Origin of the sequence: Adhaeribacter rhizoryzae (assembly GCF_008629685.1) — a bacterium.
In the GTDB taxonomy this organism is placed as follows: domain Bacteria; phylum Bacteroidota; class Bacteroidia; order Cytophagales; family Hymenobacteraceae; genus Adhaeribacter; species Adhaeribacter rhizoryzae.
The window spans coordinates 57,672-115,342 of the sequence record NZ_VWSF01000010.1; the positions used below are offsets into that span (position 1 = coordinate 57,672).

Sequence of the window (57,671 nt, forward strand, 5' to 3'; positions counted from 1 at the left end):
CTACTGAGTTTCTGGTAAATAATTTTTAACCGCATGGTGAGCGTAAATATACAGTTTGGTATTTATGCCTTGCAAAAGTACTGCTAGAAAATATGTAACTTGCCGCCCGTTAAAAATTGGTTGTACTGTTATAATTTTAAATAAAAAGCAGCCGTTTCAAATATTAAATAATGGATTTAGATCTAAATAATACTTCTATTCTGGTTACCGGTGGTACTGGTTCGTTCGGCAAAAGATTTGTGCGCACCATTCTGGAACAATACCCGAATGTAAAACGCCTGGTAATTTATTCGCGCGATGAGCTGAAGCAATTTGAAATGGCACAGCAATTTTCGCCGGCAAAATACAAAGCAATCCGGTATTTTATTGGCGATGTGCGCGATGGCGAACGTCTGCGCCGGGCCTGCGAAAATATTGATGTAATTGTGCACGCCGCCGCTTTAAAACAAGTACCGGCCGCCGAATACAACCCTATGGAGTGCATTAAAACCAATATTTTTGGGGCCGAAAACGTAATTAATGCCGCCCTAGACTGCGGCGTAAAAAAAGTTGTGGCCTTATCTACGGATAAAGCGGCAGCTCCCATAAACCTGTACGGTGCCACCAAACTCTGCTCCGATAAATTATTTGTAGCGGCCAACAACATGAAAGGAAGCCGCGAGCTGGCTTTTTCGGTGGTGCGCTACGGCAACGTAATTGGCTCCCGGGGTTCGGTGGTTCCTTTTTTCCTGAATAAACGGCACGAAGGAGTGCTGCCTATTACCCATCCCGATATGACCCGCTTTAATATTTCGTTGGAAGAAGGCGTTGACTTGGTTTTACATGCTTTACAACATGCCTGGGGCGGCGAAATATTTGTGCCGAAAATTCCTTCTTTTAAAATAACCGATTTAGCCGAAGCCATTGCGCCGAATGCCCGATTAGAGATGGTAGGTATTCGTCCGGGGGAAAAGCTGCACGAAGAAATGATTACCGAAACTGACTCTTATAGCACCGTTGAGTTAAAAAAATATTTTGTGATTTTGCCGGCCACGCCTAATAAATGGACAGCCGAAGAATTTATGAAAGCTTTTAACGGGCAAATGGTAGAACCCGGCTTCAAGTATAATTCGCTCACGAATAAAGAATGGCTGAATGCGGCAGAATTACGGGAGTTAATCCGGCTGCACGTTGATCCTAACTTTTCGGTATAAAGCTTAAGAATTAAGATGAAGCCAATCCCTTACGGCCGACAGCACATTACCGACGAAGATATAAAAGCCGTAGTTGAAACCTTGCAATCTGATTTCCTGACCCAGGGGCCAAAAGTTGCGGAATTTGAAAAAGCCTTTGCCGCCTATATTGGCGCCCATTATGCCGTATCTGTAGCCAATGGCACGGCTGCCTTACATCTTTGTGCGCTGGCTTTGGGTGTTAAAGCAGGTACGCGGGTTATTACTACTCCCATTACTTTTGCGGCTTCGGCTAACTGTATTTTATACGCCGGCGGCGAAGTATATTTTGCGGATGTCGATCCCGAAACGGCCTTGCTGGATATTCAAAAGGTAAAAACCTTAATAGAAAGTAAACCAGCCGGTTATTTTTCCGGAATAATTCCGGTTGATTTTGCCGGCTACCCGGTAGATTTGGAAGCATTCCGGGCCTTGGCGGACGAGCACAACTTATGGATAATTGAAGATGCCTGCCACGCACCGGGCGGCTATTTCGTGGATGCAAATGCCCAGGCGCAGCAATGCGGTAACGGCCAATTTGCCGATTTGGCTATTTTTTCGTTTCACCCGGTAAAACATATTGCTACCGGCGAAGGCGGCATGATAACCACCAACCGACCAGATTTATACGAGCAGTTATTATTGTTGCGTACCCACGGCATTACCAAAAATCTAGCACAACTGCACGAAAACCACGGCGGCTGGTACTACGAAATGCAGGAACTCGGCTATAATTACCGCATGCCCGATATGCTGACGGCTTTAGGCATTTCGCAGTTAAAAAGAGCCGATGGGGGTTTAAAACGCCGGCAGGAAATTGCCCGAAAATACGACGAAGCCTTTGCTTCTCACCCTCAACTTAAAATATTAAACCCAGCCGTTTATCGTAATTCTGAGCCGGAGAAAGAAATATTTCATGCTTATCACTTGTACGTTATTCTGGTAGAAGACCGCAAGGGTTTATACGATTACTTAAAAGCTAACCAGATACACGCGCAGGTGCATTATATTCCGGTGCACACCATGCCTTATTACCAAAGCTTAGGTTTTAAAAAAGGTGATTTTCCGATGGCGGAACATTATTACGAAAAATGCCTCAGTTTACCTATGTTCCCGACTTTGCAACCGGAAGAACAGGATTTTGTAATTGCTAAAGTGTTGGCATATTTAAACCAATGAGTAACCTGTTAAATATTGGTATTATTACCCAGGCCCGCATGACCAGTACCCGCCTGCCGGGTAAAGTATTGCTTTTCCTGGGCAGCAAACCAATATTGCAATACCACCTGGATCGGTTGCAACAAAGCAATTTACCCATTTTCATCGCCACTACTACCAATCACTCCGACGACCCGCTGGTTGGTTTTGCCCAGGCCCACCAAATTCCTTTTTACCGGGGCGATGAACAAAATGTGCTCAGCCGTTATTACGAATGCGCGAAGCAAAACAATTTAGACGTAATCGTTCGGGTTACTTCCGATTGCCCCTTGATAGATGGCAACTTAATTGCAGCCGCCGTTCAGGAATATTTACAAACCCCGGATAAACAATTATATTTATCTAATTGCCTGGTTCGCACTTATCCGCGCGGCTTCGATTTCGAAATATTTTCCTTTGCGCTGCTGGAAGAAGCTTATTTAAAAGCAAATATTACCTCCGACCTCGAACATGTTACGCCCTATATAAATCAGAATAAATCCGGGCAAGTCCATTTTAGTCATTTTACTCAACCCGAAGACAAAAGCCAATACCGGATTACGCTGGATACACCCGAAGATTTTGCGCTTATTCGGATTTTAATACAGCAATATAAGGCACACCAATTATCAGCAAATGAAATAATTGCGTTATTAGATGCGCACCCGGAACTGGTTCGTATTAATGCCGCGGTGGAGCAAAAAAAGGTATAGGGTTTTAATTTCTACTACTTGCATTTGAAACAACATAAGCGTATTATTTTTCGGGCCGATGGCAATGCCCGCATTGGTTTAGGGCACCTGACCCGCTCTTTGGCCTTGGCCACGATGTTACAGGAAGATTTTACGTGCGTTTTTGCGACCCAAGAACCCAATCCCGATTTTTTAACTACCCTGGAAAAAGCCGGGATAAGCGTTATCCAACTGCCTGCTACCCTAAATTACGAGCAGGAAGCCAAAGAACTGGTAAAGCTGGTACAACCCTTCGATATTATAGTGCTAGATGGCTACGTTTTCGGTACCAAATACCAGCAAATATTAAAAAGCAAGGAAAACAAAATTGTTTGCCTCGATGATATTCATGCTTTTCCGTTCCTGGCCGATGCCCTGATTAACCAGGCCGGCGGCGTTACCCCAAACCATTATCAGGCAGATATAAACACCCAATTTTTCTTAGGTCCGGCTTACGCCTTGTTGCGGCCACCCTTTTTAGAAGCTGCTACCCAAACCCGGCAAATTTCAGCAATAAAAAATATTCTTTTAAACATGGGCGGTGCCGATCCCGATAACCAAACCATGCACCTGCTGCAAGCAGCGCTGATAAACTTAAAAGAAATAAATATCCAGGTAGTAGTTGGGTCGGCTTACCGGTATTATAAGCAATTACTGGAATATGCCCGGCAAAATTCGAATATTACGGTTTATCAAAGCCTGGATGCCGAAGCCATGTGCGAATTAATGCAAAACTGCGATGCTGCTATTCTGCCGCCCAGTTCGGTGGCCTACGAGTGGTGCTCGGTTTCGGGGCTCCTGTTGGTGCACCAAATAGCCGATAACCAAAAAGATTTAGCGGCTTTTTTAACGCAAAACGGTTTAGCTTTTCCGTTGAACCAACTAAACCAAATATTGCTTCACCCAGACCAAAACGAAATAATAGCGCAGCAAATAAAGCAACAACGACAATATTTTGATGGCAAAAGCAAATTAAGGTTAAAACGAATATTTTCGGATTTAACGTTGGGCGATTTTCTGCAATTAAGACCTGCTGAGGAAAATGATATGCAGCAATTATTCGAGTGGGCCAACGATCCGGCGGTTCGGCAACATTCTTTTAACCCCGCTCCTATTCCATTAGAAATTCACCAGCGCTGGTTTCATCATAAATTAACTGATCCGGATTGCTTAATTTTAATAGCTACGTTTGAGAACGTACCCGCCGGCATGATTCGGTTTGATATAAAAGAAAATCAGGCGACCATTAGTTATTTATTAGATAAAAATTTCCGGGGCAAAGGCTTTGGTGCGTGGGTGCTAACGGCCGGTGTGGTTCAATTGCAACAACTGCAGCCAGATATAGCGCGGGTAATCGGGCATGTTCAGCAATCTAATATTGCTTCGGTTGTTTCCTTCCAGAAAGCCGGCTTTACCAAAACCAATATTATTCCGCCGGTGGAACCCCATAGCCTGGTTTTTGCGAAAGAATTAAATTAGCTTAATTTTGTTTTGCCTCCGGAAAGTATATACCCAGGAATTTAGTTCATGAATATTATAAATATTGGTCCTTACCAGGTTGGTGCAGGCCAGCCGCCATTTATTATTGCCGAAATGTCGGGCAACCACAACCAATCGCTGGAAAAAGCTTTGGCTATTGTGGATGCGGCAGCAAAAGCCGGCGCACACGCGTTAAAGCTCCAAACTTACACCCCCGATACCATGACCATTGCCGGTGCTTACACCATTCAGGACGAAGGTTCTTTGTGGCAGGGCCGGGAACTGTATGACTTATATAAAGAGGCTTATACTCCCTGGGAATGGCATCAGGCTATATTTGAACGCGCTACCCAAAAAGGAATGGTGGCGTTTAGCTCGCCTTTCGACGAATCGGCCGTTGATTTTCTGGAAAGCCTGGCGGTGCCTTGCTATAAAATTGCTTCTTTCGAAAATACCGATTTGCCTTTGTTGAAGAAGGTAGCCGCTACCGGTAAACCTGTAATTATGTCGACGGGCGTAGCTACCCTGGCGGATATTGACGAAGGCGTGAGAACGCTGCGGGAATATGGTTGCCAGCAACTAATATTATTGAAATGCACCAGCACGTACCCGGCTTCGCCCGAAAATACCAACCTGCGCACCATTCCGCACCTGGCGCAACTGTTCAACTGCCCGGTCGGGTTATCGGATCATACCATGGGCGTAGGTGCTTCGGTAGCGGCTGTTGCCTTGGGTGCTTGTGTAATTGAAAAGCATTTTACTTTAAGCCGGGCCAAAGGTGGCGTAGATGCCGCTTTTTCTTTAGAACCGCACGAATTGCAACTACTCGTAACTGAAGCCGAACGGGCACACCTGGCTTTAGGAAAAATTCAGTACGGGGTACAAAAAGCCGAGCAGAAAAGTAGCTTATTTAAAAGATCGGTTTATGTGGCGGCGGATATAAAAGCCGGCGAAAGCTTTACAAAAAATAACCTGCGGGTAATTCGGCCGGGTAACGGCCTGGCTCCTAAATATTACGAGCAAATATTGGGTAAAGTAGCCAAAACTGACCTGAAAGCCGGCACACCCTTAACCTGGGAGTTGCTTTAGTATGTTTCGGAAGCTGGTAAAAGTTTACGCAAACATTTTGCACCTGCGTTTCACCGATGCTTTTGCCAAATTGCCTCCGGCTACGCTCCAGGCTATTTCGCCCAATTCTGTTCTGGGGCGGTTGCGCTTTATTATTTTATATACCGGCGGGCGCTTGTTCTTAAATATTTTTTTGCCGGTCCGGAAGCCCGAAAATATTAAAGGAAAAATATGGCTGTATGTAGTAAGTAAAAACAATTACGAATCGCTGCATTTTTTACAGAATAAGCTACCGGACAGCGTTTTTGTAGCTGGCCAGAACAAAGAAATTGGCATTTACAACCAAAAGGTTAACCGCCTTTCTACCCGTTTTAAGTTTTTGTATTATTACAAATTTCTGCCATTGAACTGGGGTTTGTACCGCTTAAAAGGCAAAAGAGCCTTGAGGTTTTTCGATTTAATTTATGTGGCAACGGGTTATTACGAATTATCGATCCGGTACCTGCAAAAATATAAACCTGCTGCCATTATATTCGCCAACGACCACAACACCGATCCCCGGGCGCTGCTGCTTGCCGCTAATAAATTAAACATTCCTACAGTCTATATCCAGCATGCGAGTGTCAGTACCAGCTTCCCGCCTTTGCAGTTTAGCTTAAGCTTACTCGAAGGCCAGGATGCCCTGGATAAATACCAGCAGTGCGGCCCCGTAACCGGCGAAGTTAAACTGATTGGTATGCCCAAAGCCGATAAATATTTAACACAAAAGAACTTAAGCACAACCATCCGAAGGGTTGGTATTGCTGCTAATATTATTGATGAAATCCAGCCGATAAAAGCGCTACTAGAAGCTTTATTCCAGGCGTTACCCGATATAATATTTACCCTGCGGCCGCACCCCGGCGATAAAAGAAATTTTAATTTCGTAAAGGAATTTGGGGCCAACATTCGCTTTTCGGATGGCAAAAAAGAACAGGCTTTCGATTTTCTGAAACAGCAAGATGCCCTAATTGCAGCTGATTCTTCTATTCACCTGGAAGCCACCATGCTTAATATTCTTTGCTTCTATTACCGCTTCAACACCACCGAATTTATTCCGGATTATTACGGGTATGCGCAAAACGGCCTGGTAGAAGAAGTAAAGGATGCCAACCAACTAATAAATCTGCTCCGGAAATATCAAAATCACCGGCCTTTGGTTTACGAACGGGCCCGCTATTACAATGCCGTTTTAGGCACCGAATACGAAGGTAGAAGCCATGAACTTGCTACAACTTATATTCTGGAACATTTAAATAAGTTAAAAACTGTTTAAGCTTACCGCCAGCCTTTCTGCTGCTATAAAATTTTACACAACTCTCCGGAAAATAGCGAAATTTGCGCCGGCTAAATTTATTTCACCAGCTTCTGCATGGGCATTATTAAACGTCAGGGAATTCAGAATACCATTATTTCTTACGCGGGAGTAGTAATTGGGTACATTAATACCGTTTTGTTATTGCCCTGGATTTTGGATGAAGAACAAGTCGGCCTAACCCGGCTCCTGCTGACCATGGCCGTATTGTACGCGCAGTTTTCGGCTTTAGGTTTTGCCAACGCGGGCGTTAAATTTTTTCCTTATTTCCGCGATAAAACGAATCGGCACAACAGTTTTCTAATATTTTTTCTGGGATTACCTTTAGCCGGTTTTCTTACCATAACCCTCCTGTTCTTTCTTTTCCGCGACTTTATCATTAATTATTACCTACAGGAATCTCCGCTAATCCTAACTTACTATTACTATATTATTCCGCTCGGTTTATTTACGCTGCTGTTTAATTTATTCAATGCTTATCTTACCTCGCTCTATAAAACTGTAGTACCCTCTTTTATTCAGGATTTCTTTCTCCGGATTTTAACCACCGTAATAATTCTGGGGTATTCCTGGGGGTTTTACCAATTTGAAGCATTTCTGCTGCTGTTTGTGGTGGTAAATTGTTCCATGGCTTTGTGCCTGTTGGTTTATATTACCTTTTTGCGGCAATTTTTTATTCGTCCGGAATTAAAAGCCTTAAAAGAAAAGCCGCTAAAACAAATGGTCCGGTACGGACTGTTCGCCTTACTGGGTAATATTTCCAGCACCATTATTATTTCCATCGATACCATGATGATTGGGCATTACCTGGGCTTAAGTGATGTGGGCATTTATACCACCGCCGCTTACATTGCCAGCGTAATTCTAATTCCGGGGCGGTCGTTGTACAAAATTGCGCTGCCCCAAATTGCTGATTTCTGGAAAAACGAAAATATTGTTGCCCTAGGCAAGTTGTATAAACAGGTTACCCGCATGAACTTGGTTATTGGGTGTTTGCTGTTTATTGGCATTTGGGCGAATATTGATAATATGTTTGCCTTGCTACCCAAAGATTACAGCCAGGGCCGATACGTTATTTTATTTTTGGGTTTGGCGCGCCTATTCGATTTAGCCACCGGCATTAACGGGCATATTTTAATCACGTCATCACGGTATCGCTCCGATTTAATTTTGAATATTCTTTTATCGGTACTCACCATTTTCAGCAACTTAATATTTATACCGGCTTACGGCATTGAAGGCGCAGCTTTGGCCACCATGCTTTCGTACGTGCTTATTAATTTATTAAGATTAATATTAGTTTGGTTATGGTTCCGGATGCAGCCATTTGATAAAACATCCCTGCAAATTATTTCCCTGGCAGTTGTTAGTTACCTGGCCGGCGTAGCCTTACCTTATTTGGTAAATACCCCCATTGATATTGCGGTAAGATCTGCCCTTATTACCTTCATTTACGGCACGGGTATATTACTTTTAAATCTGGCACCCGAACTCACTAAAAAGCTCCAAGCTATGCTGCTGAAAGCTAAATAATGCTCAGGTTCTCTATTGGATTTTTTCTGAAATGTTTAAATCAGGTTTATAATCATTTGTAACCCTCCGGCCTTAGAAGCGTTACAAGCAAGTGAAAATCTAATTTTAAACTAAGGAGATTGAAGAGATGAAAAAGATGTTAAAATTTTTACCAGCCCTCTTTTTTGCAGGAATGGTAAATATATCCGCTGCTGAGGCAACTACCCTAGACAATGCACTGCTAAACAATAAAAATAATTTCACTTCGGTTACGCAGGATACCATAACCAATAAGCAACGAGCCAAAAAAGGCGTAAACGAAGTTGGCAGTGGTGCGAAAAGTGTAGGTAAAGGCACGAAAGATTTAGCCGTAAGCGGTGCTAAAGCTACCGGCAAAGGTGCTAAAAAAGCCGGCAAAGCCGTTAAGAATACAGCCGAAAAAGGAGCCCATAAAGCAAAAGATGCTGTAGATTAAATCTAACCAATACTATATTTTTTGCTGCTTACAGCAATTAAAAAGTCTTACCTGGTAATTAGGTAAGACTTTTTTTATGAAGTAAATATTGCTGTCAAAGGTAAGTTTCAATCTTTAATTAACGCTGCACTAACACCAATAATATTCCATAGGAAGGGGATTCAGTTATTATTTTAAAGTAAAGGTTCTTTGATATCTAGTGGTGCTTTTGTGGCCTTTTAAGCTTTTGCCGGTGAGGCTTTTCTGCTGGAGTAGCTTAACCCTTCCGCCCTCCGGGCACCTTCCTTAAATTAGGGAAGGAACTCCGCCGAACCGGGAAATTGCGAATTTGCTTTGTTGCGCTGGCTTGGTTATTGACTTTTAATAATGATTTATAGAAAAGCAGTAGCTACAGAGCAAACTACAGCAGTTTGGGCAGTGAGGGCCTTCTAAGGTTGTGGTGCGTAGCATTCCGAGGTACGAGGAAAACAAGCTTAGACAGCCCGAATGACCAAACGGGGCCCGCCGGCCGGGAGGCTACTTAGGCTTTTGAAAACAGTTAGCACTTGGGCCTTGAAAGATGCAATCTTTTAAAAGAAAAACAGAAAGACTAGGCTACTTATGGAATATCGTTAATAAGCATTGGTATAAATTATTTCCATTTAATAAATATTAGTTTCTTATCAAATATAAATCAAAAAATCCTTATTCTGCATTTTAATTAACAACAAGGTTATTAAATATTTACATAAAACTTATGGTGTTTAAAATCGTATTATCTAAGTTAATCAACACGGAAAAGTATAAAATTTAACCTATAACAGAATTATGAAAAAGCTAATAAATATTTACGCCTTTACTTACCTGCTCCTGGGGAGTTTGGTTTGTACCGGTATAAGTTGTACATCAACTAAACAACAAGAAATATCGGCCGCCAGCGAAGAAGCTTTCTCTGATTTTAAAAACTATGTGGCCAGCGTCGAGAATTCGGTGAGCGATGAAGTTATTGACGCAGCCGATAAGTGGCGCGAAGCTACGGCCAATATTGAGACAACATACAAAGAAAAAGAAAGTAAACTGGAGTTGTACGCAGATAAGTGGAACGAGGAACGTAAAGCAGAGATTGCCTCTTTAAAAAACCGGTACAAAACATTTCGGGAACAGCAAGAAAGTGCGCGCGAAGCTCGCCTGGCCAGCAAAGCGCAAATGTCAGCCACCTCTACCAACGGCGGCGTAGCCGCTGATTTTAACACCACCAGTATTAGTTTAATGCCGGCTACCAGCGTTCGGGTAGCTTTCGAAAACTTTGTTTCGAGGCTGCAGGAGAATAAAGACAGCTATACCAAGGAAGATTGGCAAACCATTAATGCTTTTTACGCCGCTTTGGAAACGCGCCGGGAAGCAATAGAAGACCAATTAACGAGCAACGACAAATACGAAATTGCGAAAGCCAAGACCAAGTACGCAGCCATCAAAGGCACTACGCTTGCGGCACCTCACGTAAAAGAAGCTGCTTCTGATGTAAAAGATGCTACTAAAGCGAGCGCCAAAAAAGTGGGTAATGCCGCTGAAAAAGTTGGCTCAGAAGTCAAATCCGGAACCAAAAAAGCCGTAAAAAAAGTAGATAATAAACTAGATTAATATTTTGCCTAATCTGATAAAACAAAAGAGCCTTAGTTAATTAGCTAAGGCTCTTTTGTTTTATGAAAATTTAATAAATCAGATTTCGAAACTATCGGTTAAAGTAAAATTATTACGCACCGAATCTAACACCTGCCCATTTTCGCATTTAAGTACCCGTTTTGGGTAATGCTGAATAATGTGGTGGTTGTGCGTAGCCATTAATACAGCGGTACCTGAGTTATTTATCTCCAGAAATATCTGCATAATACCTTTGGCTACGTCTGGGTCCAGGTTACCGGTTGGCTCATCGGCGAGTAAAATAACCGGTTCGTTTAGTAAAGCACGGGCAATTACAATGCGTTGTTGCTCGCCGCCCGATAACTGGTGAGGCATTTTAGAACCTGCCGCCCCCATTCCTACCCGCATCAGCACCTCCGAGATACGGTTTTTGATTTTTGACTTTTCTTTCCAGCCGGTGGCTCTTAGTACAAAAGTCAGGTTCTCGTTTACATTCCGGTCGGTGAGTAACTGAAAATCCTGGAATACAATCCCGATTTTGCGCCGCAAGTACGGAATCTGGTCGCGGGAGATTTTAAATATTTTAAACCCGGCTACTTGGGCCAAGCCGCTGCGCAAAGGCAAATCGGCGTAGAGGGTTTTCAGCAATGAGCTTTTTCCACTACCGGTTTTACCTACCAGGTACACAAATTCGCCTTTTTCTATCTCAAAATTTACCTGGTTTAATACAGTATTTACATCCTGGTAAATAATTACATCTCTTAACGTTACTACCGGCGAAGAAGAAAATTCCATGCTTTTAAATTTCCAATTTCTGCAACTTGCCAAATTCCAGGTTTTGGATTACCTCGGCCAATGCTTCTTCTTTTCCGGCCAAGCCGTAGCGCTCAATATTCTTAAGCGGACGATCGGCCCGAAAATAAGCAATCAGCACAAAATGCTCATCGCGCAGTTGTATGTAATCCGGAATTTTGGCTTTGCCTTTAACTTTTATGATGTACATTTATGTAATTATGAATTAGAAATTATGAATTAGAAATTATATACGCCTCTGCAAACTGAAATAAGTTTAGAGGCATTCATAATTTCTAATTTATAATTCTTAATTAACCTAAATGTTTACTTTTTTGTGGTCGGCTAAGAATTTGGCTAAACCGCTATCGGTTAAAGGGTGGTTCAGCAACGAGGTAATTACGTTCAGCGGGCAAGTAACCACATCGGCTCCTATTTCGGCGCACTGCAACAAGTGCATTACGTGGCGCACCGAAGCGGCTAATACTTCGGTCTGGAAGCCGTAGTTATCGTAAATCTGTACAATCTGCTGAATTAGCTGCAAACCATCGGTTCCAACATCGTCTAAACGACCCACAAACGGCGATACGTAGCTAGCGCCGGCTTTGGCGGCTAATAAAGCCTGACCCGCCGAAAATATTAACGTACAGTTGGTGCGGATACCTTTGTCGGAGAAATATTTTATAGCTTTTACGCCATCCTTAATCATGGGCACTTTTACCACAATATTATTGTGCAGTTCGGCCAAAGCTTCACCTTCCCGGATAATACCTTCATAATCAACAGCAATTACTTCGGCGCTGATATCACCATCCACAATATCGCAAATAGCTTTGTAGTGGGCCATTACATTATCGTGGCCGCTGATTCCTTCTTTCGCCATAAGCGAAGGATTGGTGGTAACACCGTCTAAAACGCCTAAATCGTGGGCCTCCTGAATCTCTTTAAGGTTGGCAGTATCAATAAAAAATTTCATACAAAAAGTTTTATGGGTTCAAACCACAAAGCTAAGGTATATCTTGGGTTTTAAAAGAATATAGCAGGAGAAATTCTGAACGGGAATCGTTGCGAAAAGGGCAAAAAAAAGTGGCAAACCGAGTATCGCGCCGCTCAACCATCTACCCTTGCTTCCTTCCGGGCCTGGGGGAGTTCAATAGGAGCTGGCCGTACCGATTTGCCGATGCAAAAGTAGGAAATATTTTCATTCCGCAAAAATTATTCAGCAGAATATTTTGTTAGGCTCTTGTTAAGATTAATTATTTAGTTCTTAAGTAATTTGTAAACAGGCTTAAAAAGCCCAGGAAAAGTGGTAAAATAAATAATATCTTTGCGCCTTTATTTTAAATATATATGATTTCAGTTGACGCGGTTTCGGTTGAATTTAATGGTTCGGCCTTATTTAAAGATATTTCTTTTAATATTAATGAAAACGACCGGATTGCCCTGATGGGTAAAAACGGGGCCGGAAAATCTACCCTTCTAAAAATTATTGCCGGCGAAAGCAAACCAACCCGGGGTAAAGTTTCGGCCCCCAAAGAAGCGGTAATTGCGTATTTGCCCCAGCACTTGCTTACCGAAGACAACAGCACTGTTTTTGAGGAAGCAGCCAAAGCCTTTGCTAAAATATTGGATATGAAAAAGCAAATGGACGAGCTGAATGCCCAACTGGAAACCCGCACCGATTACGAATCTGAAGAATATTACGCCATTATTGAGCAGGTATCGGAGCTAAGCGAAAAATATTACTCCATAGAAGAAATAAACTTTGATGCTGAAGTAGAAAAAACGCTGAAAGGTTTGGGTTTCTCGCGCGCTGATTTTACCCGCCCTACCAAAGAATTTAGCGGCGGCTGGCGCATGCGCATAGAATTAGCCAAAATATTGCTGCAGCAACCCGATTTAATATTATTAGATGAACCTACCAACCACTTAGATATTGAATCTATTCAGTGGCTCGAAGATTTTCTGGTAAATAATGCCAAAGCCGTAATTGTTATCTCGCACGATAAAACTTTTGTAGATAATATTACCAACCGCACCATTGAAGTAACAATGGGTCGTATTTACGACTACAAAGTTACTTACACCCAATATTTACAACTCCGCAAAGAACGCCGCGAACAACAGCAAAAGCAGTACGACGACCAGCAAAAAGAAATTGCCGAGATTCAGGGCTTTATCGATCGGTTTAAAGGCACTTACTCTAAAACTTTGCAAGTACAATCGCGGGTTAAAATGCTCGAAAAGATTGAACTGGTAGAAGTAGACGAAGTAGACACCTCGGCCCTGAACCTGAAATTTCCGCCGGCTCCCCGCTCCGGCAACTACCCGGTTATAGCCGAAGAACTTACTAAAAAATACGGCGACCACACGGTGTTTAAAGATGCTTCATTGGTGATTGAACGCGGCCAGAAAATAGCTTTTGTGGGTAAAAACGGCGAAGGAAAATCGACGCTGGTAAAAGCCATTATGGGCGAAATTGACTATGACGGCAAACTGCAACTGGGCCACAACTGCATGATTGGTTACTTTGCCCAGAACCAGGCGGCTTTGCTCGACGGCGAATTAACCATTTTCCAAACCATCGATCAGATTGCAATTGGCGAAATCCGGACGAAGATAAAAGATATTCTGGGCGCCTTTATGTTTAGCGGCGATGCCATCGATAAAAAAGTTAAAATGCTCTCGGGCGGTGAAAAAACCCGTCTGGCTATGATAAAACTGTTGTTGCAGCCGGTTAACCTTTTAATTCTGGATGAGCCTACCAACCATTTAGATATTAAAACCAAGGATATTTTAAAAGATGCCCTCAAAGCTTTCGATGGTACTTTAATATTGGTGTCGCATGATCGCGATTTCCTGGATGGCTTAGCCGAAAAAGTTTTTGAGTTTGGTAATAAGCGCATCAAAGAACATTTCGAAGACATAAACGGCTTTTTGCGCAATAAAAAAATGGAAAATCTGCGCGAGATAGAAAGAACCACCGCTAAGTAAAATTTCTTTTTACTGAATATTTCGGAATACCACTCCCGGGAATTTGCTTCCGAAGAGTGGTATTTTTATTTTAAATTCATCAATAATATTGTTGTAAAAATATTGTTTGGTAAAAGAATCTGGTAAATCCTTTAATCTGCGGAAATCTGTGTTTAATTTTGCGCATGCCAGAGAAAATTATCATCCTCGATTTTGGCTCGCAATACACCCAGTTAATTGCCCGTCGGGTGCGCGAGCTCAATGTTTACTGCGAAATATTTCCTTATAATAAATTACCGGAACTCACCCCGGACGTAAAAGGGCTGATTTTATCGGGTAGCCCTTGCTCCGTGCGCGATGCCGACCATCCTAACCCGGACATTAGCCAGTACCGCAGCCAGGTGCCGGTATTGGGGGTTTGTTACGGGGCCCAGTTGCTGGCCCACGAAAATGGCGGCGAAGTTTTGCCTTCAACCATCCGGGAATACGGCCGGGCCCGTTTGGGTGAGGTGCATGCCACGAGCCGCCTGATGAAAGAAATTACCATTGGTTCGCAGGTTTGGATGTCGCACGGCGATACCATTAAACATATTCCGGGCAATTTCGAAATTATTGCCAGCACCGATTCGGTAGCGGTGGCCGCTTATAAAATAGCCGACGAAGAAACGTACGGCATTCAGTTTCACCCGGAAGTAACGCACTCCACCGAAGGTAAAACGGTATTGCGGAATTTTGTGGTACATATTTGCGCTTGCTCCCAGGACTGGACGCCCGACCAATTTATTGAAACCACAGTAGCGGATCTGCAAAACCAGATTGGCGACGACAAAGTAGTTTTAGGCTTATCGGGCGGTGTAGATTCGTCGGTAGCGGCCATGCTCATTCACCAGGCTATTGGTAAAAATTTGTACTGCATATTCGTAGACAACGGCTTGCTCCGCAAAGATGAGTTCGAAACGGTTTTGGAATCGTATAAGCACATGGGCCTAAACGTGAAAGGCGTAGATGCCCGCGACCGGTTTTACAGTGCTTTGGCCGGCATTTCAGACCCTGAATTAAAGCGCAAAGCCATTGGCCGGGTCTTTATAGAAGTGTTCGATGACGAAGCGCACCAGCTGACCGATGTAAAATGGCTGGCGCAAGGCACCATTTACCCCGATGTAATTGAGTCGGTATCGGTAAAAGGGCCATCGGCTACCATTAAATCGCACCACAACGTAGGGGGTCTGCCCGACTTTATGAAGCTGAAAGTAGTAGAGCCCCTCAAGGCTTTATTTAAAGATGAAGTGCGGTTGGTAGGAAAAACCCTTAAAATTGATGACTTGATTCTGAGCCGCCATCCTTTTCCAGGGCCTGGTTTGGCGATTAGGATTATTGGCGATATTACCCCGCAAAAAGTAGCTGTGCTGCAGGAAGTAGATCATATATTTATTTCTAACTTACGTAAGTATGAGTTATACAACGAGGTATGGCAGGCCGGCGCTATCTTGTTGCCCATCCAAACGGTGGGCGTAATGGGCGACGAACGTACCTACGAAAACGTGGTAAGCCTGCGGGCCGTAACTAGCGTTGATGGCATGACAGCCGACTGGGCGCATTTGCCGTATGAGTTTTTAGCGAATGTTTCTAACGAAATTATAAATAAAGTGAAAGGCGTAAACCGGGTGGTTTACGATATTAGTTCCAAACCCCCTGCCACCATCGAATGGGAATAAAAATGTATCAATGTTCTTTCTTAAAAGCCAGGCCGGTAATTTACTGGCTGGCTTTTTTGTTCTTACCCGTAACCGTAATAGCGCAATCGGCCGGAGAATTAGATACGCGACTGCAAAACGGGCGTTTGCTCCTGGATCAGCAAAAATATGAAATGGCGATGGCCGAATTTGTGCCGGTGGTGAATGCGCAAAAAAATTACCGGAATTTACCGCAGGCACTTTATTTATATAGTGTAGCGGCTTTAAATGCCAAACGCATCCGGGAAGCGGGCGGCCGCATCGATCAGTTGTTGCAGCAATTCCCGGCGTGGGAAAATCTGGATGAAGCCCGGTACGTGGGTGCTGCGATTGCGTTTGAACAAAAAGATAATGCCAAAGCTATGGCCTTGTTAGAGGCGATTAAGGCCAAAGAATTTGATGATGAAAAAGCGCAAATTAAAAGCCTTTACCTGCCCCGCATAACTGAAAAAGACGTTTTTACCCAGCTTTACCGTCAGTACCCCGATGACCGCGAATTAGCTGTTGTTTACGCCGATAAATTAGCCGGCGGTTGGTACACCGAAGCAGATAAAGAAACTTTGGAAAATATTGTTTCTAAATTTAAACTCGATAAAAAGAAATATTCGGGCAAGGCTTTGGCCAGCGGCCGTAAAACCCAGTATAATGTGGCGGTGCTGCTGCCTTTTGGCTTAAACGAGCCCAACAGCTCCCAGGCTTTACGCAAAAACCAGTTTGTTTCGGATTTATACGCCGGTATGCAAATGGCTAAAGACTCCCTGGCACGTAACAACATTATTTTAAACTTATATGCCTACGATGCTCCCGCCGATACCAATCGGGTAAAAAAGGTTCTTAATTTACCCGAAATGGCCAACATGGATTTAATTATTGGCCCCGTTTATAAATCGGCTAATAAAATTATATCGCGTTTTGCTCAACAGCACCAGATTATTGCGGTAAACCCCTTATCAGATGATATTAGTTTAATCCGCAACAATCCTTACCTCTATTTATTTCAGCCTTCAATAGCTACGCAGGCCCGTAAAAGCGCCAATTTTGCCTATGATAATTTCGGACCCAAAGGTGCGGTTATTGTTTACAGCAACACCACCGACGGCATGGAGTTTGCGCGGGTTTACCGGTCAGAATTTGAAAAGCGCGGCGGTAAAGTTTTATTATCGAAAGCTGTTAGTCCCAGCAGTACCGCTTCCGGTTTATATACCGGCGTCGATTTTGCCAATGTTGGTCATTTAATGATTGCCTCCAACAGCATGCCGGTAGCGGTAAACACCATTAGTACCCTCGAACGTCTGAACAATAAAATTCCGGTTATTACCTTTTCTTCCTGGCTGGAGGTTAGCCAAATAAATCTGAACCAACTAGATAATCAGGAAATTTATTTTTTAAGTCCTAAGTTTGTAGATACCTCTTTGCCAACGGTTCGGGAGTTTAAAAAAGATTATTCGGCTCGCTACCATATTCCGCCTTCGGTATATGCTTACACCGGTTTCGATTTGCTTTATTATTTTGGCAATATTCTGGCACGGCACGGGGCTCATTTTAACAGTACCCTCGCTACCGAAGGCCCTATATCGGGCGCTTTTTTTCAAGGCATTGGCTTTACCGCTGAGCGCGATAACCAATATATTCCTTTATTAAAGCTGGATAATCTGCAGTTAAACGTAGTGAATCCGGTTTTTAAATAATCAACTTTTATTTATTGCATGAACGAACGATCTAATTCTAATAGCCTTAAATTATTTGAGCAGGCCCAGGAGCTTATTCCGGGTGGAGTAAATTCGCCAGTCCGGGCTTTTAAAGCCGTGGGCGGCAACCCGGTTTTTATGAAATCGGCCAAAGGTGCTTTTTTGTACGATGAAGACGGCAACGATTACCTGGATTTAATTAATTCCTGGGGCCCCATGATTATGGGCCATGCCTGCGAAATGGTGCAGGATGCGGTAAAAGAAGTATTGCCCCACTCCTTTTCTTACGGCGCTCCTACCCGCCGCGAAGTTGAAATGGCGGAGTTAATTATCAGCATGGTTCCTTCCATTGAAAAAGTGCGGATGGTAAACTCTGGCACCGAAGCCACAATGTCGGCCATTAGGGTAGCGCGCGGCTTTACCGGCCGCGATAAAATTATTAAGTTCGAAGGTTGTTACCACGGCCACGGCGATTCTTTTTTAATTTCGGCGGGTAGCGGCGCTATTACCTTGGGCGTACCCGATAGCCCCGGCGTAACCAAAGGCGTAGCGCAAGATACCATTACGGTGCCTTACAATAACTTAGAAGCCGTAAAGCAAGCCGTAGAAGCTGCTCCAGGGCAAATTGCCGCCATTATTATTGAGCCGGTAGTAGGCAATATGGGCTTGGTAGCGCCGGTGCGCGGGTTTCTGGAAGGTTTACGGGAAATTTGTACCAGAGAAAATATTGTTTTAATATTCGATGAAGTAATGACCGGTTTCCGGTTGGCCAAAGGCGGTGCGCAGGAACGTTTTGGCGTTATGCCGGATATGACTACGTTGGGTAAAATTATTGGGGGCGGTTTTCCGGTAGGCGCTTACGGTGGCCGGAAAGACATTATGGATGCCGTAGCGCCGGCCGGACCAGTTTACCAGGCGGGTACTTTATCGGGCAATCCGGTAGCCATGGCAGCCGGTTTAGCCATGCTGCGCTACTTAAACGAACACGACGAAGTTTATAATTACCTAGAAAATATTTCGGATAAGCTGGTAACCGGCATGCGCGAGAACATGGATAAACTGGGCTTAAATTATACCATTAACCGGGTCGGCTCTATGTTCAGTATATTCTTTACCCGCCAGCCCGTTACAGATTTCGAATCGGCTAAAAAATCGGACCTGAAGTTATTCGGGCAATATTTTAACAATATGCTGAACCGCGGAATTTACCTGGCTCCTTCCCAGTTCGAAACATTGTTTATCTCTACCGCTATTACCGACGAACTCGCCGATAAATATTTAAAAGCTAATTTTGAATCGTTGCAGGAACTTAAAAATCAACGCTAGCAACAGCACATATAATATTTTAAAAAGGCTCCTTAAACCGGAGCTTTTTTGCTTTAGCAGCAGGTTTCTTCTATAAGCAGCACGCAAGCCAATATTTAGCTTCTTACCCATGTGGCTTGAATTTAGCCTTAACCCGGCGATTTGATAATAACTAATTATTTATAATTTTACATAAGATACTAGCAGCACCCCATGATTTTAACTGATAAAGAGATACTAGCCCAGATTGCCAAAGGAAATATTTTAATAGAACCCTTTGACCGCGCTTTTTTGGGTACCAACTCTTACGATGTGCATTTAGGCAAATATTTAGCTACTTACAAAGACCCTATTATTGATGCCCGTAAACACAACGAAATAGCCGTATTTGAAATACCTGACGAAGGATTCGTATTGCAGCCCAACACTTTGTATTTAGGTGTAACCCAGGAATATACCGAATCGCATGCCCATGTTCCTTTTCTGGAAGGTAAATCCAGTGTAGGACGTTTAGGCATTGATATTCATGCTACAGCCGGTAAAGGCGATGTAGGTTTCTGCAACACCTGGACTTTAGAAATTTCGGTTACGCAGCAAGTAAAAGTTTACTATGGTATGCCCATTGGGCAATTAATTTACTTTGAAGTAAAAGGCGAAATAGAAAATTTATACAACAAGAAATCTTCTGCCAAATACAACGAACGCACCGTAAAACCCGTTGAATCAATGATGTGGAAGAATAAATGGTAATAACACCAATATTTATTGCCTTAGAAAATTTACAATTTTACTTTTAATATTTTAGGTATTACTGCTGGCGTTTTCGTATGCTTTATAGTAAGCGGCAACTTTTTTAGCCTAACGGGTGTTTTTAAGTAGTCGTGCCAGTACTGAACCTAAACTAAGATAAAGATATGAAAAAGATAATTGTAATGTCCTGCCTGGTTTTTGTTTCGGCCTTTAGTGCCATAGCTCAAGATAACAAAGGTACAGCAGCCGAAAGAGCTAAACGTTTGTCGGACCACATGATTCAGGAATTAAAACTGAATAATTATCAGGCCAACCGTTTACGCGAAATAAACGAAGAGAAGGTTAGCAAAATGGTTGACATCGAAAAGAAATATGCCAGTGACCCTGCTTTGGTTGATAAAAACTGTTTGGGTGTTTGTAAAGAGCGTGATCAGGAATTAGAAAGCTTCTTGAGTTCTGACCAATATAGCATGTATTACGGCGCCCGTAGTAAATATTATAAATACGACAAAGATTTTGCTGCCCAAATTGGGGCTAAACCCACCATTGCGGGTAAACAAAATAAAACTGTTTTACCAGTAGGCGAAACAAAAGTAGTTCCGGTTAAAAAGACTACCGCTGTTATTTCTGCCGATGATTCTAAATAATATTATTGCCCCAATATTAAGGCAGTAAACAAAAAGGCCTCACTTCTAATAAAGTGAGGCCTTTTTTTTAATAAAACAGGGCTAAGTATACGCAGATTATTGTTGTGGTTGTACCTGACCTTCTTCTTCCAGGTGTTTTCCTAATTCCTCACACAAGGCCCGCATTTTTTTTGCCATTACTTCGTCGCCGGTGGCGGTTAAAATGGTTTGGGCCATAGACCCAATGGTATCTAAATAAAAATGCTTCATTTCGTCAACGGGCATGTCTTTGGTCCAAAGATCCATTTTCATGGTACCCTCCTGGTTGCGGTCCCAAAGGGCAATATTTATAGCTTTCGCAAAATGTATTTGTTCACCGGCATCAGTGGCCCGCCAGCTAATGGCTTCCGGAATATTCTGATCATCAAGGGCTACGCTGAAATATATTTCTGATTTTTTCATGACAATTTTACCTAAATTTTTGCGCAAAGGTAAAGTAAAAGCCGGGTAATACCAGAAGTAAGAACACAAAAAAAGGGGAACTCCTCCCCTTTTCTGTTATAGCGATATTTTAAACTTACACGTAATTATTCAACATAACCGGCATTACCAGCATCAGAATATTTTCACTTTCATCGTTAGAAGTTGGCATAAGCAAGCCGGCCCGGTTAGGCGTAGAAAGTTCCAGCGATATTTCGTCGGAATCAATATTATTCAGCATCTCAATTAAGAAGCGGGCATTAAAGCCAATCTCCATGTCTTCGCCGTCGTACTGGCACGAAAGCCGCTCGTTAGCTTCGTTCGAGAAATCTAAATCTTCGGCCGAAACATGCAGTTCGCTGCCGGCAATCCGCAACCGAACCTGGTGCGTGGTCTTATTTGAATAAATTGAAATACGCTTAATAGAGCTTAATAAATCGTAGCGGTCAATTACCAACCGGTTCGGGTTCTGGGCCGGAATAACGTTTTCGTAATCCGGGTAACGCTCATCAATCAGGCGGCAAACCATCCGGATGTTCTCAAAACTGAAAAACGCGTTAGAAGTATTAAACTCAACCCGCACCGTAGTAGGCTCGGACGGCAACGTAGCCTTCAATAAAGTAAACGCTTTGCGCGGAATAATAATAGAAGCCGAATTACCAGTCGGAACATCGAACCGGCGATAACGCAGCAAACGGTGGCCATCGGTGGCTACAAACGTAATATTGTTATCGTTTAGCTGCACAAAAATACCGGTCATGGCGGGGCGCAACTCATCGGTACTAACGGCAAAAATGGTTTTGTTAATCGCCCGGGCCAGCAAATTAGATGGCACTTCAATGGAGTTGTTGCTTTTTACCACCGGTACCCGCGGGAAATCGGTGGCGTTTTCGCCGGAAAGTTTGTAGCGGCCGTTGGCGGAACTTAATTCAATGGTATAAGTTTCTTCATCGATGGTAAAAGTTACCGGCTGGTCGGGTAAGTTCTTCAACGTATCGAGTAAAATACGGGCAGGGGCAGCAATCCGGCCATTCTCCTTTGCCTCTACGTGCATTTCGGTTATCATCGACGTTTCCAGGTCGCTGGCCGTAATGGTGAGGGTACCATCGTTTATCTCGAAAAGAAAGTTTTCCAGAATGGGAACAACCGGATTAGAGGCAATAACACCGTTGATGCTCTGTAGCTGTTTTAATAAAGCCGAAGACGATACAATAAATTTCATTCCGATCAGTCGTTTATATTTTTAAATTAATCTTTATCAGGGAATTATTAACTAAACCGCAGGGGCCAGTAAGCAACCAATCTTTTGCCGCTATTTTGATGAAGCAAATTAGGTTAATTTACCTAATAATTAAAAATAATCTTTTAGAAAATAAGCTGGACGCTTAACTATTAAGAACCGGCATATTTCCGTTTGCGGAGGTAATAACGCCCTATACCAAAGCTGACCAGCAAAATTAAAGGCAATACCAGGTTAATTAATTGCCACTTTTGTTTTTCTTCTTTGGCCTTAACTCTATCCAGCGGCCTGAGTACAATTTCTTTTGCCCGCAACGAAACCAGATTGGTTTCATCTAGTAAATAATCTACGGCATTGGTAGCAAAATCTTTATTGGCGTAAGTCGCGCCGGAATAACGGTCGAAGCCCAACCGGAAAGGTTGTTTGGTTTTAGGGTTTACTTCGTTCCGGATTAAATCACCATCGGCTACCACTACCAATTTGCTTGGCTTGCCTTCACTTTGAATATTTACGTTTGTAATACCGGCTGGCAGCGGGCGATTGGCAAACACCGAACGAAACTGGCCTTCGAGTAAATAACCCAATACCTGCGGACCAGCGGTAAATTCTTCGGGTTTAGGTGGAACGCGGGCCTCGTTTAAATTTATACTGGCCGGCATTTGCACCACCCGCGAGTAAGGCGACGTTGCTATTAAAGGCGTTTTCTTAATATTCTTAGCCCGCACCGAATCTATGTTACTCACAAATTTGCTGTACAAAGCATCCAGGTTGCGCGTAATAGTGTGCTTGTTAAACCCGTTTATAATGGGGTAATAACGCCAGTTCATAAGCTGGGTTTGCGGCTGGTTGCCCAACATGCCTACCACCATCGGAATTTGGCCCGCATTAATATCCTGCACCAGATTGCCGTTTAAACGTACCCCGTAATTAAATAATAAATCCTGCAAATTCAGTTCCAGCGGTAAAGCTACGGTTCCTTCGGTCCGGATACTGTCCAGGGAAATATTAACCGGATCAATAAAAAATAAAGCCCTGCCGCCGCCAACAATAAACTGATCAAGTTTGAATTTTTCGGCTTCGGAATATTTGAGCAAAGGCTTGGCTACCACAACGGCATCCAGGGCTTTTAAATCTTTAACTTTGGTTAAATCGACCCAGAATACATCGTACGTTTTTTGTAAAGTAGTAATGAAATCGGCGGCTTCCAGCATCCCCAGTTCGCCGTGGCCTTCTATAAAGCCAATGCGCTTGCGCTGGGTTTGGGTAAGTTGCCGAATGGCCGATGCCAATTCAAATTCCAAACCTTCAATCGATTGGTTTAGCTGTTCGTCGGGCGGCGCTGCCTGGTTGCCTTTCAAAAATATTACCGGTACTTCTTTGCCTTTGCTGGAAACAATGCCGCCCGGAAATATTATTTTCTCTACAGTTTTATCACCCTCCGTCGAAACCAGGTTGGTGGGCTGCAAACCTTTGGCAATAAGTTGCTGGTAATAATTATTGCGTTTTTCCGGATTAGTATTGCTGCTGGGATTTATAAAATTAAACTGAACCCGGTCATCGGAGTAAACCCGGAATTCTTCCAGCGTTTCGCGCACAGAATTTTGCAGGCGTTTAAAACGCGCCGGGAAATCGCCGGCCAGGTAAACATCGACCGTAATATCTTCTTTTAAATTGGCTAGTAATTGCTTGGTAACCGGCGCAATAGAATAGCGTTTGTCTTCGGTTAAATCTACCCGGAAATATACATTTGCCAGCAAAATATTCAGGAGCAGCAAAATGCCGACCGCTCCTATAAACAAATAAATATCCTTTTTTTTCCGGGACGTGCTGGCGCTGGTTGTTTTTTCTTCTACCATTTCCGGCTCTCCAGCACTAATTTAGTTCCTAACAACAAAAGCACAATTACACTTAAAAAATACAAAATATCCCTCGAATCGATTAAGCCTTTACTTAAAGCATTGTAGTGAAAAGAAATACCTAACGAACTGATAATGTATTGTATATCGCCGCCCATTTCTATAGTAGCAATATAATCGAAACCAATATAAATCAGGAAACTCAGAAATACCGCCAGGATAAAAGAAACAATTTGGTTTTCTGTAATGGCCGAAGAAAATACCCCAATAGCGGTAAATATAGCCGCTAGAAAAACCAAGCCAATGTAAGAGCCCGTTACCGCCGCCGAATCGATATTGCCCTCCGGATTACCCAACGAATACACACTGTAATAATAAAGCAAAGTAGGCACCAGCGAAAATATTACTAGCAGCAAACAAGCAAAGTATTTGCCCAGAATTAATTGCAAATCCGTAATAGGTTTGGTAAGGAGTAATTCCAGCGTACCGGCTTTCTTTTCTTCGGAAAAGCTGCGCATGGTTATGGCCGGAATCAAAAACAAGAAAACCCAAGGCGCCATACTGAACAAGGTTTGCATATCGGCGTAACCGTATTCCAGCACGCTGGTTTCCGGAAAGACCCACATAAACAAGCCTATTGCTACCAGAAAAACCCCGATAACAATGTAGGCAATCATGGAATTTAAAAAACTATTTATTTCTTTTTGCAGAATTGCAAACATGGTTTTTGAATTATGAATTAAAAATTATGAATTAGAGATAAGGCGTTTTTAAGAAGAACTTAAAGTCAAAAAGGAACTTATAATTCATAATTTTTAATTTCTAATTTTAAATTTATTTACTGGTTAGTTGTTTAAATATTTGTTCCAGTGAATTTTCTTCCTGCCGTAAACCAACCAGGCTCCATTGCTGATTACCGGCCAAAGTAAATATTGCCGAACGCACATCCTGACCGGGCAAAGAACGAATCCGATATTTATTATTGGTTAGTGTTTCGACGTTTGAAATTGCCGGTATAGATGAAAACAAACTAATATCTATGGGGCTTTCAAATTCCGCAATAGTCAGGACTTCGTTTTTATTTAAGTTTTCCAGCTCTCTTACCTCCGCATCGGCCACTACCGCTCCTTGGTTTATTATTACTACCCGGTCGCAAATGGCGGTTACTTCCTGCATAATATGCGTTGAGAAAATAACTGTTTTTTCACGGCCAATATTTTTAATCAAGCCGCGGATTTCGCTTAACTGGTTGGGGTCCAAACCGGTGGTAGGTTCATCCAGAATTAAAACTTCAGGGTCATGAATCAGGGCCTGAGCCAAACCCACCCGCTGCCGGTATCCTTTCGATAGAGACCCTATTTTTTTGCCCTGTTCAATTGTTAAGCCGCAAAGGTCTACCATTTCTGCAGTCCGTGCTTTCAGTTGGCTACCTTTAAGGCCGTTTACCGAACCGGCAAATTGCAGGTATTCTTTCACGTACATATCCAGGTAAAGCGGGTTGTGCTCGGGCAAATAGCCTACCTGCCGCCTTACCTGAATAGGATCGGTAATTACATCGTAACCATTTACCAGAATGGTACCGGCGGTGGGTGGCAGAAAACAAGTGGCAATTTTCATGGTGGTAGATTTACCCGCGCCGTTTGGCCCCAGAAAACCCAAAATTTGCCCTTTGTTTACTTTAAACGAAATATTATCAACTGCCCGCTGGCTGCCAAAAAGTTTTGTAAGACCCTTTACTTCTACCGACATTAAATATTCTTCTGGGATTTAACCTGGTTTTAAAACGTGCAAAGATAAAGATAAATTACTTGGGTCTTTGGGGTTTTCCTTTGGGTTGTAAAGGCCGCACCTCAATATCTACGTGGTGGTAATTAGGCGGCGATTGCAAGGCGTGTAAAATAGTTGAGGCAATATCTTCGGGTTGCATCATGTTTTCGGGAGCGGTGGCATTATCAAAATCACTGAAAAAATTGGTGTTAACCGAACCCGGGTAAATGCAGGTAACTTTCACGCCAAACTCCCGCACTTCTTTGTACAAAGCCTGCGACATGCCCCGTACGGCAAATTTGGTGGCGCAATAACCCGATGCTTTTTCTACGCCGTTTAAACCCGCCAAAGACACAATATTTACAATGTGCCCTTCCTCCTGCTTTTTCATGTCGGGCAAAACTGCTCTGGTGCAATAAAAAAGCCCGTGCACATTCGTATCAAACATCAGGTGCCAATCCTCTACTGATTGTTCATCGAATAAACCTTGCTTACCCAAACCCGCATTATTTACCAGCACCGATATTGGTTTACCAGCCTTTTCTATTGTCTGAAGTTGCGCCCGTTCTACGGCATCTTGCTTACGCACATCTACTTCAACAAAGAAAAAATTAGGATGATCCAGTGGGGCAGCGCGCCGGCCCCAACCGGCTACTGTCGCGCCTTTTTCTAAAGCGGCCTTTGCTGTTGCTAATCCAATGCCGGAACTTACCCCGGTAATTACTACTAATTTGTTTTCCAGATTCATAGTTTTATTTTTTTATTTCGAGTTCATCGTTTAATACTGATGCCGACAAATTATGGTGTGTTTATGGTATAATTTTATAGCTAATAGACAATAAGTTAAAGACTGTTTTTTATAAACATTATTCATCGATAAAATCAAATATCCATATTTTAAATAACTGGTTTTAAGTTAATTATTTTATAAATTTATATTATTCCTTAAACCTCACTCAAGTCATTCAGGAGGAAGCTATTTGGCTACTTGCTAAATAGTTTCCTCCTGAATGACAGAGATAGGCTTTAAGAACTAATTGAAAGTATACACTTTAGTTTGCGTACCATCAGGTAATATGTAAATCCAGATTTTGTAAATCACTACTTTAACTTTCAATATCGCCTAGCTGCGGGCGAATCAATATTTCTTCTACTACGGTGCTGGCCGACATACCGTACGCATTGCTAACGGCACAAGCCACATCTTCTGATTTCATAAACCGTTCGGCAGGCAAATCTACGCCTTCCCAACTGGCCGTTAAAGTGGCACCGGGTAAAATGGCGGTTACTTTTACATCGTGTTTTTTCAGTTCTTCGCGTAAAACTTTGGTTAAGCCATACAAGGCGTATTTGGCTACGCAATAAGAGCCGCCATTGGTATAAGGTGTAATACTGGCCGTAGAACACATCATAAATATATGCCCTGACTTTCTTTTCATCATATCCTCTACCAAACCTTTGGTAATGCGGTAAGCACTTAACAAATGGTTATCCAGCATAAACGGCAAAGCGGTACTATCTTCTTCGGTAATTTTACCCGGAATAAATACGCCGGCATTATTTACCAAAACATCAATTTTAACCTTTAAACCTTTTACATAATTAATAAACGCTTCTACGGCTATGGGATCGGCAATATCGGTAGCCAAATAAAATACTTTAGAAAACGTATATTGCTGTTCAATTTTTAATTTAAGTGCTTTTAAATCGCGCTCTGTTCTGGCACAGGTAATAATATGAAAGCCATCGGCGGCAAATTTTTCGATGATTGCCCGGCCAATGCCTTTCGTTCCGCCTGTTACCAATATATATTTTTCCATATTAGTTAGGTTGTTTATCAATTTTCCCCGTAATATAGTCATAACAAAATAGACACCGATATTTTAGTTATTTCGTACATCCCCTTTATGAAAACATTAGGTAGTTATTTACTTTTTCTGAATACATTAATACGCCGGGGCGAATCGTTCCGGATTTTATTTAACCGAACCATGGACGAGGCTATTTTAATTGGCATTAACTCCGTGTTTATTGTAGGTATTGTATCTACGTTTATTGGGGCGGTAACCTGCGTCCAAATTTCTTATAACCTCACCAATGCTTTAATTCCGCGTTCTACCATTGGCTTTATGGTACGTGAAATGACCATCCTGGAGTTGGCTCCCACCATTACTTCTATTGTACTGGCCGGTAAAGTAGGCTCTAATATTGCCGGTGGTTTAGGTACCATGCGCATAACCGAACAAATTGATGCGTTAGAAGTTATGGGTATAAATTCGGCTTCTTACCTGGTTTTGCCTAAAATCATTGCCTCTTTATTAATGTTTCCGCTGCTGGTAATTTTGGCGATGACCCTTTCCATATTGGGCGGTTATGTAGCCGGTAGTTTATCGGGTGCTTTATCGGCGCAGGAATACGTAGAAGGCTTGCGGAGTGAGTTTATTCCTTACAACATTGTTTTTGCCTTAATAAAATCTTTTGTTTTTGCCTTTTTAATATCTTCTATCTCGTCTTATTTGGGCTATAATACCAAAGGCGGCGCATTAGAAGTAGGCGCAGCCAGTACCAAAGCCGTTACCAACAGCATTATAGCGGTTTTAATTGCCGACTTTGTTTGTGCGTATGTGTTGTTGTAAGCAATAATATTTACAAAAATAATTGGCAATATTCTGAATTTAAAAGCAATTATTCAGTAACCGGGCAGTTTACTTACCTGGCTTTTGCTGAAGCAAATTATTGATAATAGAAATGATTGAAATTCATAACATACAAAAATCCTTTAATGGTGTAAAAGTACTCAACGGCATTTCGGGCATTTTTGAATCTGGTAGAACCAACCTGCTTTTAGGAGCCAGCGGTACCGGAAAAAGTGTGTTGCTGCAATGCATTGTGGGCCTGATAAAACCAGATTTAGGCAGCATTACCTACGATGGCAAAGTTTTTACAAACAACAAACTAGATTTAAAACAGGAAATCCGGCGTAAAATAGGCATGCTTTTTCAGGGTAGCGCCTTATTCGACTCGATGAACGTAGAAGAAAACGTGGAATTCCCGTTGCGGATGCTTACCAAAATGGGCCGGGAAGAACGCCGGGAACGGGTAGAATTCTGCCTGAAGCGGGTAGGTTTGGAAAATGCCGGTAAAAAAATGCCTTCGGAAATAAGCGGCGGTATGAAAAAACGCGTGGGTATTGCCCGCGCCATTGCACCTAACTCCCGGTATTTGTTCTGCGATGAACCCAATTCGGGCCTCGACCCGCTTACCGCTATTAAGATTGATGAATTAATTTACGAATTAACCAAAGAATACGACATTACCACCGTAATTGTAACCCACGATATGAACTCAGTTATGGAAATAGGCGATAATATTATGTTTTTGCACAAAGGCAATAAATTGTGGGAAGGCGGTCGGGAAGAAATAATGGACACATCGGTTCCGGAACTAAAAGAATTTATTTTTGCCAGCAGCCTCATGCGGGCCGCTAAAAAAGTAGACGAAGAACTAGGTTCTTTAGATGAATTATCTACTATCCAAACCAACCGGGAACCAGAAGAAGAAAAGCCCCAGGAATAAAAAAAGCAGAGCCTGTATTTAAAGCTAAATACAGGCTCTTAGAATATTATGTAATTGTATATAAACTAATACTTACCTATATACTTATTACTTTAAGATTAATTTCTTTTATTCAGCTCATCGCGAATTTTGGCAGCTCTTTCGTAATCTTCTTTCTCCAGGGCCTCGTCCAACAACTTATTTAGTTCATCTACAGATACATCGCGTAAATTACTTTTAGCTTCGGCACTAATAGCGCTGGTAGCAGATGTTTCAATCTCGTCGGTTTCTTCTTCGTCGTCTTCTTCTAAATCGCTTAAAATAATACCAGCTTCCGATAAAACACTTTCAACAGTATAAATCGGCACACCAAACCTAAGGCCAATGGCTATGGCATCCGAAGGTCGCGCATCCAAATCAAACTGCCGTTCGCCGTCGGAGCAAACAATTTTAGAATAAAAAACGCCTTCTTTTAAATCCGATATTAATACCTCCAATACACTTACTTGCAGATGCTGCGCAAAAGATTTAAATAAATCGTGCGTAAGTGGCCGGTTGGGGCTGATTTTTTCGATTTGAATGGCAATGGATTGCGCCTCGAACATGCCAATAATAATGGGTAACCGACGGTTGCCATCTTTTTCGCCGAGAACCAGCGCAAAAGAACCTGTTTGGGATTGGCTTGATGATAAGCCTAATATTTCTAATTGAATTTTTTTCACTGTATAAGTTCTATTGATTCAAAGCTCTTGCTGCTTCTGTTAATTTTGGTAAAACTTCAGCAACATCCCCTACTATGCCATAATCTGCCGCCTTAAAAAAGGGTGCTTCCGGATCTTTGTTGATAACGACAATTACTTTAGAAGAGTTAACGCCGGCTAAATGCTGAATAGCGCCGGAGATGCCGGCTGCAATATACAGATTTGGGCTGATAGTAGTACCGGTTTGGCCCACGTGCTCGTGGTGCGGGCGCCAACCCACATCGGCAACCGGTTTAGAACAAGCCGTAGCCGCCCCTAAAGCATCCGCTAAGTCTTCAATTAAATGCCAGTTTTCGGGTCCACGCAAACCGCGGCCACCCGAAACTACCACTTCTGCTTCGGTTAACAATATTTTACCAGTTGTTTTAATGGTTTCCTGCGGCGCACCGGCTAAATCGGCACTGGAAAAAGTTAAGGATAGTTGTTCTGTTTCGGCGGTACCTTCCTGCTCTACAATATCGAAGGTGTTTTTCTTAACAGCTATAATTTTGCGGTCGCCGGTTAAGTTTACATCGGCAAAAGCTTTGCCGGAGAAAACACCCCGTTGCACTTTAAAGGATTCGCCGCTTATTTCGGGTAAAGAAACTACGTTGGTGGCAAAGCTGGCGTTAAGTCGTACGGCCAAACGGGCTCCTACGGCACTGCCAATGGTGCTGTTGGCTAAAATTATTACCTTAGCCTGACTCGTTTCGGCCGCTTGGGCTATCACGTTCACATAAGCCGCAGGTACAAAATTTTTCACCTCCGGCTGATTATTGTAGTATACCTTAGTTATTCCTTGTTTGCCTAGTGCTGTTAAAGCTTCCGGGTTTATATCGCCTATGGCTACCGCCGCAGCGGTGGTGCCAAGTGTTTGCGCCACCTGAAAGCCGTAAGAAGCTACTTCTAACGCTGATTTTTTAATTTGCCCTTCGGCGCATTCAATTAAAACTAATACCGCCATCGTTCTTTAAATTACTTTCGCTTCGTTTCTTAACAACCTGATTAATTCACCCGCGTTGGCCGGATCAATCAGTTTTACGCCGGTTTTCTTTTCGGGTAAGCTATAACTTTCGTAAGAGGTAGCTGGCTGGGCTTCTATAGCGGGAACTACTTTTAGGGGTTTGGTGCGGGCCGTCATGATGCCGCGCATATTGGGTATGCGGGGCTCGGCCATGGGTTGCTGGCAACTAGCTACCAACGGCAAATTAACCGTAATAATTTCTTTGCCGCCTTCAATTTCCCGCTCCAGGGTTGCCGCCGTACCGTTCACGTCTAATTTAATGGCCGGTACAATGGCCGGTATACCTAATATTTCGGCTACCATGCCATGCACCTGAAAACCATTATAATCTACCGATTCTTTTCCCATTAAGATTAAATCGTAGCCACCTTCCTGTGCGTAATGGGCAATTTGCCGGGCCACAAACAAGGCATCAACCGGTTTGGCATCTACCCGAATGGCTTCATCGGCCCCAATGGCCAGGGCTTTTCTAATATTTGCATCAGAATCGGCTTCACCTACGTTTATAACCGTAACGGTTCCGCCCTGTGCTTCTTTAAGTTCAATGGCCCGGGTTAACGCGTATTCGTCATAAGGATTTATAACAAATTGCACCCCAGCCATATTGAAATTTTTATTATCAGGCGTAAATGTAATTTTTGTTGTGGTATCCGGAACGTTACTTATACAAACTAATATCCTCATCCTTGAAATATTACGTTATACCTATAAATTTGGGCGAAGTTAAATAATTTTATATCAAATAGAAATGACACCTACCCGTTTAGAGCAACTTTTGGAATTTTATAAAGAAGATCCGTCTGACGCTTTTACTGTTTATGCCTTAGCCACCGAATACTTAAAAATAGATACCCAGAAATCAAAAGAATATTATGAGCAACTGCTCGCCGAGCACCCCAACTACGTGGGTACTTACTACCATGCTGCCAAACTGTACGATGAATTGGGCCAAAAAGATGAGGCCGAACAGGTTTATAAGAAAGGAATGCAAATTAGCCGGCAGGAAGGCAACATGCACGCTTTCTCAGAATTACAGCAAGCTTACAACAAATTTATGGGCCTGGATTACGAAGATGATTAATCATCTTCTACCCTATTTTTCTTCTCCGCTAGCTTCAGAAATCTAACTGTAAACTTTTTACCAGGCCTCCCACCAATAGTTAATCGGTTAAAGGTGGAATTCTGGTGGGCGTATCGGCACCCGAAATAATGCTGGTTGCGCCTTTCGCAATAGCTTTAATAATTTGCGTCATGTTGCTGATATTCAAGCTTTCAAACTCATCGTCTACGGAGTGATATAATTTATCGGTATCTAATTTATCGGAAGATATGCTGTGCGCAGGTACGCCTAAGCGGGCTAACGTGGCATTATCGGAACGGTAAAATAAATTTTGCTGGGTGTACGGGTCCGGATGAAACTGGTAAGGGCTGCCGGCCAGGTTCTTTTGCAGAATAGTGCCAAAATCGGAACGTTCGAAACCCGTAATAAAACCCGCATTTGGCCCGAACTGCGATTCTTTACCAATCATTTCAATGTTAAACATGGCTGAGATTTTAAGCGGGTCTAGTTGCTTCGAGAAATATTGGGAACCAAAACCGCCTACTTCTTCGGCGGTGAAAGCCACAAATATTAAGGTGCGTTCGTTGTTTTTCTGCTTTTTAAAATGTTTCGCTAATTCTATAACCGCCGTGGTGCCCGAAGCATCATCGTCGGCGCCATTGGCAATAGAATCGCCGTTAATCGGCTCTAAAATGCCAATATGATCGTAGTGGGCCGAAAATATAACGAATTCTTCTTTCCGGGATTTGCCCGGCAGCACCCCAACCACATTATTTAGTGTCTGTTCGGTTACCTTGTTTTTTATGGCCACCGTAAATGTATTTATTTGGGGTAAGTCCGTTAAAATAAATATTACGCCGTTTGGCTGTTTTTGCAGTTTAATATTGGAATGCTCCAGGTAATTTTTGTAGCGTTTAAAGATGGCGGCATGCGCGGGATCTACCAAAACCAGCGTGTTTTCGGTCTGGTTTAAATATTTACCGGCTTCGGCCACAAAATTGGCAGAAGCAGTAATATTTGCCTGCTTAACGGCCGGATTGTTCTGGGTTAGGTTAAGTTCTTCTGTTGCAACACTGGCAATCACCGCTTCGGCGGGTATAATATCGCCGTTTAAAGTTACCTGCTGACTGGTAGGTTTAATCTGGTAAGTAGTAAAAGATTGCTCGTAAGTATTTAAACCCGACAAATGTTCTAAGCCAATTTTTTTAAACTCCTGCTGAATAAAGCTGCTGGCTTTTTGAATACCCGCCGTAAACACTTGCCGGCCCTGCATATCATCCGCAGATAAAGTCCGGACAATCCGGGCTACTTCTTTCTCTTTAATTTTTATTTTCTGAGCCGTTGCCGGCCCTAAAAAGCCTAAAGACAGACCTAAGATTAAATAGCGTTTTTGCATAGTTTTATTCGGTATTAAATGGCATAAGGCCTTCCGGCCTGGTAAAAATTGTAATTGCGTATATTAATATTGGCTGTTGCAATTACGTAATTTTAAACAAGATTTTGTTTCTTCTGGAATATTTGAATACAGCAACTCATTTAAAACATCAAGTGCCCAAACTAACTATACCCGGAGAAGAACTATTAGACGAAAACTTTACAATAATTCTAATATAATATTTACCCCCAACTCGTTATAAAAATAACATTACCTACAGTTTCACTTGCTTTAAAATATCTACAAATATTCCTACAATTAATAAACTTCCATTACACTAATTTGCGTACATACCCCACGGAAAATTTATTCTTTATGAAAAAGCTTTTAATTACCTGTTTATTTTTAGTCCTGGGTCTGGCCTATAGTTTTGCCCAAACGGCACACAGCCATACCCCAAACCATAGCTGCTGCACCAACCCCTACCAGGCCCCAACCGCTTTTGCTATGCTAACCCATGATAAACAATTTGTAAGCGGCCACGCCTCGCCGTTGCCTTACGTACACGTGAGTGCGGTTGGCAAAATGATAACCTTTAGTACACCCGATGGTAAAACCGGACGCGCTTACGAGTTAAAGCCAGCTAAAAAATCGAATAAATATTTATTTGTTTTCCAGGAATGGTGGGGTTTGAACGACCACATTAAAAAAGAAGCCGAAAGCTATTTTAATGATTTAGGTGAAGTAAACGTAATTGCCCTGGATTTATACGATGGCAAAGTTGCTACCAATTCGGAGGAAGCTGTTAAACTGGTGCAAGCTGTTAATTCTGAACGAGCAGAAGCCATTATTAAAGGTGCCCAGGAATACGCGGGTAAAAAAGCCGAAATTGCAACCATTGGTTGGTGCTTTGGCGGAAGCTGGTCTTTGCAGGCAGCCATTATTGGGGGTAAGAAAACAGTGGGGTGTGTTATGTTCTACGGCATGCCTGAGAAAAATGTAGATCGTTTAAAAATGCTAAATTCTGATGTACTGGGATTTTTTGCCGGAAAGGAAAAAAATATTAACCCCGAAGTAGTTAAAGAATTTGAAGCCAACATGAAAGCTGCCGGCAAAAAAATAAGAACCCGCATTTACGATGCCGAGCACGCTTTTGCCAATCCTAGCAACCCTAACTACCACCAGAAATTTGCCGCCGAAACCCACCGCTTAGCAGCCAGCTACTTACGTGATCGTTTCGATTTAAAAGAACAATTCAACCTAAAGAATAACTAAGGGTAAGGAAATATTTTTAGTAAAAAAGAGGAGGTTAACAGTTGTGTTAACCTCCTCTTTCTTTTTTGAGTATTTTACAAACGCTTATTTTAATTTATAAACCCAACTGCTCCCTCAATTCATAAGTAGCCCGTAATTTATTTACTAATCTTTCCGATTCGGCAAAGTTTAAAGTTTGGGCACCATCGGAGGCGGCCTCTTCGGGTTTTTCGTGGGTCTCGTAAATAATACCGTCGGCACCAGCCATAACGGCGGCCAAAGCCATTGGCTCAATGTACTCCCGTATACCGATACCGTGCGAAGGATCTACAATAACCGGCAAATGGGTTTTATCTTTTAAAATCGGAACTGCGTTTAAATCTAGAGTATTGCGGCTGGCCGTTTCGTAGGTCCGGATGCCGCGTTCGCACAAAATCAGTTTTTCGTTACCGGCTGAAAAAACGTACTCTGCCGAATACAACAATTCATCAATGGTGCCGGAAATGCCACGTTTAATCATCACGGGTTTATCAACTTTGCCCAGCTCATCCAGTAAATTAAAGTTTTGAGTGTTGCGGGCACCCACCTGAAATATATCTACATAATCCAGCATGGGCGCAATCTGCGACACCTGCATTACTTCGGTAATAATTTTAATCCCGTTCTCGCGGCACATGCGGTAAAATAACTTTAAGCCATCTATGCCCAAGCCACGGAAAGAATAAGGTGAACTCCGGGGTTTAAACACACCGCCCCGCATAATTTGAATATTATTGGCCTTTAAATGGTCGATGGTTTTCTGAATCTGGGTCTCATCTTCGATGGAGCAAGGACCGGCCATAATGGCAAAATTGCCTTGTTTAATTTGCAGCCCATTGCCTAAATCTACTACCGACGGATTTACTTTCCACTTCCGCGAAACCAGTTTAAAATCGTCAGAAACCCGGTGTAAATCTTTAATGCCAGGCATGTGGCCGATGGTCCGGATATCAAATTCACTTTTCCCGATGCCCACCAAATAATTGCAGCATTGGGTGTTCACCTCCGTTACTTTGTATTTCACCGACTTTAATCTGGAAACAATAGCGGCTTTTTCCTGCTGCTGTATTCCTTCCTTTAACTGAACAATCATTTTTTAAGCGGTTAGCTTTTAGTGGATAGTTTTAGCAATTCAAGATTTAAAAGGATACAACTAAGAAATAAATACTCGTAGTTAGTATTCTAATTATTAAATACTTAAATATGCCTTACTAAATAAATTATTCAAACTTAAGATTTAAGCAGAAACAGACTCCGGAGCTTTTACTTCCTGGATGAATTGCCTGATATTTTGCTCCAGGTTTTCTTTCTCCTGAATTACTTTGATAAAGGCACTACCAATAATGGCACCCTCAGCGTATTTACAAGCCAACTGGAAAGAAGAACGGTCGGAAATGCCAAAACCTATTAGCTTCGGATTTTTCAGGTTTAGGTTTTGAATGCGTTGGAAATATTGTAGCTGCTTGCTATCGCCGCCCACCTTTATACCGGTGGTGCTGGCCGAAGAAACCAGGTAAATGAAAGAATTAGTTAAATCGTCAATTTTCCGGATGCGTTCTTCGGCGGTTTGGGGTGTTACCAGGAAAATAAGGCTAAGGTTATATTTCTGGAACAAAGGCAGATATTCTTCTTCATATTCGTGCAAAGGCATATCCGGCAAAATTAGACCGTCAACGCCTACCCGCGCTGCTTCCTGGCAAAACTGCTCTATCCCAAACTGTAGTACTGGGTTCAGATAGCCCATTAGAATAATCGGCAAACTTACCTGGGCGCGTACTTCTGCCAATTGACTGAATAATTTTCGGATAGACATACCGTTGCGCAAAGCCTCTGTATTACTCGCCTGAATAGTGGGACCATCGGCTAAAGGGTCGGAATAAGGCATGCCAATTTCTACAATATCAGCGCCGGCGGCTTCCAGGGTTTTCAGCACTACGCCGGTGCTTTCGAGTTCGGGGAAACCGGCGGTAAAATATACGTTCAGGAGATTCTCCCGCTTCTCCCGGAATAAGGTAACTAATCTATTCTCCATTTGGTTTTTCGATATCTTCGAGGTAATTAATAATAGTCGCTAAATCTTTGTCGCCGCGGCCCGAAAGGTTAAGCACCACCACATCAGTTGGCTTCAGTTCCATTTTATTTAAAGCCGATAATGCATGGGCCGATTCTATGGCCGGAATAATGCCTTCCAGTCGGCTTAGCAACACCACGCTTTGCATGGCTTCGTCGTCGGTGATGCTGAAAAACTTGGCCCGGCCGGTTTCCCACAAATGTGCGTGCATGGGCCCAATACCCGGGTAATCCAGACCAGCCGATATAGAATGCGGTTCAACTATTTGGCCGTCTTCAGTTTGCATAAGCAAAGTTTTGCTACCATGAATAATTCCCAGCGTACCTAATACCGAAGTAGCCGCCGAAAAGCCTGTTTCTACCCCGTGGCCGGCGGCTTCTACGGCTACTAATTTTACATCGGGCTCGTTCAAGTAATGATAGAAAGCACCGGCGGCATTGCTCCCACCACCTACACAAGCCACCACGTAATCCGGATTAGCACGACCTTCTTTTTCCTGCAACTGTTGCTTTACTTCTTCGCTTATAACTGCTTGAAAACGAGCCACCATATCAGGGTAAGGATGCGGACCTACTACCGAACCAATAATGTAATGGGTATCTTCCGGATTGCTGATCCAATCCCGGATGGCTTCGTTTGTCGCGTCTTTTAAAGTCTGGCTGCCGGATGTTACGGGCACTACGGTAGCACCCAATAATTGCATGCGGGCCACGTTTGGCTTTTGGCGCTCCGTATCTATCTTGCCCATGTATACCACGCATTCTAAACCGGCCAAGGCGCAAACCGTAGCCGTAGCCACGCCATGCTGACCAGCCCCGGTTTCAGCAATGATACGGGTTTTGCCTAAGCGTTTAGCCAATAATATTTGCCCAACCGTGTTATTTATTTTGTGTGCACCGGTGTGGGCTAAGTCTTCGCGCTTTAAATAAATTTTGGCTTTAAACTTTTCGGATAACCGTTGGGCGTAGTACAAAGGTGTGGGCCGGCCTACATAATCGCGCAGCAAACCTTGCAATTCTTCCTGGAAACCCGGTTCATAAATAATCTCCAGGTATTTTTGCCGAAGTTCTTCTACGTTCGGGTACAGCATTTCCGGAATATAAGCGCCGCCATAATTACCATAGTACCCGCGTTCATCAACTGAATATTTCATTAATTTAGGATTTATAGCCAGTTTTTCCAGCCAAGCTTAAGTCTTTTATATCATTAATTTACGTCAGCTAAAGTACTGACTCACAGTAATATTTATCTTTTCATCTAAATATTAGGTTGTGGTTTCTGGCTCCCGTATTTGTCGGAAAAACGATGCTACTTTGTTGCTGTCTTTCAAGGCCGGGCTTAATTCAAACCGGCTGTTAATATCGATACCTTTTAGCAAGGGCAATTCTAAAGCTTTTATTTGCGCTGCATGCTCCAGATCGATGCCGCCACTCATGAAAAAAGGTGTTTCGCCGGAATAATTTTTTAATATTTCCCAATTAAACCGCACGCCATTGCCGCCGTATTCTTTTCCTTTAGTATCGAATAAATAATAATGGCAGGTTCCTTCGTAAGGCTTTAACGTATTAAAATCAAACGCATCATCAACCGAAAAAGCCTTTAACACTATCAAAGAAGCCGCTTTGAGTTCCTGACACATTGCCGGCGATTCCTCTCCGTGTAGTTGTACCGCATCCAGCTTATATTTTCTTACTTTTTCGAGAATATTTGCAACCGGTTCATTTACAAAAACCCCAACTTTTTGGGTACTCGTTGGTATCTGGTTTAAAATTTCTGCCGGAAGTTCTTCGCCTACAAACCGGCTTGATTTCGGGTAAAAAATAAAACCGAGGTAGTCTGGTTTTAAAGCCAGAATTGCTTCAATATTTTCTGCTTGCCGCATGCCGCACACCTTCAACCGGAGGGTATCCTGGGTTAATCTATTATCCAGATTAGCAGCAGCTTGCATACTTAAACTTCAGTTGTTTGTTGTAGCGCATGAATAAAATCGGCACAAGCTTTCTCGGGGCGGCTGGTTTTCATAAAGGCTTCGCCCATTAAAAATCCTTGGTAACCAAATTGGCGCAAATCCCGGATGGTTTCGGGTTTGCCAATGCCACTCTCCGATACTTTAATAAAGCTATCCGGAATAAGGGCGGCCAGTTCTTTAGAGGTTTCGATGCTGACGGTAAAATCTTTCAGGTTGCGGTTGTTTACGCCAATTACATCTACTTTGTCGCTGAGGGTGCGCTCCAGTTCTTCCCGGTCGTGTACTTCCAGCAATATTTCCAGCCCTAGCGAGCGGGCAAAATCTGCCAGTTGGTTAAGCTTAGGTGTTTCCAGAATACCGGCAATCAGCAATATTACATCGGCCCCAATTGATTTGGCCTCTATAATTTGGTATTCATCCACGATAAAATCTTTGCGCAGAATGGGACAGAAATTATACTTGCGGGCAGTAGTTAAGTCTTCGTTTTTGCCGCCGAAATAATTCTGGTCGGTTAGTACCGAAAGCGCCGAAGCACCCGCCTGCATGTAACCCATGGTTGTTTTCTCGACGGAAGCATGAGGGTTTATCATACCCAAGGACGGCGACTTGCGTTTAAACTCCGCAATAATGCCACTTAAATTTGGCCGCAAGAGATATTTTTTTAAAGAAACGGGCTGCGTTTCGAAGTAGATGCTCCGCTCCAGTAATTTTACCGGCACAATACTTTTGCGGTCGGCTACTTCTGTTTGTTTATACGCCGCAATTTCTTCCAGAATATTCATTTTTGTTACGTTAACTATGGCTTAAAACCATAGATGAAAAGTTTAAGTAAAACTTAATATTATATTTAAAATAAGCAACTTAATTTAATTGCAGATAAATATTACTTGTACCTTTAAAATTAAGCAAGCAACTTTTTAAAGGCCTGCAAAGCATTGCCCGATTCCAAGGATTCGCGAGCGGCGGCGATGGCCTCCGGCACCTTTAATTTAGGGTTAGCGCAAAATATTGCCATGCCGGCGTTGGCGATTACCGCATTTTTCTGCGTTTCGGTTCCTTTGTTTTCCAGCACATTTTTAAAAATTGCCGCCGATTCTTCTACGGTGTCACCCCCTTTTAATTCAGCCTGATTAACGGTTTTAAACCCTAACGATTCCGGCGTAAGCAGGTGTTCGCCTTCGGCCATTACCATTTTAAACGGCGAGGTTAGAGATATTTCGTCGTAGCCATCCAGCGAATGCAGTATAATATAGCGCTTGTTGGTTTGCTGATATAAATAATTATATAGCCGCAATAGTTCGAGGTTAAACACGCCTACCATCTGAAAATTAGGCAGCGCCGGATTTACCATGGGGCCCAGAATATTAAAAAATGTTTTCAGTCCAAGTTCTTTCCGGATCGGGCCAAAGTTTTTCATGGCCGGGTGGAAAACCTGGGCGTGTAAAAAACAAATATTGGCTTCGTCGAGTTTACGGCGCAAAAAATCCGAATCATTGGTAAACTGATAACCAAAGTGTGCCATTATATTGGAAGAGCCGCAGATAGACGATACCCCGAAGTTACCGTGTTTGGCTACTTTGTAACCGGCTCCGGCCACTACAAAAGAAGCCAGCGTGGAAATATTAAAAGTATCTTTGCTGTCGCCGCCGGTGCCGCATAAATCTATTACATCGTGGGTACCCAAATCCGGCTTGATGCACAATTCGAGCATGGCATCGCGAAAACCTTCCAGTTCACTTACGGTAATATTCCGCATCAGGAAAACCGTAATAAAAGCCGCCATTTCGCTTTGGTTATAACGGCCCTGACTCAAGTCCATTAAAACCTGCCGGGCAGTTTCTTTTGTAAGGGCCTTTTGCTCAATTAAATGAATTAATATTTCTTTCATAATAATTTAAGGTGCTGCTTTGCTAATGTGCTGATGTGCTAATGTGCTGATGTGCTAATGTGCTGATTTGTTAATTTAAAAATGTAGCAATAATAGGTTGTTTTCCAAAGCTTTAAACATAAGGCTACTAGCTAAAAAACAAATCCTAACAACTAATTACTAATTGCTAACAACTTAAAAATCAAATCCAGCTTTTTTTAGGCGTAATAGAGCCTTTCAGCCAGGTACGCATCATGGTATCGCCATGCTCAGTTAAGATAGATTCGGGGTGAAACTGCACGCCTTTTACATTGTATTCGCGGTGGCGCAAGGCCATTATTTGTCCTTCATTATCTACGGCCGTAACTTCCAGTTCGTGGGGCATTGATTTAGGTACTACTACCCAGGAATGATAGCGGGCGGCTTTAAATTCGTGGGGTAAACCCCGGAATATTGGTTCGTTGTTGGAAGAAACCCGGATGGGTGTAGCTACGCCGTGCACGGGTTCCGGTAAATTCAGGAGCGAACCACCAAAAGCTTCGGCAATGGCCTGGTGCCCCAGGCAAACGCCAAATATTTTCTTGGTAGGTGCGTAGCGTTTAATTAATTCGGGCATAATACCGGCTTCGGCAGGTACGCCCGGACCCGGCGAAAGCAGAATATTATCGTATTCCTCCACCGCATTCAGCTCAATTTTATCGTTCCGGTAGACATCCATCTTCGAACCGTAACCTAGCTTCTTAATTAATTGCACCAGGTTATAAGTAAACGAATCGTAATTATCCAACACTAATATTTTCATCTTCTGAAAAGTTTAAAGTTTAAGGTTAAAAGTTGAAGGTTATCCACTATTGCCTTAAACCTTTAATATTTACTTTATTTTATTCCGGTAATCTTTAATGTATTTAAACTTTCAACCATTAACCTTATTAAATATCTGCGGCTAAAATTAAGGCTTTGCGGAGGGCTGCTAGTTTGTGGTTTACTTCGTTTAGTTCCGACTCCAGCACCGATTTAGCTACCACCCCGGCACCCGCCTGGTAATACAAACGGTTTTGCACGCTTAGGAAAGATCGGATCATAATGGCGTGGTTAAAGTCGCCGTTGAAACCAATAAAGCCAATGCAACCACCATAATAGCCCCGGCCGGTTGGTTCCAGTTCATCTATAATGCTCATGGCTTTATATTTAGGCGCGCCCGATAAGGTGCCGGCCGGGAAAGTATCGGCCACCATTAACATGGGGGCTACTTCTTTGCTGCGGTTGCTCGTAACTTTAGAAACCAGGTGAATAACGTGCGAATAATATTGCACTTCTTTAAATACCTCCACGTTTACATCGTCGCCGTGGCGGCCCAGGTCGTTACGGGCCAAATCTACGAGCATTACGTGTTCGGCATTTTCTTTGGGGTCTTCGTAAAGTTTGCGGGCCAGTTCGGCGTCTTTGGCATCGTCGCCGGTGCGCCGGAAAGTACCGGCAATCGGGAAAATACTGGCTTTATTGCCTTTTAATAATATCTGAGCTTCCGGCGAAGAACCGAAAATTTTAAAATTGCCGTAATCGAAATAAAATAAATAAGGCGAAGGATTAATGGAGCGCAGCGCCCGGTAGGCATTAAATTCATCGCCTTTAAAACCTTGCGAGAACCGGCGCGAAAGCACAATCTGGAACACATTGCCAATATTACAATGGTGCTGCCCTTGTTCAATTACTTTTAAAAATTCTTCGTCGGTATAGTTAGACGTTTCGTCGTCGTTGGCTTTAAAAGAAAAAGAAGGAATATTTTTATTGCGGATAAGCGCTTCCAGATTAGCCAAACCTTTGCCGTCGTTGTTTTCGTCGATGCTGTGTTCAAAAATATACAGGTCGTTTTTGAAATGATCCACCACAATTACGTAGCGGTACAGGCTATAGTATATTTCGGGTAAACCTTCGTAAGCCGTTTCTTTAGGCCGGAAATTTATATCTTCGTAATACGTTACGGCATCATAAGCCATGTAACCAAACAAGCCGTTGTTTACAAAATTATAATCGTGCTTTTTAACGTAGAAGCAGTTTACAAACTCTTGCAGGTGCCTTACGGCTTCGCGCCGGTCTTCTAAAGCAATTTGCTCTACTTTGCCATCCGGAAAATATTGGCTGATTACGCCATTCTTTAATTCAAATCCACCAATCGGATCGCAACAAATATACGAGAAGCTATTTTCATGACCATGATAATCAGAGCTTTCCAGCATAATGCAGTTGCGGTATTTATCGCGCAATTGTAAATAAATACCCACCGGGGTAACGGTATCGGCTAATAAATGCTTGTGAACCGTATAGAGTTTAAACTTATCCATTTAAAAAGATTCGTTGATGTAAGTAAACAAAAAAGCCCAAGTGTGAACTTGGGCTTTCTTTTATGCGCTATGATAAAATTACAGGTATGCCGCGTTCACGCTCTTAGTTTTCTAAAAGGTGCCACCAACCAGCAGTATGTAATGTTATGTTCTTCATTCTGTCGCAAATATAAAGGTGCTTTTGGTTTATCCAAAATATTTTAATTTAAAATTGAGCGAAGGCAGGTTTAAGTTGTAGCCTGCTAATTAATTAGTTTTTGTATCCGGAATATTACGCCATTTACGGCTGCTTGCTTATAGCTTAACTTTTATTCTGATCCTACTACTTTACCTTTCCCCGCTAATACTGCTTGGCGGCTCGAATTTCAGAAATAAATCAATTTCAGCTAACCAAATATTACTCCAATTTAGCAGCAATATGGATTTTAGTAGTAGCACAATAAAATTTGCCCCGTTAAATATTTACTTTTGTTAATATTTAAATTAATGCTACGCTAGTGTTTAAATTTAAATAGAAGTTCAAGCAGTCCATTTATGTCATTCAGGAGGAACCTATTTGGTTGCCTGCTAAATAGTTTCATCCTGAATGACACGAGTGGACTGCTTAGACCAAAAATCTGTTTCGTTTTAATCTTGTGGAACACGCAAATTATAATACTACTTTTTCCCCCACCTTAACTTTATTTCATTATTAAAGGCTTTATTTGCTGCTAATAGGAATATTCAACCTGAGTAAAAATTTATTACCTGAAACTGGTTTAATGAAAAGATATTTAACGCTTAACGAGTGGTCGCTAATTGAAGAGGGCTTTTACCCGGAGTACAATAAAATAACCGAAAGTGTTTGCAGCCTCGGCAACGGCCGCATGGGCCACCGGGCTAGTTTCGAAGAAAAATATTCCGGCGAAACCCAGCCAGGCCATTATGTAGCCGGCATTTCTGACCAGAATACCGGAACATCTGAATATTCTAACCAACTACGCAACGCACCCAATTGGATAGGAATTAATGTAGAAATAGACGGAGAAGAACTCGATTTAGCTACTTGTCAGGTGCTGGATTTCCGGCGGGAACTAAATATGCGGGAAGGTTACTTGGAACGAACTTTTCAAGCGCAGCTGCCTAGCGGCAAAACCGTAGAAGTTTCTGCGTTGCGGTTTACGAGCATTGCCGACGATGAACTGGGTGCTATCCGGTTTGCTATAATGCCTTTAAATTTTAGCGGGGCTATTTCGCTTACACCTTATATAGATGCCCATGTTAATACCACAAATATTAATACAGAACAAAAATGGCAGGAGATTGACCGCGAAGTAGAACCGGGCGCTGGGTTTATTATTACCGAAACCCCCAATATCCCTTTCCAGGTTTGTACCGGCATGCGCCTGCAATTAGAAAAAGATAATGCCGGCGTAGAAACCACCGTGGCCCTGATTAGCCAGAATAATTATATTGGCAACCGCTTAACAGCTACCGTAAACGAAAACGAGCAACTGGTGCTCTATAAATACGCCGCCGTAGTAACTTCCGAAAATTACCCCACAGAAAAATTAGCTATTGCCTGTAATTTAGCCCTGGAACGCGCCAAGCAAATTGGTTTTGCCGAAATGTTGGATGTCCAATCGGCGGTTTGGGCCGAAAAGTGGCAACTCAGCGACCTGGTGATTAAAGGAGATTTAGCGGCGCAGCAAGCCATCCGGTTTAATATTTTCAGTTTAAACCAAGCGTATACCGGCGAAGATGAAAGGCTGAATATTAGCCCGAGCGGGTTTACCGGTGAAACTTACGGCGATGCTACTACCTGGCCTACCGAAGTTTACTGCCTGCCCTTCTACCTGGCTACTACCGAGCCGCACGTGGCCCGCAACTTACTCGTTTACCAATACCAGCATTTGCCCAAAGCTATCGAAAATGCGCAAAAGTCAGGTTTTAACAATGGTGCTGCCCTGTTTTCCGAAAGTACCTTAAATGGAGGAGAAAACCTTGATAACCTGGAACTTATTGCTGCCGGAATTCACCGGAATGGCGCTATTGCTTTGGCCATTTACGATTACATCTGTTACACCGGCGATACAGAATATTTATACCAACACGGCTTAGAAATATTGGTGGGCATTGCTCGCTTTGGGGCACAACAGGTAAACTGGTCGGAGAAGAAAAACAAATACGAGCTTAATCCTAATAATTGGTACACCAACGCACTAGCCGCCTGGACTTTGGAATATACTTTAGCCGCTTTGCAAGAGGTAAAACAAACCGCACCTACTCGTTACGAAGCTTTAAAAGAAATATTAAACTTCGACGAAGAAAAGGAAACTGCCAATTGGCTGGAAATATCAAATAAAATGTATTTCCCGGTAGACGAAGAAAAAGGTATTTTTCTGCCACAGGATGGCTATTTAGAAAATGAACAAATATTAGAAACAAAACCCGAAACCAACGAGCAGCAGATAATACCGCACCCAGATGTGCTGGAAGGCTTATATTTTTTAGAAGAACGCTACGACTTAGCTGCCATTCGCCGGAATTACGATTTTTACGCAGCCCGCACCGGACAAAAAGCTGCTTCCTTACTGGGCATACACGCTGTTCTGGCTGCCAAACTAGGCTATTTAGAACAGGCTTACGATTATTTCATGCGTTCGGCCCGCTATAATTTAGACGATTACCGCCACGAAACCGAAAAAAGCTGCGACCTAACCAGCATGGCTGGTGCCTGGTTAGCGGTAGTAAAAGGTTTTGGCGGAATGCGCGTCCTTAATAATCAGCTTTATTTAAATCCAATTAAACCCGAGCAATGGCAATCTTACACTTTTAAAATCCGGTTCCAGGGCCATTTACTCGATATTACCGTTGCTCAATCTACTATTAAAATCCTGAACCAAGACGACCAACCGTTCACTTTTTACCTCTATGGCAAAGCAGAAAATATTCCGGCAAATAATATAGGCAGCTTTAAGCGGCAGCCTGAAAAGGTTTAAGGCATTTCGTCCGGTTAATTATTTGTGGTTAGCGCTACTTCTAAAAAAACATTCAGATTAAAACGCCCTTTGCCTTTACAAAATGTTTTTTAAGCCGTACAAACACCAATTTTATTCTTTTTAACAATTATCACCCAGCAAGTTTCCTGTAAACCTATGTCGTTGCCTACTACTAATACTTTAATGCCGAAGTCCAATGAAACAATAACGCTTCCGCTTTCGCCGGATAATTACTCTGATGAACTTATAATCGATAATAAATTTATTATTTACCAGATATTTACCCGGCTTTTCGGCAATAAAAATACGACTAACAAAACTTACGGCAGCCTCGAAGAAAACGGCGTTGGCAAATTCAACGACATCACCGAAAAAGCTTTAGCCGAAATAAAAAAGCTAGGCACGACGCACGTTTGGTACACCGGCATTATCGAGCACGCCACCATGACCGACTATACTGCCTTTAATATTAAAACCGACGCTATTGATGTAGTGAAAGGCCGGGCCGGCTCGCCGTACGCCATAAAAGATTATTACGATGTAAATCCTGATTTAGCAGAAGATGTAAAAAACCGGATGGCCGAGTTCGAAGCCTTGGTGGACCGGACGCATCAACAAGGTTTAAAAGTAATAATTGATTTTGTGCCAAACCATGTAGCCCGCACTTACCATTCTGATGCGCGCCCCCCAGGAGTAGAAGATTTTGGTGCGCACGATAATACCCACGTTTCTTTTAGTCCGCAGAATAATTTTTACTACATACCGGGCCAGCAACTGGTTGTGCCCAAAGCATATAATCCCTTAAGTAAAAATGAAAAAGGCCAGCAGGAAGAGGTAAAATTTGTAGAGAATCCCGCTAAAGTAACCGGTAACGATGTTTTCTCCGCCACACCTACTATAAACGATTGGTTCGAAACCATTAAACTCAATTACGGGGTAGATATTCAGCACCACCGCACCAAGCACTTCGATCCTATACCAGATACCTGGTTAAAGATGCGCAACATTCTTTTATTCTGGGCTAAAAAAGGCGTAGATGGTTTCCGGTGCGATATGGCCGAAATGGTGCCGGTGGAGTTCTGGGCCTGGCTGATTCCGCAGATAAAGAGTTTTAACCAGGATATTATTTTTATTGCCGAAATCTACAATCCGCACGAATATCACAACTACATTCAACAAGGTAAATTCGATTTCTTGTACGATAAAGTAGGTTTATACGACAGCCTTCGGCGCTTAATGGAAGGTAAGGGAAACACCGCCGATATTACCAGGTCGTGGAAAGAAGAAACGCGGGGTATAGGCTCGCACATGCTGCGTTTTCTGGAAAACCACGATGAGCAGCGCATTGCCTCTAATCATTTTGCCGGCAATCCTTGGGCAGCCGTTCCGGCCATGACCGTTTCGGCTACGCTGGCCTCAGGACCAATTATGCTATATTTTGGCCAGGAAGTTGGCGAACCGGGTAAAGGTACCGAAGGTTTCCAGGGCGAAGACGGGCGTACCACTATTTTTGATTATTGGGGCGTGCCCGAACACCAAAAATGGATGAACAACGGCCAATTTGATGGCGGCGGCTTAAGCCCCGAACAACGCAGTTTAAGAAATTTCTACCGCCAGTTATTAAGCCTGGTGCGGGAAGAAGAAGTCCTCCGAACCGGTCAGTTTTACCAATTACACCCGCACTCGGTCGGCGACCATGGCCACGGCACTCATAAAATATATGCTTACCTGCGGCATACGCCCCAAAAGAAAATATTAGTAGTCGTTAACTTCGATCGCAATCAAACCATTCAGGCCAATATTCCCATTCACGAACCTGAACTAAAGCTTGTGGCTGCAAACCATAACCATTTAAAAATAAACGAAATATTAACAGTTTCGCCAGACCCGGAAGCAAAATATATTACCACAGACAGAACGAGCCACGTTGTAGGCTACATTAACTTAAAGCTACCGCCGTTCAGCGCCTATATTTTTAATTTAACTGGAGAATAAAGGCTTAAAATTTAAGCCTTTATCCTTATTATAGGTAAATATTAAGACCAGATTAAATACGCCTCACCCACCCCCATGCATACCCAAACATCAACCCTGCCCTTGCCTACTAAACCAAGGCTTAGTTTCTGGCAAATCTGGAATATGAGCTTTGGCTTTTTAGGCATTCAGTTTGGCTTTGCCCTACAAAACGCCAATACCAGCCGTATTTTCGAAACGTTAGGGGGCACCGAAATTGCCTTATACTGGCTGGCCGCTCCGGTTACGGGTTTGGTGGTGCAGCCTATTATTGGTTACCTCAGCGACCGAACCTGGAGCCCAACCTGGGGCCGGCGTCGTCCTTTCTTTATGATTGGTGCTGTATTGGCTTCGCTGGCGCTCATTTTAATGCCTAATTCGTCGGTGCTTTGGATGGCGGTGGGCATGCTCTGGATTATGGATACCTCTATTAATATTTCGATGGAACCCTTCCGGGCTTTGGTGGGCGATCTTTTACCCTCGGAGCAACGGACTACCGGCTTTGCGGCCCAAACCTTTTTTATTGGAATAGGTGCGGTAGTTGCCTCCATGTTGCCCTGGATGTTTACCAATTGGTTTGGGGTAGATAATACCGCACCGGCCGGCGAAATCCCGGATTCCGTAAAATGGTCGTTTTACATGGGGGCATTTGCCTTTTTTACCGCCGTACTCTGGACCGTTATTAAAACCAAAGAATACCCGCCCCACGACATGGCAGCCTTTGCCGCTGAAAAAGCGCAAACCAGCTTTATGCACGGGGTACAGGAAACTTTAAGTGGCATTGTAACCATGCCCAAAACCATGCGGCAACTGGCGGTGGTACAATTTTTTTCGTGGTTTGCGCTATTTTCTTTGTGGATTTACACCACCAAAGCCGTTACGCAGCACGTGTATGGCACCTCTGATCCCATCTCAGCTTTATACAACGAAGGAGCCGATTGGGTAGGTGTCTGTTTCGCGGTGTATAATGGCGTTTCGGCGCTAGCGGCCTTGTTATTGCCGCTACTGGCCCGGGTTACTAACCGGAAAATAACGCACTTAATTTGTTTGTGCTGCGGTGGTATTGGCCTGATATCTACCTACTTTATTTCTGATCCTAACTTATTGTTAATATCTATGGTGGGTGTGGGCGTTGCCTGGTCGAGTATTTTATCTATGCCTTATGCTATTCTGGCGGGTGCCTTACCAGCGCATAAAATGGGGTTTTATATGGGGGTGTTTAACTTTTTTATTGTAATTCCGCAAATTGTGGCTGGTTCTGTCCTGGGCTTTTTTACCGAAAAATTATTTGACGGACAGGCCATTTACACCTTAATAGTAGGCGGTTGCGCCATGATTATATCGGGTTTTTTAACCTTGCTGGTACAGGATTCCGATTAATTTAAACTAAAAAAGCACCAGCTTAGGGTTAGTTTTAAGTTTAAAAATGAGTAGCTTTATTCAAATTATTACAGAATTGTTATACATTTATTAATAATTTAAATAAGTTTACAAGCCCATTAATTTATACTAGCTGTTTACAAGGTCAGCCACAATAACCAATGGGGTTAAAAAGGATAGTACTTTAATTTAAAATATTCACCCAAAAATATTTTTAAGACAATCTATGATTATTATTGCTGATGGTGGTTCAACCAAAACGAGCTGGTGCTTAATTACAGAATCTAATTCTAAAGTCTATTTCAATACCGAAGGGTATAACCCATATTTTTCCGACACCCCTACCATTATTTCTTCCCTGCAAAAAAACTTACCCGAAAACTTACAGAAAACAGCTGTATCGGAGGTATATTATTATGGGGCAGGATGTTCTACGCCGGAAAATAACGAAATAGTAGCGGCTGCCATGCGCGCTGTTTTCACCACAGCAAAAGTAAAAGTAGGTCACGATTTGCTGGCTGCGGCCCGCGCGTTGCTGGGCGTTGATGCCGGCTTTGCGGCTATCTTGGGTACTGGTACCAACACCTGCTTTTACGACGGCCATGACGTAACCATGAACATCGACTCGCTGGGTTATTTCCTGGGCGACGAAGGCAGTGGGTCTTCTTTGGGCAAGCGCTTACTACGCGATTATATGCGGGGTTATTTACCCGAAGGCATGTCTAAAATATTTAAAGATACTTACGAACTCGATAACGAAGCAATATTCGATCATCTTTACAACAAACCTTTACCCAACCGCTTTTTAGCTAGTTTCAGCAAATTCTTATACGAAAACAATAACTTTTCTTATTCCCGCGAAGTGGTGAAAGAATCGTTCGATGCTTTCTTTAGAAACTTAGTTTGCCACTACCCCGGTTATCAGGATCATACTTTTAATTGCGTAGGTTCCGTAGCTTACAATTTCCGCGATATTCTGGAAGAAGTAGCTTTGGAGCACGGCATGGAAATGGGTACCATTATCAGATCCCCAATAGATAATTTGGTTTATTACCACCAAGTATTAGCCAAAAGCGATTTATAATATTTAAGCTAAATTATTTAAAGGCTTCTGTTTACCGGCAGAAGCCTTTTTTATTTACTAGCCGCTTACCTACCTTTGCTCCTTTCCTGGCATTATCTGGCTTGAAGCTAAAAAATCTTTTTTTCCCGCATAGCTCCCTTTATACCCGTTTAAAGAAATTAAGCTGGTTGCTTTTGTTTTGCCCAATATATTCTTACCAAACATTTGCCCAGCCAACTACTACTATTGTTGCTGATACGATTACACCTGCTCTCGATAAGCTTAAGCCTGCCAAAGGTCTGAAATTAGCCGCGGCCGGACTAGCCATAGGCTATACGGGTATGTTAGTGGGCCTGAGCCAAACCTGGTACGATAAATCCGAAAAAACAAAATTCCATTTTTTTAACGATAACCCGGAATGGCAGCAACTAGACAAAGTGGGGCATTTTTGGGGCGCTTTCCACGAGAGCCGCTTAGGCATTGATGCCCTGCGCGCCGCCAGGGTACCCGAGCAAAAAGCTATCATTTACGGCAGCTTACTGGGTTTTGCCTTACAATCGCCGATAGAACTACTGGATGGTTACGCCGCCGAATACGGCGCTTCGGTGGGCGATTTAGGAGCCAATGCAGCGGGTTCTTTGGCGGTACTGGTTCAGCAGTTGGCCTGGGGCGAGTTAAAAATAATGCCTAAGTTTTCTTTTCACCGGACACCTTACGCCCGGCTGCGGCCAAATATTTTGGGCAGCAATTTACCCGAAGAAATATTAAAGGATTATAATGGGCAAACGTATTGGCTCGCTGCAGATATTGCTGCGTTTTTAACATCCCAAAGCCGCTATCCCAAATGGCTGAATCTGGCGTTGGGCTACGGTGGGCAGCGCATGGTTTACGGCATGCCTCAAGAAAATAACCAGAACGGCTTTGATGCTTACCGGCAATATTATTTGGCTTTAGATTTAAATTTATTGCATGTAAAAACCCGGCATAAATTATTGCGCACGGCCTTCAGCGTTATCAGCATGGTTCATTTGCCAGCCCCTACCCTGGAGTATAACCGGAAAAAAGGTTTACGCTTTCACCCCGTTTATTTTTAAGAATATTCCTTAACAGGTAAATGCGGGCGCATTTCATTTATTAAATATTCTGTTTATCAAATAAAAGCCTGTAAAAACCACAGAAACTACAGAACATAAATTTTAACCCATTACTTTTGCCCGAATAAATCGTTATAAAAAAGCTTTAACAATGGTTTAAAAAACTACTTTGTTCTAAGCAAAAGATTTAAAAAATTTAAAAGAGAAGCTAAACAAGATGAATATAGGTGACCGGGTACGTTTGCTGTACGGCAAAGAAGAAGGAATAATTACCCGCTTTCTGGATAATAACCAGGTAGAAGTGGCCATAGATAATGAATTTACGATTCCGGTTTTACGCCGCGAAGTGGTAGTGGTAGCTCCGGAAGAAGATAAATTTTTCGGAAATAATGCGGGTTTTGCGCCCGAAACCATTATCCCCAGAGCAACTACGGGTACCCAGCCCATTCCGGCCAGCTTGGGAATTTACGTGGCCCTCACCCACCAGTCGCCGGAACTGCTAGCAGTTACCATTATTAATAATTCTGATTATGATTTGCTGTTTACTTACGGCGAAGAAAAAGAGGAATACAAAGGCATTATTAACGATAAATTAAATCAGAAATCATTTAAAGTAGTAAGCCACCTGCATTTAAACGATTTTGATAAATGGCCGTCCTTGGTACTGCAATATTTACAGCATCGGGCCAGCGCCAAAACCTTGCTCGAACCGGGTTTAAAGCGGTTTCGGTTTAAAGCCAGTTCGTTCTACAAAAGCAAAAAGATGGCGCCGCTGGTAAAAAAAGAAGCATATTTATTTCAGGTAGATGCGAAGCCCGAAGCAGTGGATTTGAAGAAATTACAGGATAAGCTTACTGAGCCGGAGCAATCTACGGGTGAAAATTACATCCTAAAAGCGCCTTCCCACGAAATTGATTTGCACATCGAAAAGCTAACCAATGCGGATTTCAGCAAAATGAGTAATTCCGAAATATTAAAGCTGCAACTAAATACTTTTCAGGATAACCTGGACCGGGCACTGGCGGCCAATATGCACGAAATAATATTTATACACGGCACCGGCAACGGCGTGCTGCGCAACGAAATACAAAAACTGCTGAGCCGGAATAAAAATATTAAATATTTCGAGGATGCCCGTAAAGAAAAATTTGGTTACGGAGCTACCCTGGTGCGGCTTAAGTAAATTGGCAACAGCAGATTAAGCTAACCGGATTAATTTTTGGAGAAAAGCACAAGAACCAAAACCGGAAAATATTAGTTAATTTTGCATAAGAATATAGCAAGCTGTCTTATCGCTGCGCCGCAAGGCGGAGAGGAAAGTCCGGGCAACACAGAGCATCCTACTTCCTAACGGGAAGGGTCTTTTCGGGGAACGGAAAAGATACAGCCAGTGCCACAGAAAATTACCGCCTTATTTAATTATGAATTAGAAATTCAAAATTAGAAATTACCCAATTTATAATTCATAATTTTTTTATTTCTAATTAAATAAGGTAAGGGTGAAAAGGTGCGGTAAGAGCGCACCAGTACGTCCGGCGACGGCGTAGCTGGGTAAACCTTAGGAGTTGAAAGACCAAATAGGTTCCGAACGTGGAGTTGCTCGCTCCCTGGCAGCTTCGGCTGCTTGTCGGGATGGGTAGGTTGATGGAGCCTTGGCGCGAGCCCTGGCCTAGATAAATGATAAGAGCTGCAGCATGGCTGCAACACAGAACCCGGCTTACAGGCTTGCTATATTTTTATTTTTTCCTTTCTGTTTGCAGCCTTATATTACCGCCAAAACATTGTTAGGTTAAACTTCTTGCGTATTTACACGTCTAATCGGAATATTTTTCTCAATTTGTACGCTTACGTTTCTATTTAAAATAAAATGCCCAAAATATTAATCATCGACGACGAACGCGCCATCCGGAGTACCCTGAAGGAAATTCTTGAATACGAAAGTTATACCGTAGACGAAGCCGAAAACGGAGAAGTTGGATTGGATTTATTAACTAAAACCAAATACGACGTGGTGCTTTGCGATATTAAAATGCCTAAAATAGACGGCCTCGAAGTGTTGAACCGAGCCATGGAATTTGTACCAGATACGCCTTTTATTATGATATCGGCGCACGGCACCATCGATACCGCCGTAGAAGCCACCAAAAAAGGAGCTTATGACTTTTTACAGAAGCCACCCGATCTAAACCGGCTGCTCATAACAGTTCGCAACGCCATCGATAAAATAAACCTGGTTACCGAAACCAAAAAGCTGAAGAAAAAAATATCGAAGAACTACGAAATGGTAGGTAATTCGCCTGCGCTGGAAAAAGTGCGCCGCGCCATTGAAAAAGTAGCCAAAACCGATGCCCGCGTATTAATAACCGGACCCAATGGGGCCGGCAAAGAAATGGTTGCCCGCATGTTGCACGAGCAAAGCAGTCGGGCTACTGGTCCGTTGGTAGAGGTAAACTGTGCGGCCATTCCCAGCGAATTAATCGAAAGTGAATTGTTCGGCCACGAAAAGGGTTCGTTTACTTCGGCGGTAAAGCAACGAATTGGCAAATTTGAGCAAGCCAACGGCGGCACTTTGTTCTTAGACGAAATCGGCGATATGAGTTTATCGGCGCAGGCCAAAGTGCTGCGCGCCTTACAGGAAAACAAAATTACCCGGGTTGGCGGCGAAAAAGAAATATCGGTGGATGTGCGCGTGGTGGCCGCTACGAACAAAGATTTAATTAAAGAAATAGAAGCCCGGAATTTCCGCGAGGACTTATATCACCGGCTAGGGGTTATTTTAATTCACGTGCCGCCGCTAAACGAACGGCGCGAAGATATTCCGGATTTGGTAAATAAATTTTTGCAGGATATTGCCAACGATTACGGCAATAAACCCAAAACCATTTCGCCGGCGGCCCTAACTTTTCTGCAAACCCTGGATTGGCGCGGCAATATTAGGCAATTGCGCAATGTGGTAGAACGTTTAGTTATCATGAGCGATGATAATATTACCGAAGAAGATGCCCGCACCTTCGCCCTACCCGCTACTGCTTAATAATACCATTATTAAACTGCGGTTACATTATTGGTCATCCTGAGCTTGTCGAAGGATCTATTACAGCATTGTAAAAGTAGATTCAGCTATTTCGAAAAGCTCAATAGGACTACAATAATGTAAGTGCAGTACCCAAATAATAATGGCATAATATTTCTGGTATAGATATATATAATGAAGAAGCCACCTTTAAACAAGGTGGCTTCTTTTATATTTGCTTCAGCTATAGATATTTATTGTCCATTATTTTAACCAACCATTAAATTACAACCACGAATATCTGAATTATCGAAGCGGCCTAGTACTTCAAAGGAGCCGTCCGGGTAAAGTTTGCCAATGTCTTTCGTTTCTAAAAATGCGCAGGAATCTACATTGGCTAAATCAATAACGTTTATGCCGCCGGTTTTCAGTTGGTTATTAATGGTAAGCGGGTCGTTCATATCCCGGAGCAATATTTTAAGGGTAGATGCCGGTTTAAATATTCCCTCTCCCAAGGAGTAAGCCTGCGACAACAGTTCGGTCATGCCGTATTCCGAATAAATAGCCGATACCCCAAAAGCTAGCTTTAATATTTCGTGCAGTTCGGCCCGTACCATTTCCCGCCGCCGACCTTTCATGCCGCCCGTTTCCATAATAATAATATCGGGTAAACTTCCCGGTGTTATCGTTTCGGCCAAATCTAGTAAGGCGTAAGTTACACCTAGCAATATTATTTTCTTTTTGGTTTTGTGGGCTTCTTCAATATTCTGGAGCAATAAAGCAATATCGTTCAAATAAAAGCCGGGCACCTGCTGACCCGAGTTTTGAACAAAATAATCTACCATAGCCACCAGCGACGATTCGCCTTGCTCCAGGTAAGAGGGCAATAAGGCCAGAAATATATAATCGGTCAGCGGCCCGTAATAAGTTTCGAAAATGTTAGCGGCGTGCTGCTTATAAAAAATATCGTCGGGTAAATAATGCTTGCTGCGCGTTTGCTGGGTTGTGCCGCTGCTCTGGTAAATTATTTTTGAGGTAAATTCACCGGTAACAATGCGATGGGTTTTAAATAATTCAATCGGCAGAAAAGGAATCTGATTTATTTCTGTTACCTGGCTGGGGTCAATTCCGCGTAAATAGATATATTGCCGGTAAACCGGGTTATGTTCGGCCTGGTATTGGAATAAAGCCAAAGCATGTTTTTCCCAATTAGCCGGGGTTAATTGCCGTAGCGCACTTTTAAAAAAAGAATTCGTTAACATTCTAAAATAACCATATAACAATTGCGGGTGTCAATCGTTAGATTTAGTAAAATTACCTTAATTTTTTCTTATAGAATGAAAAGTTTACTCCTTCTTAAACTCTTGTTGTTTTCAGGGGTTCTGCTGGTCCTGAATGCCTGTCAGCATCCGCCGGATTACGACGATAAACCAAGCCTGGAATTTAAAAATGTGGAGAAGTGGTCTTCGCTGGAAAATGGTGTAAAAAAAGACTCCTTGATATTGGTTACCCGTTTTGAAGATGGTGACGGAGATTTGGGTTTGAGTAATGAAGATATTAGCCAGCCGCCATTTAACGAGGGTAATAATAACATTAATTACTTTGTAGATATTTTAATTAAAAAAGATGGCGTTTTTAGAACGCTGCAACTTCCTTCTGGTTTTACTTTTAACGGCCGCTTTTTCCGGCTGGCCCCGGATGGCCGGGTTGGCCCTATTGAAGGCGACTTACGCTACAGCATTGTGGTACGGGATAACCCTTTAATTACTACGGGCGATATTTTAAAGTTCCGGGTTCGGGTTCGCGACCGGGCTTTACGCGAAAGCAATACCGTAGAATCTAATGAAGTTAAGGTTTTAGAGTAGGCATCAAATAATTCTTATACCTAACAGAGAAGGCCCCGTAATAATATTGCGGGGCCTTCTCTGTTATTAGAATATTAGTTGGGGCAATTATTAATAAATAGCCGGATATTTAGCTGGATTGGCTTCGTGCATTATTTCGTAAACCGCATCAAAAATATCTTCGGGGTTTGGTTTAGAAAAATAATCGCCATCAGAAGAATAAGAAGGCCGGTGCTCCTGAGCTGGCACAGTGCGCGGCGGAGAATCGAGCCAATGGTAAGCTTCCTGTTCTTCTAATACTTTCTGCATCATAAAGGCCGTGCCACCACCCGGTACATCTTCATCGGTAAATATTACCCGGTTGGTTTTCCGGATAGAATCTGTTATGTAATGGTTTAAATCAAAAGGCAATAAAGTCTGAACATCAATAACTTCGCAGTGAATATCAAATTCTTCGAGTTGTCGGGCGGCTTCCATTACTACCCGGCACATAGAGCCATAAGTAACTATGGTAATATCTGCACCGGATTTTAAAATTTCGGGTACGCCCAGCGGAACCGTGAACTCGCCAACGTTAACCGGGAGCCGCTCTTTTAAACGATAGCCGTTTAAACTTTCGATTACTAAAGCGGGATCATCGCCTTTAAACAACGTATTATAAAAACCGGCCGCCTGGGTCATATCGCGGGGTACTACAATGTGCATGCCGCGCAAAGTACTTAGGCAAAGGGCAATCTGCGAGCCAGAGTGCCATACCCCTTCCAGCCGGTGGCCGCGCGTCCGGACAATAACCGGTGCTTTTTGGCCACCCTTGGTCCGGTACTGCAAACAAGCTAAATCATCGGATAATATTTGAATGGCATACAATAAATAATCCAGGTACTGGATTTCGGTAATTGGCCGAAGGCCGCGTAAGGCAGCACCAATTCCCTGCCCCACAATGGTACACTCCCGGATGCCGGTATCGGTAACACGCCACTCGCCATATTTATCCTGCAGGCCAGCAAAAGCCTGGTTTACATCACCAATTTTACCAACATCTTCGCCAATGGCAAATATGCGCGGATCGCGCGCCAGGGCAGCATCAAAACAAGCCTGCAATACTTCCCGACCGTCTACCAAGGGGCTAT

General features: G+C 42.9%; 52 protein-coding genes and 2 other RNA genes (2 of these 54 cut by a window edge). 28 read left to right on the forward strand and 26 right to left on the reverse strand.

The window, feature by feature from the left end:
* On the reverse strand, positions 1-35 hold the 5' end (the start) of the coding sequence (locus F0145_RS13860; RefSeq protein WP_150089015.1) for a glycosyltransferase family 61 protein. The gene continues 1,093 nt to the left of window position 1, outside the view; the window shows 35 of its 1,128 coding nt (coding positions 1-35); the start codon lies at positions 33-35; its stop codon lies beyond the left edge, outside the window.
* Between the two features lie 135 nt (positions 36-170).
* Between F0145_RS13860 and pseB the strand changes: the two genes are divergently transcribed.
* From pseB to F0145_RS13905, 9 genes are all read left to right on the forward strand, one after another.
* Entirely contained in the window at positions 171-1,193 is a 1,023-nt protein-coding gene (gene pseB / locus F0145_RS13865; protein ID WP_150089016.1) for a UDP-N-acetylglucosamine 4,6-dehydratase (inverting), read from the forward strand.
* A 15-nt stretch (positions 1,194-1,208) separates the two neighbouring features.
* Entirely contained in the window at positions 1,209-2,390 is a 1,182-nt protein-coding gene (pseC, locus tag F0145_RS13870; protein ID WP_223816058.1) for a UDP-4-amino-4,6-dideoxy-N-acetyl-beta-L-altrosamine transaminase, read from the forward strand.
* Positions 2,387-3,121, forward strand: coding sequence for a cytidylyltransferase domain-containing protein (locus F0145_RS13875; RefSeq protein ID WP_150089018.1), 735 nt, complete (start codon positions 2,387-2,389; stop codon positions 3,119-3,121). The genes pseC and F0145_RS13875 overlap by 4 nt, the downstream gene beginning before the upstream one ends.
* Positions 3,122-3,145: 24 nt before the next feature.
* A complete protein-coding gene (gene pseG, locus F0145_RS13880; protein ID WP_223816059.1) occupies positions 3,146-4,618 on the forward strand; it encodes a UDP-2,4-diacetamido-2,4,6-trideoxy-beta-L-altropyranose hydrolase in 1,473 nt (490 codons plus the stop codon).
* Positions 4,619-4,666: 48 nt separating this feature from the next.
* Positions 4,667-5,707 (forward strand): pseudaminic acid synthase, encoded by a 1,041-nt coding sequence (pseI, locus tag F0145_RS13885; RefSeq protein WP_150089020.1) that lies wholly within the window; start codon positions 4,667-4,669, stop codon positions 5,705-5,707.
* 1 nt (position 5,708) lies between these two features.
* Positions 5,709-7,001, forward strand: coding sequence for a hypothetical protein (locus tag F0145_RS13890; RefSeq protein ID WP_223816060.1), 1,293 nt, complete (start codon positions 5,709-5,711; stop codon positions 6,999-7,001).
* A 96-nt stretch (positions 7,002-7,097) separates the two neighbouring features.
* Entirely contained in the window at positions 7,098-8,573 is a 1,476-nt protein-coding gene (locus tag F0145_RS13895) for a lipopolysaccharide biosynthesis protein (protein ID WP_150089021.1), read from the forward strand.
* A gap of 127 nt (positions 8,574-8,700) precedes the next feature.
* On the forward strand, positions 8,701-9,027 hold the full coding sequence (locus F0145_RS13900; protein WP_150089022.1) for a hypothetical protein: 327 nt from the start codon (positions 8,701-8,703) through the stop codon (positions 9,025-9,027).
* Positions 9,028-9,834: 807 nt separating this feature from the next.
* The gene (locus F0145_RS13905) at positions 9,835-10,647 is read left to right on the forward strand and encodes a DUF6565 domain-containing protein (RefSeq protein WP_150089023.1); all 813 of its coding nucleotides are present in this window, start codon (positions 9,835-9,837) and stop codon (positions 10,645-10,647) included.
* A gap of 78 nt (positions 10,648-10,725) precedes the next feature.
* Here the strand turns inward: F0145_RS13905 and F0145_RS13910 are convergent, their stop codons facing one another.
* The 4 genes from F0145_RS13910 to ffs all read right to left on the reverse strand — a co-directional run bounded on the left by F0145_RS13910 (position 10,726) and on the right by ffs (position 12,621).
* Entirely contained in the window at positions 10,726-11,442 is a 717-nt protein-coding gene (locus F0145_RS13910) for a cell division ATP-binding protein FtsE (protein ID WP_150089024.1), read from the reverse strand.
* 4 nt (positions 11,443-11,446) lie between these two features.
* Positions 11,447-11,650, reverse strand: coding sequence for a fructose-6-phosphate aldolase (locus F0145_RS13915; RefSeq protein WP_146897912.1), 204 nt, complete (start codon positions 11,648-11,650; stop codon positions 11,447-11,449).
* Positions 11,651-11,758: 108 nt separating this feature from the next.
* A complete protein-coding gene (fsa, locus tag F0145_RS13920) occupies positions 11,759-12,415 on the reverse strand; it encodes a fructose-6-phosphate aldolase (protein ID WP_150089025.1) in 657 nt (218 codons plus the stop codon).
* A gap of 106 nt (positions 12,416-12,521) precedes the next feature.
* Positions 12,522-12,621, reverse strand: an RNA gene (ffs, locus tag F0145_RS13925) — signal recognition particle sRNA small type.
* 168 nt (positions 12,622-12,789) lie between these two features.
* On the opposite strand from ffs, the gene F0145_RS13930 reads away from it, so the two are divergent.
* The 6 genes from F0145_RS13930 to F0145_RS13955 all read left to right on the forward strand — a co-directional run bounded on the left by F0145_RS13930 (position 12,790) and on the right by F0145_RS13955 (position 20,535).
* Complete coding sequence (locus F0145_RS13930; RefSeq protein ID WP_150089026.1) at positions 12,790-14,433, forward strand: ABC-F family ATP-binding cassette domain-containing protein; 1,644 nt, start codon at positions 12,790-12,792, stop codon at positions 14,431-14,433.
* 164 nt (positions 14,434-14,597) lie between these two features.
* Complete coding sequence (guaA, locus tag F0145_RS13935) at positions 14,598-16,127, forward strand: glutamine-hydrolyzing GMP synthase (RefSeq protein WP_150089027.1); 1,530 nt, start codon at positions 14,598-14,600, stop codon at positions 16,125-16,127.
* Positions 16,118-17,833: an ABC transporter substrate-binding protein gene (locus F0145_RS13940; RefSeq protein WP_150089028.1), complete on the forward strand. Its 1,716-nt coding sequence runs from the start codon at positions 16,118-16,120 to the stop codon at positions 17,831-17,833. Before guaA ends, F0145_RS13940 begins: the two co-directional genes overlap by 10 nt.
* 18 nt (positions 17,834-17,851) lie before the next feature.
* The gene (gene hemL / locus F0145_RS13945) at positions 17,852-19,159 is read left to right on the forward strand and encodes a glutamate-1-semialdehyde 2,1-aminomutase (protein WP_150089029.1); all 1,308 of its coding nucleotides are present in this window, start codon (positions 17,852-17,854) and stop codon (positions 19,157-19,159) included.
* Between the two features lie 192 nt (positions 19,160-19,351).
* Entirely contained in the window at positions 19,352-19,888 is a 537-nt protein-coding gene (gene dcd, locus F0145_RS13950; protein ID WP_150089030.1) for a dCTP deaminase, read from the forward strand.
* A 164-nt stretch (positions 19,889-20,052) separates the two neighbouring features.
* Positions 20,053-20,535, forward strand: coding sequence for a hypothetical protein (locus F0145_RS13955; RefSeq protein WP_150089031.1), 483 nt, complete (start codon positions 20,053-20,055; stop codon positions 20,533-20,535).
* A gap of 96 nt (positions 20,536-20,631) precedes the next feature.
* Here the strand turns inward: F0145_RS13955 and gldC are convergent, their stop codons facing one another.
* The 7 genes from gldC to F0145_RS13990 form a co-directional block, all read right to left on the reverse strand.
* Positions 20,632-20,976 carry a gliding motility protein GldC gene (gene gldC, locus F0145_RS13960; RefSeq protein WP_150089032.1) on the reverse strand — a complete coding sequence of 115 codons (345 nt, stop codon included), beginning with the start codon at positions 20,974-20,976 and terminating at the stop codon, positions 20,632-20,634.
* A 115-nt stretch (positions 20,977-21,091) separates the two neighbouring features.
* The gene (dnaN, locus tag F0145_RS13965) at positions 21,092-22,216 is read right to left on the reverse strand and encodes a DNA polymerase III subunit beta (protein ID WP_150089033.1); all 1,125 of its coding nucleotides are present in this window, start codon (positions 22,214-22,216) and stop codon (positions 21,092-21,094) included.
* Between the two features lie 170 nt (positions 22,217-22,386).
* Complete coding sequence (gene gldG / locus F0145_RS13970; protein WP_150089034.1) at positions 22,387-24,090, reverse strand: gliding motility-associated ABC transporter substrate-binding protein GldG; 1,704 nt, start codon at positions 24,088-24,090, stop codon at positions 22,387-22,389.
* Positions 24,084-24,812, reverse strand: coding sequence for a gliding motility-associated ABC transporter permease subunit GldF (gene gldF / locus F0145_RS13975; protein ID WP_150089035.1), 729 nt, complete (start codon positions 24,810-24,812; stop codon positions 24,084-24,086). The genes gldG and gldF overlap by 7 nt, the downstream gene beginning before the upstream one ends.
* Positions 24,813-24,924: 112 nt before the next feature.
* Positions 24,925-25,839, reverse strand: a complete 915-nt coding sequence (gene gldA, locus F0145_RS13980) for a gliding motility-associated ABC transporter ATP-binding subunit GldA (RefSeq protein ID WP_150089036.1) — start codon at positions 25,837-25,839, stop codon at positions 24,925-24,927.
* A 55-nt stretch (positions 25,840-25,894) separates the two neighbouring features.
* A complete protein-coding gene (locus F0145_RS13985; protein WP_150089037.1) occupies positions 25,895-26,605 on the reverse strand; it encodes an SDR family oxidoreductase in 711 nt (236 codons plus the stop codon).
* A gap of 358 nt (positions 26,606-26,963) precedes the next feature.
* The gene (locus F0145_RS13990) at positions 26,964-27,677 is read right to left on the reverse strand and encodes an SDR family NAD(P)-dependent oxidoreductase (RefSeq protein WP_150089038.1); all 714 of its coding nucleotides are present in this window, start codon (positions 27,675-27,677) and stop codon (positions 26,964-26,966) included.
* Between the two features lie 87 nt (positions 27,678-27,764).
* Between F0145_RS13990 and F0145_RS13995 the strand changes: the two genes are divergently transcribed.
* Together F0145_RS13995 and F0145_RS14000 are read left to right on the forward strand one after the other, a co-directional pair.
* Entirely contained in the window at positions 27,765-28,493 is a 729-nt protein-coding gene (locus F0145_RS13995; RefSeq protein WP_150089039.1) for an MlaE family ABC transporter permease, read from the forward strand.
* Positions 28,494-28,605: 112 nt separating this feature from the next.
* Positions 28,606-29,433, forward strand: a complete 828-nt coding sequence (locus F0145_RS14000) for an ABC transporter ATP-binding protein (protein WP_150089040.1) — start codon at positions 28,606-28,608, stop codon at positions 29,431-29,433.
* 98 nt (positions 29,434-29,531) lie between these two features.
* Here the strand turns inward: F0145_RS14000 and F0145_RS14005 are convergent, their stop codons facing one another.
* The 3 genes from F0145_RS14005 to F0145_RS14015 are packed head-to-tail and all read right to left on the reverse strand — an operon-like array spanning position 29,532 to position 31,860.
* Complete coding sequence (locus tag F0145_RS14005) at positions 29,532-30,134, reverse strand: bifunctional nuclease family protein (RefSeq protein WP_150089041.1); 603 nt, start codon at positions 30,132-30,134, stop codon at positions 29,532-29,534.
* 10 nt (positions 30,135-30,144) lie between these two features.
* Entirely contained in the window at positions 30,145-31,116 is a 972-nt protein-coding gene (locus tag F0145_RS14010) for an electron transfer flavoprotein subunit alpha/FixB family protein (RefSeq protein ID WP_150089042.1), read from the reverse strand.
* Between the two features lie 6 nt (positions 31,117-31,122).
* Positions 31,123-31,860 (reverse strand): electron transfer flavoprotein subunit beta/FixA family protein, encoded by a 738-nt coding sequence (locus F0145_RS14015; protein ID WP_150089043.1) that lies wholly within the window; start codon positions 31,858-31,860, stop codon positions 31,123-31,125.
* 64 nt (positions 31,861-31,924) lie between these two features.
* On the opposite strand from F0145_RS14015, the gene F0145_RS14020 reads away from it, so the two are divergent.
* A complete protein-coding gene (locus F0145_RS14020; RefSeq protein WP_150089044.1) occupies positions 31,925-32,257 on the forward strand; it encodes a tetratricopeptide repeat protein in 333 nt (110 codons plus the stop codon).
* A gap of 79 nt (positions 32,258-32,336) precedes the next feature.
* Here the strand turns inward: F0145_RS14020 and F0145_RS14025 are convergent, their stop codons facing one another.
* Positions 32,337-33,632, reverse strand: coding sequence for a M20/M25/M40 family metallo-hydrolase (locus F0145_RS14025; protein ID WP_150089045.1), 1,296 nt, complete (start codon positions 33,630-33,632; stop codon positions 32,337-32,339).
* Positions 33,633-33,986: 354 nt separating this feature from the next.
* Here F0145_RS14025 and F0145_RS14030 point away from each other — a divergent pair, with 354 nt between their 5' ends.
* A complete protein-coding gene (locus tag F0145_RS14030) occupies positions 33,987-34,886 on the forward strand; it encodes a dienelactone hydrolase family protein (RefSeq protein WP_150089046.1) in 900 nt (299 codons plus the stop codon).
* 94 nt (positions 34,887-34,980) lie between these two features.
* Here F0145_RS14030 and aroF read toward each other — a convergent pair whose 3' ends face one another.
* The 8 genes from aroF to F0145_RS14070 form a co-directional block, all read right to left on the reverse strand.
* On the reverse strand, positions 34,981-35,997 hold the full coding sequence (gene aroF, locus F0145_RS14035) for a 3-deoxy-7-phosphoheptulonate synthase (RefSeq protein WP_150089047.1): 1,017 nt from the start codon (positions 35,995-35,997) through the stop codon (positions 34,981-34,983).
* 144 nt (positions 35,998-36,141) lie between these two features.
* A complete protein-coding gene (gene trpA, locus F0145_RS14040) occupies positions 36,142-36,936 on the reverse strand; it encodes a tryptophan synthase subunit alpha (protein ID WP_150089048.1) in 795 nt (264 codons plus the stop codon).
* A complete protein-coding gene (gene trpB, locus F0145_RS14045; RefSeq protein ID WP_150089049.1) occupies positions 36,926-38,128 on the reverse strand; it encodes a tryptophan synthase subunit beta in 1,203 nt (400 codons plus the stop codon). Before trpB ends, trpA begins: the two co-directional genes overlap by 11 nt.
* A gap of 111 nt (positions 38,129-38,239) precedes the next feature.
* Complete coding sequence (locus F0145_RS14050; protein WP_150089050.1) at positions 38,240-38,923, reverse strand: phosphoribosylanthranilate isomerase; 684 nt, start codon at positions 38,921-38,923, stop codon at positions 38,240-38,242.
* Positions 38,924-38,925: 2 nt separating this feature from the next.
* A complete protein-coding gene (gene trpC / locus F0145_RS14055) occupies positions 38,926-39,726 on the reverse strand; it encodes an indole-3-glycerol phosphate synthase TrpC (protein WP_150089051.1) in 801 nt (266 codons plus the stop codon).
* A 119-nt stretch (positions 39,727-39,845) separates the two neighbouring features.
* Positions 39,846-40,832, reverse strand: coding sequence for an anthranilate phosphoribosyltransferase (trpD, locus tag F0145_RS14060; RefSeq protein ID WP_150089052.1), 987 nt, complete (start codon positions 40,830-40,832; stop codon positions 39,846-39,848).
* Between the two features lie 181 nt (positions 40,833-41,013).
* Positions 41,014-41,613, reverse strand: a complete 600-nt coding sequence (locus F0145_RS14065; RefSeq protein ID WP_150089053.1) for an anthranilate synthase component II — start codon at positions 41,611-41,613, stop codon at positions 41,014-41,016.
* Between the two features lie 127 nt (positions 41,614-41,740).
* Positions 41,741-43,153, reverse strand: coding sequence for an anthranilate synthase component I family protein (locus F0145_RS14070; RefSeq protein WP_150089054.1), 1,413 nt, complete (start codon positions 43,151-43,153; stop codon positions 41,741-41,743).
* A gap of 761 nt (positions 43,154-43,914) precedes the next feature.
* Here F0145_RS14070 and F0145_RS14075 point away from each other — a divergent pair.
* From F0145_RS14075 to F0145_RS14110, 8 genes are all read left to right on the forward strand, one after another.
* Positions 43,915-46,134, forward strand: a complete 2,220-nt coding sequence (locus tag F0145_RS14075) for a glycosyl hydrolase family 65 protein (RefSeq protein WP_150089055.1) — start codon at positions 43,915-43,917, stop codon at positions 46,132-46,134.
* Between the two features lie 183 nt (positions 46,135-46,317).
* Positions 46,318-48,129 carry an alpha-amylase family glycosyl hydrolase gene (locus F0145_RS14080; protein ID WP_223816061.1) on the forward strand — a complete coding sequence of 604 codons (1,812 nt, stop codon included), beginning with the start codon at positions 46,318-46,320 and terminating at the stop codon, positions 48,127-48,129.
* Between the two features lie 75 nt (positions 48,130-48,204).
* Positions 48,205-49,527 (forward strand): MFS transporter, encoded by a 1,323-nt coding sequence (locus F0145_RS14085; RefSeq protein ID WP_190277552.1) that lies wholly within the window; start codon positions 48,205-48,207, stop codon positions 49,525-49,527.
* Positions 49,528-49,753: 226 nt separating this feature from the next.
* Positions 49,754-50,611 carry an N-acetylglucosamine kinase gene (locus F0145_RS14090; RefSeq protein WP_150089057.1) on the forward strand — a complete coding sequence of 286 codons (858 nt, stop codon included), beginning with the start codon at positions 49,754-49,756 and terminating at the stop codon, positions 50,609-50,611.
* Between the two features lie 173 nt (positions 50,612-50,784).
* Positions 50,785-51,684, forward strand: a complete 900-nt coding sequence (locus F0145_RS14095) for a DUF2279 domain-containing protein (RefSeq protein ID WP_223816062.1) — start codon at positions 50,785-50,787, stop codon at positions 51,682-51,684.
* Between the two features lie 217 nt (positions 51,685-51,901).
* Positions 51,902-52,867, forward strand: coding sequence for a Smr/MutS family protein (locus F0145_RS14100; RefSeq protein ID WP_150089058.1), 966 nt, complete (start codon positions 51,902-51,904; stop codon positions 52,865-52,867).
* 93 nt (positions 52,868-52,960) lie between these two features.
* An RNA gene (gene rnpB / locus F0145_RS14105) (RNase P RNA component class A) lies at positions 52,961-53,420 on the forward strand.
* A 131-nt stretch (positions 53,421-53,551) separates the two neighbouring features.
* Positions 53,552-54,718, forward strand: a complete 1,167-nt coding sequence (locus F0145_RS14110) for a sigma-54-dependent transcriptional regulator (protein WP_150089059.1) — start codon at positions 53,552-53,554, stop codon at positions 54,716-54,718.
* Positions 54,719-54,966: 248 nt separating this feature from the next.
* Here the strand turns inward: F0145_RS14110 and F0145_RS14115 are convergent, their stop codons facing one another.
* Positions 54,967-55,959, reverse strand: a complete 993-nt coding sequence (locus F0145_RS14115; protein WP_150089060.1) for a long-chain-fatty-acid--protein ligase — start codon at positions 55,957-55,959, stop codon at positions 54,967-54,969.
* A gap of 75 nt (positions 55,960-56,034) precedes the next feature.
* Between F0145_RS14115 and F0145_RS14120 the strand changes: the two genes are divergently transcribed.
* Positions 56,035-56,562 (forward strand): hypothetical protein, encoded by a 528-nt coding sequence (locus tag F0145_RS14120; RefSeq protein WP_150089061.1) that lies wholly within the window; start codon positions 56,035-56,037, stop codon positions 56,560-56,562.
* 90 nt (positions 56,563-56,652) lie between these two features.
* Here F0145_RS14120 and F0145_RS14125 read toward each other — a convergent pair whose 3' ends face one another.
* Positions 56,653-57,671 carry the end of an alpha-ketoacid dehydrogenase subunit alpha/beta gene (locus F0145_RS14125; RefSeq protein WP_150089062.1) on the reverse strand. The gene runs 1,396 nt beyond the window's last position, so 1,019 of the gene's 2,415 nt are visible here — the last part of the coding sequence; its start codon lies off the right edge, out of view; it ends in the stop codon at positions 56,653-56,655.

Excerpts from the sequence above, each read along its gene's own strand:
- F0145_RS14070 (WP_150089054.1), bottom strand. The coding sequence starts at position 43,153 with ATGGATAAGTTTAAACTCTATACGGTTCACAAGCATTTATTAGCCGAT.
- F0145_RS14015 (WP_150089043.1), bottom strand. The coding sequence starts at position 31,860 with ATGAGGATATTAGTTTGTATAAGTAACGTTCCGGATACCACAACAAAA.
- F0145_RS14110 (WP_150089059.1), top strand. The coding sequence starts at position 53,552 with ATGCCCAAAATATTAATCATCGACGACGAACGCGCCATCCGGAGTACC.
- F0145_RS13900 (WP_150089022.1), top strand. The coding sequence starts at position 8,701 with ATGAAAAAGATGTTAAAATTTTTACCAGCCCTCTTTTTTGCAGGAATG.
- F0145_RS13995 (WP_150089039.1), top strand. The coding sequence starts at position 27,765 with ATGAAAACATTAGGTAGTTATTTACTTTTTCTGAATACATTAATACGC.
- F0145_RS13910 (WP_150089024.1), bottom strand. The coding sequence starts at position 11,442 with ATGGAATTTTCTTCTTCGCCGGTAGTAACGTTAAGAGATGTAATTATT.
- gldG (WP_150089034.1), bottom strand. The coding sequence starts at position 24,090 with ATGGTAGAAGAAAAAACAACCAGCGCCAGCACGTCCCGGAAAAAAAAG.
- gldA (WP_150089036.1), bottom strand. The coding sequence starts at position 25,839 with ATGTCGGTAGAAGTAAAGGGTCTTACAAAACTTTTTGGCAGCCAGCGG.
- F0145_RS14000 (WP_150089040.1), top strand. The coding sequence starts at position 28,606 with ATGATTGAAATTCATAACATACAAAAATCCTTTAATGGTGTAAAAGTA.
- F0145_RS14120 (WP_150089061.1), top strand. The coding sequence starts at position 56,035 with ATGAAAAGTTTACTCCTTCTTAAACTCTTGTTGTTTTCAGGGGTTCTG.
- F0145_RS14010 (WP_150089042.1), bottom strand. The coding sequence starts at position 31,116 with ATGGCGGTATTAGTTTTAATTGAATGCGCCGAAGGGCAAATTAAAAAA.
- F0145_RS13915 (WP_146897912.1), bottom strand. The coding sequence starts at position 11,650 with ATGTACATCATAAAAGTTAAAGGCAAAGCCAAAATTCCGGATTACATA.
- pseB (WP_150089016.1), top strand. The coding sequence starts at position 171 with ATGGATTTAGATCTAAATAATACTTCTATTCTGGTTACCGGTGGTACT.
- F0145_RS14085 (WP_190277552.1), top strand. The coding sequence starts at position 48,205 with ATGCATACCCAAACATCAACCCTGCCCTTGCCTACTAAACCAAGGCTT.
- trpA (WP_150089048.1), bottom strand. The coding sequence starts at position 36,936 with ATGGAGAATAGATTAGTTACCTTATTCCGGGAGAAGCGGGAGAATCTC.
- trpD (WP_150089052.1), bottom strand. The coding sequence starts at position 40,832 with ATGAAAGAAATATTAATTCATTTAATTGAGCAAAAGGCCCTTACAAAA.
- pseI (WP_150089020.1), top strand. The coding sequence starts at position 4,667 with ATGAATATTATAAATATTGGTCCTTACCAGGTTGGTGCAGGCCAGCCG.
- guaA (WP_150089027.1), top strand. The coding sequence starts at position 14,598 with ATGCCAGAGAAAATTATCATCCTCGATTTTGGCTCGCAATACACCCAG.
- aroF (WP_150089047.1), bottom strand. The coding sequence starts at position 35,997 with ATGATTGTTCAGTTAAAGGAAGGAATACAGCAGCAGGAAAAAGCCGCT.
- F0145_RS14065 (WP_150089053.1), bottom strand. The coding sequence starts at position 41,613 with ATGAAAATATTAGTGTTGGATAATTACGATTCGTTTACTTATAACCTG.
- pseC (WP_223816058.1), top strand. The coding sequence starts at position 1,209 with ATGAAGCCAATCCCTTACGGCCGACAGCACATTACCGACGAAGATATA.
- F0145_RS14030 (WP_150089046.1), top strand. The coding sequence starts at position 33,987 with ATGAAAAAGCTTTTAATTACCTGTTTATTTTTAGTCCTGGGTCTGGCC.
- gldF (WP_150089035.1), bottom strand. The coding sequence starts at position 24,812 with ATGTTTGCAATTCTGCAAAAAGAAATAAATAGTTTTTTAAATTCCATG.
- F0145_RS13990 (WP_150089038.1), bottom strand. The coding sequence starts at position 27,677 with ATGGAAAAATATATATTGGTAACAGGCGGAACGAAAGGCATTGGCCGG.
- dnaN (WP_150089033.1), bottom strand. The coding sequence starts at position 22,216 with ATGAAATTTATTGTATCGTCTTCGGCTTTATTAAAACAGCTACAGAGC.
- trpB (WP_150089049.1), bottom strand. The coding sequence starts at position 38,128 with ATGAAATATTCAGTTGATGAACGCGGGTACTATGGTAATTATGGCGGC.
- F0145_RS13895 (WP_150089021.1), top strand. The coding sequence starts at position 7,098 with ATGGGCATTATTAAACGTCAGGGAATTCAGAATACCATTATTTCTTAC.
- F0145_RS14115 (WP_150089060.1), bottom strand. The coding sequence starts at position 55,959 with ATGTTAACGAATTCTTTTTTTAAAAGTGCGCTACGGCAATTAACCCCG.
- F0145_RS13985 (WP_150089037.1), bottom strand. The coding sequence starts at position 26,605 with ATGAATCTGGAAAACAAATTAGTAGTAATTACCGGGGTAAGTTCCGGC.
- gldC (WP_150089032.1), bottom strand. The coding sequence starts at position 20,976 with ATGAAAAAATCAGAAATATATTTCAGCGTAGCCCTTGATGATCAGAAT.
- F0145_RS13875 (WP_150089018.1), top strand. The coding sequence starts at position 2,387 with ATGAGTAACCTGTTAAATATTGGTATTATTACCCAGGCCCGCATGACC.
- F0145_RS14050 (WP_150089050.1), bottom strand. The coding sequence starts at position 38,923 with ATGCAAGCTGCTGCTAATCTGGATAATAGATTAACCCAGGATACCCTC.
- F0145_RS13890 (WP_223816060.1), top strand. The coding sequence starts at position 5,709 with ATGTTTCGGAAGCTGGTAAAAGTTTACGCAAACATTTTGCACCTGCGT.
- trpC (WP_150089051.1), bottom strand. The coding sequence starts at position 39,726 with ATGAATATTCTGGAAGAAATTGCGGCGTATAAACAAACAGAAGTAGCC.
- dcd (WP_150089030.1), top strand. The coding sequence starts at position 19,352 with ATGATTTTAACTGATAAAGAGATACTAGCCCAGATTGCCAAAGGAAAT.
- F0145_RS14090 (WP_150089057.1), top strand. The coding sequence starts at position 49,754 with ATGATTATTATTGCTGATGGTGGTTCAACCAAAACGAGCTGGTGCTTA.
- F0145_RS14075 (WP_150089055.1), top strand. The coding sequence starts at position 43,915 with ATGAAAAGATATTTAACGCTTAACGAGTGGTCGCTAATTGAAGAGGGC.
- F0145_RS13955 (WP_150089031.1), top strand. The coding sequence starts at position 20,053 with ATGAAAAAGATAATTGTAATGTCCTGCCTGGTTTTTGTTTCGGCCTTT.
- F0145_RS14020 (WP_150089044.1), top strand. The coding sequence starts at position 31,925 with ATGACACCTACCCGTTTAGAGCAACTTTTGGAATTTTATAAAGAAGAT.
- F0145_RS13930 (WP_150089026.1), top strand. The coding sequence starts at position 12,790 with ATGATTTCAGTTGACGCGGTTTCGGTTGAATTTAATGGTTCGGCCTTA.
- F0145_RS13905 (WP_150089023.1), top strand. The coding sequence starts at position 9,835 with ATGAAAAAGCTAATAAATATTTACGCCTTTACTTACCTGCTCCTGGGG.
- fsa (WP_150089025.1), bottom strand. The coding sequence starts at position 12,415 with ATGAAATTTTTTATTGATACTGCCAACCTTAAAGAGATTCAGGAGGCC.
- F0145_RS14025 (WP_150089045.1), bottom strand. The coding sequence starts at position 33,632 with ATGCAAAAACGCTATTTAATCTTAGGTCTGTCTTTAGGCTTTTTAGGG.
- hemL (WP_150089029.1), top strand. The coding sequence starts at position 17,852 with ATGAACGAACGATCTAATTCTAATAGCCTTAAATTATTTGAGCAGGCC.
- F0145_RS14100 (WP_150089058.1), top strand. The coding sequence starts at position 51,902 with ATGAATATAGGTGACCGGGTACGTTTGCTGTACGGCAAAGAAGAAGGA.
- F0145_RS13940 (WP_150089028.1), top strand. The coding sequence starts at position 16,118 with ATGGGAATAAAAATGTATCAATGTTCTTTCTTAAAAGCCAGGCCGGTA.
- F0145_RS14080 (WP_223816061.1), top strand. The coding sequence starts at position 46,318 with ATGCCGAAGTCCAATGAAACAATAACGCTTCCGCTTTCGCCGGATAAT.